Source organism: Streptomyces bauhiniae (assembly GCF_004784475.1).
GTDB classification, from domain to species: domain Bacteria; phylum Actinomycetota; class Actinomycetes; order Streptomycetales; family Streptomycetaceae; genus Streptomyces; species Streptomyces seoulensis.
In genome coordinates this window covers 401,567-457,488 of sequence record NZ_SRRT01000005.1, presented here as the reverse complement: position 1 = coordinate 457,488, position 55,922 = coordinate 401,567, and the positions used below count along the sequence as shown (strand labels likewise).

The window sequence follows — 55,922 nt, the reverse complement described above, 5'->3', positions numbered from 1 at the left end:
CCTTCTGGCGGCGTCTGCCCACCTCGATCATGTCGGTCAGCGCCCGCACCTCGCGCTTGACGCTCTCCAGGCCCACCAGCGCGTCGAGTTCACCCATCACCGCCTGCGACGTACGGGTCTCCCGCTCCGGCACGGGCGGCGCCACCGACGGCTCCGCACCGACCGCGCGCTGACCCGGAATCGCGCCGAGCAGCCCGCCCGTGGAGGCCGGAACCGTCTGTACCGCCGTGTCCTGTGCCGCCGGGGGCCGCAGCGCGCCGCTCTCGTCGCTGGAGCAGTCCTCCACGACCGGCCCGGCCCCCGAGCCCGCGTCCGTGCCGCCCTCGGCGAACTCGTAACCGCCGCGCACACACCGCTCCGTACGGCACTTGCGCAGGGTCGTGCGGCAGCCGTCGAGCACATGGAAGCCGTAGCCGCCGCTGCCGGTGACCCGGCAGTTGACGAAGCTGCCCCGGCCGCCCGCCGAGACGTAGAAACCCGCCTCGGCCGGGCTCTCCACCGCGCAGCGCTCGATCGTCGGGTCGGCGCCCTTGGTGACGATCACGCCGGTCTGGGTGCCGTCCACCGTGCAGTTGCTCAGGGTGCCGCCGCTGCCGTGGTCCCGGAACCAGGCGCCGGTCGCCGCGTCCCGGATACGGCAGTCGTCGAGCTGGGCGGTCGCGCCGTCGCTCACCGAGACCGCCGTGTTGCGCACCTGGGAGAGGTCGCTGTCCACCACGTCCGCGCGGGAGCCCCGGTCCAGCACGAACAGGGCGTCCGGCACGTCGTGCACCCGGCAGGAGTCCAGGACCGCCGTCGCGCCGTCGCTCACCCAGACCGCCGGGTAGTCACCGGTGCTGTCGAAGATCTCGCACTGGTTGGCGTCCACGCGCGTGCCCGGGTCCCACACGGACAGGCCGTTGCGCCCGAACTGCCGCACCGTGGTCCGGGTCAGGGTCAGCACCGAGCGGGAGCGCAGGTCGACCGCGTTCTCCGGGATGTCGTGGATACGGCAGTCCGCCAGCGTCAGCACCGCGTCGGTGTCGAGGGTGACGCCGTCCGCCGAGGTGCGGTGCACCTCGCAGTCGGTGAGATGGGCGGTGGCCCCCTGGGTGACCTGCACCCCGGCACCGCGCACCTCGTACACCTCGCAACCGAACGCCTCCAGGGCTGAGTTCTCGCCGGTCGCGCTCAGTCCGCTGCCCGAGGCGTGGTGCACCCGGCAGCGGTCCAGGCGCGGATGGCCGCCGCCGCGCACCGCCACGCCCGCCTGGCCGGCCGAGACGACCTCGCACTCCTCGAACACCCCGGCGGCGCCGTCGAGGACGAGGACGCCGATGCCGGCCGGGTTGTCCACCGTGCAGCGGCGCACGGTCGGGCGGGCCCCGCCGCGCACCTCGATGCCGGAGGCGGAGCGGGTCACGATCCGCACGTCCAGCAGCTCGGGCGTGCCCTCCTCCACCAGCAGCGCCGGGGCGGCGCCGTCCTGGCCCTCCACATGCAGGCCCTGCACCACGGCGGAGGCCCGCACGGTCAGCGGGACGCCGTCCACGGGCGCGATCCGCACGGAGCCCGGCGCGTTGTCGGGGCCGCGCAGTGTCACCTCCCGCCGTACGACGAGGTTCTCCCGGTAGGTGCCGGGGGCGATCGTGAGGACGTCGCCGTCGGAGGCGGCCTCGAGGGCGGCCGCGAGCGACGCGTACTCACCCGTGCGGCGCCGCCACCGCGATGTGCCGGTGTGCGTCACCTGGACCGTGCCCTGTGCCATGGCGTTGCCGTGCCCCCACCTCGTGGTACTTGTGCTCGTCCGCCTCAGGGGCTCCGCAGCCGGTGCCGGTACGGCTACCGCGGGGCGCCCGGAGGGCGTTCGCGTGTGCGCGTGTTCCGGACTCCGGCGCGGCCTTCGGCTCGCTCGCGCGCGGGTCGATGCCGAAAGCGAGTCGGCCGGTCCACCGTAGCGTGCGCGCGGGTGGCGAACCGACCAGAGCCGGAACCCCGGTCCCCAAGGCCGCGCCGCCCGGTCCTAGCTCCCCGTACCGGCCTTGCCCCAGTCCGGGCCCGCCCGGTCCCAGGCGCGGTCCCAACTCGCGTAGCGGCGGCGGACCATGCGCCAGACGACGAGGCGCCGCACGCTCTCGATGAGCCCGGCCGCCACCACGGCGGCGCCGAAACCGGCCAGCACCGCGTGCGCCCGCGCGGTGGCGGAGTCCAGCGGCCGGGTCGTTATTCGCCCGGTCGGGTCCGTCCACAGCCTGAAGTGCTCACCCGTGCGGGGGGACTTGACGTCCGCCAGCACCGCGCCCCGCCGGTGGGTGCCGTCCGGCGCGGTCCACCCGGCCACGACCCGGCTGCGGGAGGTACGGGCCGCGCCCGTGTCGGGATCGGCCTCGGGCGGCGCCTGCGCGAGGGTGCGCAGCACGGTCGCCGTGACCAGATGCCGGGCGTGCCGCTGCTCGCGCACCGACCGCCGCAGCGAGTCCTGCGCGGCGGACCCGGTGGCGATGCCGACGGCGGGCATCGCCACGAGCGTCAGCAGCAACGCCAGGAGGCACACCCATGCCTCCGCGAGATCGGTCGGGCGGCGCAGCGGATTGCCCCGCCAGCGCCACACACCGCTGATGGTCTGCACGTCCCCCACCCCCTTCGCTCCGACGCCCCCTGTCCTGCCCCGTGTCGGCCCCGCTCATCCCCCGGCCCGGTGAAGAGGGCTCGGGAGAAGGACATCACGTCCTCGCGGTTTCTCTCACGGATTTCTCATGTTCGCCCAACGACCCGGGTGCGGCGGGAGTTCCCGGTTCCCGTGTCCGAACAGCCGACCAGTGGTGACGTGGTGTCGGATGTGGACGCACACCGGTCCGCGCGGCTGGGAAAAGTGATCGGCATGTTCCCGGTGTGACGGGGTACGGGCACCGTCAGGGGAGGACGAGCGGAGGGGGACAGACGAATGCCGCCGCCGGGCGACAGCTCGGCGACGGCACACGGGGGACGGGACGGCTCGGGCGGGGTGACGACCTTCCCCCCGTCGTCGAACCGGCACCACCGCTGGTCACGGTGGACGTCGATCGATCGCGGAGTCGCGTTCCCGGAGCCGGACGGCCGCTACGAGGAGCGGAACGGGCTCAGTAGCCGCGGTACTGCTGGTTGTTGTACGGCTCCTGGTACGGCTGCTGCGGCGGCCGGGGAGCCGCCGGGCGCATGGCCTCGTAGCCCGAGGGCGCCGGGCGCGGCGGCTGGGGCTGCGCGCCGGGGTAGCCGCGCGGGGCGCCGGCCTGCTGCGGGATGTACGCCGTGGGCGTCGGCTGCATCTGGGGCGCCTGCTGCTGCGGGTAGCCGTACGACGGCTGTGGCGAGGGGGCCGCGGGCAGCGCGGGAAGAGCGGAGGGCAGTGCGGGGAGGTTGCCGCCGGGGGAGGGCATGCCGGGGGAGGACTGCATGCCGACACCGGTGTCATAGGCGGCCGGGACCCTGATCGGGGCGATCTGCGGGGTGCCCCGCTCGGCCACGAGCGAGTCGTAGATCGGGGTGTCCGGGAAGGAGGCGGAGTAGTAGCCGCCGCCATAGGTGGAGCGGGGGGAGGTCATGGCACATAAGTTAAGCCCACGATGTGCTGGTTGGGGAGACCGATAAGAGGGTTGTTTTCCGTGTCGGCGGCGATCTGGGATCGCTAATCCGAGCGAACTTGCCAAAAATGGACTCCATTCGACGTCTGGATCGTGTAAAAGGCGAGTTCCTGTCCGGTTACCGACGGTTGACGGAGCGTCGGACGTTGTACAGATGGGGGCGGACATGTCAAGCGGCCGCAAGTGAGCCGGGTTCAGCCCTCGTCCGGCACGGCGTCGGGACGCGCGTAGGTGCGGCCCTTCCAGGCGGCGCCCCGGCCCCGGTAGTGCTGCACCGCCGAGTCGAGCGTCATCAGCAGATAGAGGAACGCCGTGAACGGCAGCAGCGGGGCGAGCCACAGCGGCTGCCGGTAGTAGCGCAGCATCGGCATATACGTCGCCGCCATCACCGCCCACGCCACCGCGCCGAGCGCGCACGCCGGCGCGTTCCCCAGGGCCGCGCCCGCCACCACCGCCACGGGCGGCACCAGATACACCAGCGCCAGCCCCGCCACCGTCCCCAGCAGCAGCGCCGGACTGTGCCTGAGCTGGGCGTACGCGCTGCGGGACACCATGCGCCACAGCTCGCCCAGACCCGGATACGGGCGCACGCTGTCCACCCGGTCCGCCAGGCCCAGCCAGAGATGGCCGCCGTTCGCCCGCACCGCGCGCGCGAGGGCCACGTCGTCGATGACCGCGTGCCGGACGGCGTCCGGAATGCGGGCCCGCCCGGCCATGTCCGCCCGCAGCAGCACACAGCCCCCGGCCGCCGCCGTCGTCCGGGCGCCCCGGCGGCCGATCCACCGGAAGGGGTAGAGCTGGGCGAAGAAGTAGACGAAGGCCGGGACCACCAGCCGCTCCCAGGGGCTCTCCGCGCGCAGCCGGGCCATCTGGGACACCAGGTCGAAGTCACCCGTACGGGCCGCCGCGACCAGGGAGCGCAGGCTGTCCGGAGCGTGCGCGATGTCCGCGTCCGTCAGCAGCAGGAACTCGGGGTCACGCGCGCGTGCCAGCGCGATCCCGTGCCGGACCGCCCACAGCTTGCCCGTCCAGCCCTCGGGCGGCTCGCCGGGGGAGTCCACCGTGAGCGGCAGCCCGCCGTGCCGCGCGGACAGCTCGCGGGCCAGGCCGCCGGTGCCGTCGCGGCTGCCGTCGTCCACCAGGAAGACCTCCGCCCGGCCCGGATAGTCCTGGGCGAGCAGCGAGGGCAGGCTCGCGGGCAGCACGGCCGCCTCGTCGCGGGCCGGGACCACCACGCAGACCGACGGCCACTCCCCGGGCTCGCGGCGCGGCGGCAGCCGTACATCGGTGCGCCAGAAGAAGCCCTGGCCCAGCAGCAGCCAGCACCAGACGGCGAGGGATACGGCGGCGGTCCACACGATGGCGCTCACGGCCGCAGTCTGCCCCACCGGAACGGCCCACCGATGGTCATCGACTATCGTGGCCGGGTGAAGATCGCGCTCATGGACTCCGGAATCGGCCTCCTCGCAGCCACCGCGGCGGTGCGCCGCCTTCGGCCCGACGCGGATCTCGTGCTCTCCCTGGACCCCGACGGCATGCCCTGGGGACCGCGCACCCCCGAGGACCTGACCCGGCGTGCCGTGGCCGTCGCCGAGGCCGCCGCCGCCCGCCGGCCGGACGCTCTCATCGTCGGCTGCAACACCGCGTCCGTGCACGCCCTGCCCGCGCTGCGCGCCCTGTGCGAACCCGGCATCCCGGTGATCGGCACCGTACCCGCGATCAAGCCCGCCGCGGCCGGCGGCGGCCACGTGGCGATCTGGGCGACCCCCGCCACCACCGGCAGCCCCTATCAGCGCGGTCTGATCGCGGACTTCGCGCACGGCGTCCAGGTCACCGAGGTGCCCTGCTGGGGCCTGGCCGAGGCCGTCGAGCACGCGGACGAGCAGGCCATCACCGCGACGATCGCGGCCGCCGCGGAACTCACCCCGCCCGACGTCACGACCGTCGTCCTCGGCTGCACCCACTACGAACTCGTCTCGGAACGCATCCGGGCCGCCGTCCAGCAGCCGGGCGCCGCCCCGCTCGTGCTGCACGGCTCCGCCGGGGCCGTCGCCACCCAGGCGCTGCGCCGCATCGGCGAGCCGGCCGCCCCCGACGCCCCCGCCGTCGGCTCCCTCACCGTGCTGCTCAGCGGCCGCGAGGGCGGCGCGCTGCCCGCGGCCGCGCTGCACTACGCCGAGGGACGGCTGCTGCCCGCGGCCGGCCCGCTCGCCGACCGGATGTGACGTCAAGGCACGACCGCCGAGCGATCCGCCCGGAGCAGTAGCTCTTCGTGACCCGGTACCACCACGGCGGAACCTGGGTAACCTCATAGACATGAGGGAGCACCGCGACGCCGAGGACGCCCCGCACCCCGACGTCTGGACCGGACGCGCCACCAACCGCGTGCAGTGGGTACTGGCGCTGGCCGGCGCCGCCTGCATGGCGCTCGGCATCGAGCTGGCCGTGCAGTCCGCGTGGACCTCCGGGATCATCGCCCTGGTCATGTCCGTCGTGGGCTGCATCGCGGTCGGGCTGCTCGTCCTGTTCGGGACGCTCGCCTTCGTGCACGTCGACCTCAAGCTGGACCGGGACGCGCTGGAGGTGCGCTGCGGCCATGTCGGGCTGCCGCGCCGCCGCATCCCGCTCTCCCAGGTCGTCGACGCCGCGTACATCCCGCACGTCACCCCCCGCCACTGGGGCGGCTGGGGCTACCGCTGGCGCCCCGAGAAGGGCACCGCCGTGGTCGTTCGCCGGGGGGAGGGCATCGTGCTCAGCCTGTGGGACGGCCACACCTTCACCATCACCGTGGACAACGCCGAGTCGGCCGTCCGCGTCATCCGGGCCCGGCTGCGCGCCATCACCCCGGACAACGCGCACTGACCCCGCTCAGCCCACCGGCTCCTGCCGGGGCAGCGGCTCCACCCGAGGCACCCGCTCCTCCTCGCCCCACGGTCGGGCCGTCGCCCACCCGGCCAGCAGTCCCGCGCCCGCCGTCACCGCGGTGAAGCTCAGCGCGTCACCCACCGACGCGATCACCGCCAGCGCCGTGAGCGCCGCCCCCGCCGTCAGCACCACCGGCGTCGGCCGCGCCGTCCGCCACAGCGCGTGCAGCACCCACCCGAACACCGCCGCCAGCAGCAGCGCCCCCACGATCCCCTGCTCGGCCAGCAACTGCAGCGGCGCCGAATGCGGCCGCCCCGCCGGATCACCCGGCGTCCCGAAACGCCCCGGCCCCACACCCCACACCGGCGCCTCACGGGCCAGCCGCACCGCCCGGCCCCACAGCCCCACCCGGTACGGCCCGATCCGGTCCGTGAACTCCGCGGCGCACCCGGCCGGCAGCACCCCCGACGCCAGCCCCCACACCGCGCCCACCGCCACCCCGGCCACGACCGCCAGCCCGGCCAGCCCCGCGCCCCGGTACGGCATCGAACCGGCGGCCACCGAGCACAGCAGTACGGCGCCCCCGGCCGCGCAGCCGCCCGGCGAGCCCAGCAGCGCCCCGGCCGGCACCACCGCGGCCGCCAGCAGCCACAACAGCGGCCGCATCCCCGGTACCGGTGTCGACCAGGCGGCGCAGCACAGCGCCCCGGTGGCCAGCGCCAGCAGCGCGGCCACGGCACCGGCCTGCCCGAGCGGAGCCGCGTAGGCCGGGCCCGGCAGCGGGCCGGGCATCGTCACGGCCAGTACCAGCGCGGCCGCCGCCCCGGCGCACGGCGCGGCCACCGGGAGCAGCGCCCCCGACATCCGCCCGGCCGCGCAGCCCGCCGCCGTGGCGAGCACCGCCAGCAGCATCCCCTCCGGCCGCCCGTCGTGCGCCGCCGCCGATATCAGCGACCAGGCCGCGCACAGCCCGAGCAGGATCATCCCCGCACCGTCGGACACGTTCCGTCCCGCACGGTCCGCGTCCGCCCCGGACGCGCACTCCATCCCCGTCGACGCCACCCGTAGCCCCTCGCACCCGGTCCCCCGACCTGTGGCCGCACCTCGCGACGGCATCCGGCCGGGACCGGCCGCGCCGCCGAGGCTCGGATCACGCTAACGGCTGCGGGCCGATTTGTGGACGAGTTGCGCGGGAATGCCGTGCTGACCGGCATGTCAGGGGGTGTGCGGACCGCCGTACACTCCCCAGGGTGACCGTCACCGCAACTTCCGTGGACCGGCCGGACCGGCTCCAGCCGCCCCCGGCCAAGGGCGCGCGCGCCCGCCTGCTCCGTCTGGTCCCGGCCCTCGTGTCCGCGCTGAGCGGCGTGCTCCTCTACGTCAGCTTCCCGCCCCGCACCCTGTGGTGGCTGGCGCTGCCCGCCTTCGCCGGGTTCGCCTGGGCGCTGCGCGGCCGGACCTGGAAGACGGCGCTCGGCCTCGGCTACCTCTTCGGCCTCGGCTTCCTGCTGCCGCTCCTGGTGTGGACCGGCGTGGAGGTCGGCCCCGGCCCCTGGATCGCGCTGGTCGTCATCGAGGCGGTCTACGTCGCCCTGGTCGGCGCCGGCATCGCCGCCGTGTCCCGGCTGCCCGGCTGGCCCGTGTGGGCGGCGGCGCTGTGGACCGCCGGAGAAGCGGTACGCGCGCGTATGCCGTTCGGCGGCTTCCCCTGGGGCAAGGTCGCCTTCGGGCAGGCGGACGGCGTCTTCCTGCCGCTCGCCGCGCTGGGCGGCACCCCGGTGCTCGGCTTCGGCGTCGTCCTGTGCGGCTTCGGCCTCTACGAGATCGTCCGGCTGGCCCTGCGCCGCCGCGACGGCGAGGTACGGCGGTCCGCCGCGGCCGTCGCGCTGCTCAGCGTCGCGGTGCCGGTGGTGGGCGCGGTCGGCGCGCGTGCGCTGGTCAGCGACAAGGCCGAGGCGGGGACCGCGACCGTGGCGGTGATCCAGGGCAATGTGCCGCGCGCGGGGCTGGAGTTCAACGCCCAGCGGCGCGCGGTGCTCGACTACCACGCGCGGGAGACCCGCCGGCTCGCCGCCCGGGTCGCGGCGGGCAAGGAACCGCGCCCCGACTTCGTGCTCTGGCCGGAGAACTCCTCCGACATCGACCCCTTCGCCGCCCCCGACGCGGCCGCCGTCATCCAGGGCGCCGCCGAGGCGATCGGCGCGCCCATCTCGGTCGGGGCGGTCGTCGAGCGGGACGGCAGGCTCCTCAACGAGCAGATCCTCTGGGACCCGGTCAAGGGACCGCTCCAGACCTACGACAAGCGTCAGGTGCAGCCCTTCGGCGAGTACCTCCCGATGCGCTCGCTCATCGGTGCGATCAACAGTGAGTGGACCAGCATGGTCCGCCAGGACTTCAGCCGGGGCGACCAGCCGGGCGTCTTCGGCTTCGGCCGCGTCAAGGTCGGCCTCGCCACCTGCTACGAGGCCGCGTTCGACTGGGCCGTACGGGACACCGTCACCCATGGCGCCCAGATGATCTCCGTGCCGAGCAACAACGCCACCTTCGACCGCAGCGAGATGACCTACCAGCAGCTCGCCATGTCCCGCGTCCGCGCCGTCGAGCACAGCCGGACCGTGACCGTGCCGGTGACCAGCGGTGTCAGCGCGGTGATCATGCCGGACGGGCGGGTCGCGCGGCACACCGGGATGTTCGTCCCCGCCCACATCGACATGAAGGTGCCGCTGCGCACCTCCGAGACGCCCGCGACCCGGCTCGGCATCCTGCCCGAGCTGGCGCTGCTGCTGGTCGCGGCGGGCGGTCTGGGCTGGGCGGTCGCGGTCGCGGCACGCGATCGGCGCGCCTCCTCCGGCGTCCAGCCGTAGGACCGGCCGGACGTGCCTGGCCGTGGCGGCCGGGCGGTGTCCGGCCGTTTAGGGTCGGGGCCATGGCTACACCTGAATTCATCACCGCGCTCCGGGCCACGGCGGGCACCCAGTTGCTCTGGCTGCCCGGTGTCACCGCGATCGTCTTCGACGACGAGGGGCGGGTGCTCCTGGGCCGCCGCACCGACACCCGCAAGTGGTCGGTGATCGGCGGCATCCCGGAGCCGGGCGAGCAGCCCGCCGCGTGCGCGGTGCGCGAGGTCTTCGAGGAGACGGCCGTGCGCTGCGTGCCCGAGCGGGTCGTCCTGGTGCAGGCCCTCCAGCCCATCACCTACGGCAACGGTGACGAGTGCCAGTACATGGACATCACCTTCCGCTGCCGGGCCGTGGGCGGCGAGGCGCGGGTCAACGACGACGAGTCGCTGGACGTGGGCTGGTTCGCGGTGGACGCGCTGCCGGAGCTGAACGAGTTCTCGCTGTTCCGGATCAAGCAGGCCCTGTCCGAGACACCCACATGGTTCGACCCCATGACTCTTGGCTGAAGTATGGGTTCTCGCCCTATGTGGTGAGCCGGGGGCGCGTCACTAGGGTCGAGACATGATCTCGTCCAGCCCCCCGCCCCGTTCCCCTTCCGCCCTGGACCTCGCCGGCCGGGTCGCCCTCGTCACCGGGGCCGCCGGAGGCATCGGCAGCGCGTGCGCGCTCCGGCTCGCCGCGGCGGGGGCGGAGGTGCGGGCGCTCGACCTGGACGGGGCGGGGCTGGACGAGCTGGCCGGCCGGGCCGAGGGTCTCGCGGGCCGGGTCGTGCCCCGGGTGCTGGACCTCACCGACCTCGACGCGGCCGAGGGGGCCGCCGCCGGGACCGACGTCCTGGTCAACAACGCCGGGCTGCAACTGGTGCGGCCGCTGGAGGAGTTCCCGCCCGAGGTCTTCCACACCGTGCTGACGGTGATGCTGGAGGCGCCGTTCCGGCTCATCCGCGGGGCGTTGCCCCATATGTACGCGCAGGGCTGGGGGCGCATCGTCAATGTGTCCTCCGTCCATGGGCTGCGCGCCTCTGCCTTCAAGTCGGCCTATGTGGCCGCCAAACATGGGCTGGAGGGGCTGTCCAAGACGGCCGCGCTGGAGGGCGCCCCCCATGGTGTGACGTCGAACTGTGTGAACCCCGCCTATGTGCGCACCCCACTGGTGGAGAAGCAGATCGCCGACCAGGCCGAGGCGCACGGCATCCCGGAGGAGCAGGTGCTCTCCGAGGTCCTGCTCAAGGACAGCGCGCTGCGCCGGCTGATCGAACCCGAGGAGGTCGCCGAGGCCGTCGCCTATCTGTGCGGCCCGCAGGCGTCCTTCGTCACCGGCACCTCCCTGGTGCTGGACGGCGGCTGGACGGCCCACTGAACCGCTGCCCGGAACCGGTCCTCGTGGGTTATCCACAGGGCTGACCGGCCGAGCCCACGATGAGCGATCCTGTGGCCATGTCTCCCGATCAACTCCAGTCGGCCGCGCGCCCCGCCACCGGGGCCGCCGCGGCGGGGGCCGTCGCCTGTGCGGAGGCCCCCTACCTCGAACTGCTCGCCCGCGACGCCTCCCCGGAGGCGTACGAACGTCCCGTCCTCCTCGCCCGTGCCGAGGGGGAGTCCGTCGACCGGGTCGCCGCGCTGGAACACGCCAAGTTCCTCGCGCTGCGCGTCCGCGCCGAGTTGGAGGGGCGCCGTCGCCGGGAGGCGGAACTCTCCGCCCTCTTCGAGACCGCCCACGACCTGGCCGGGCTCCGGGACGTGGACGCGGTCCTGCGGGCCATCGTGCAGCGCGCCCGCTCCCTCCTCGCCACCGACATCGCCTACCTCAGCCTCAACGACCCCGAGCGCGGCGACACCTACATGCTGGTCACCGAGGGCTCCGTCTCCGCCCGCTTCCAGCAGCTCCGGCTCGGCATGGGGGAGGGGCTCGGCGGGCTCGTCGCCCAGACCGCCCGGCCGTACGTCACCGACGACTACTTCCAGGACGCCCGCTTCCAGCACACCGACACCATCGACGTCGCGGTGCGCGACGAGGGCCTGTTCGCCATCGTCGGGGTTCCGCTGACGCTCGGCCCGCAGGTCATCGGCGTCCTCTTCGCCGCCGACCGGCGCGCACGGGTCTTCGAACGCGAACAGATCGCCCTGCTCGGCTCCTTCGCCGCCCTCGCCGCGGCCGCCATCGACACCACCAACCTCCTCACCGGGACCCAGGCCGCCCTCGCCGGGCTCGAACGCGCCAACGAGGTCATCCAGGACCGCAGCGCCGTCATAGAGCGCGCCTCCGAGGTGCACGACCGGCTCGCCGAACTCGTCCTGCGCGGCGGGGGAGTCCACGACGTGGCCGCCGCCGTCGCCGAAGTCCTCGACGGAGCGGTCGAGTTCACCGAGACCGGCACCACACCGGCCGAGGCGCTGGAGGCGTCCCGCGCCGAGGGGCACGCCGTGCGCCACGGGCCCGACTGGATCGCTGCGGTGGCAGCGGGGGAGGAAGTGTTCGGCGCGCTCGTGCTGCACGGCCATCCCGACCTCGATCCGGTCGACCAGCGCACCCTGGAGCGGGCCGCGATGGTCACCTCGCTGCTCCTGCTGGCCCGCCGTTCCGCCGCCGAAGCCGAACGCCGCGTGCGCGGCGAACTGCTGGACGACCTCCTCGACGCCCGCGACCGCGACCCGCGCCTCCTCCGGGAACGCGCCGCGCGGCTCGACGCCGACCTGGACGCCACCCACGCCGTCCTCGCCACCCGCCTCGACGCCCCCTCGGCCGACGCCGACGAGGAGGCCGCCGCCCGGCGCCGCCTGTGGTCCGCCGCCTCCCACCTCGCCACCACCCGGCACGGCCTGGCCGCCACCCGCGACGGCGGCACCGTCCTCCTGCTCCCGCTCGGCCCCGGTGACACCGCCACGGAACTGGCCCGGCGCACCGCCCGCGAACTCGGCACCGCCGTCCGCCAGCCGGTCACCGTCGGCGCCTCGGCTCCCGTCACCGGCCTGGCCGCCCGAGCCGATCAGGTGGCCGCCGCCTACGCCGAGGGCCGCCGCTGCCTGGACGCGCTCCATCTGCTCGGCCGGGGAGGGGACGGCGCGGCCGCCGAGGACTTCGGCTTCCTCGGGCTGCTGCTCGCCGGGGACCGGGACATCGGCGGCTTCGTGGAGCGCACCATCGGCCCCCTCGTGGCGTACGACGCACGGCGCGGCACCGATCTGCTGCGCACCCTGGACGCCTACTTCGCCGCCGCGATGAGCCCGGCCCGCACCAAGGACGTGCTCCATGTGCATGTGAACACCGTCGCCCAGCGGCTGGAACGGGTGGGGCGGCTGCTGGGCGACGACTGGCAGACGCCGTCCCGTGTGCTGGAGATCCAACTCGCGCTGCGGCTGCACGGGTTGGCCGGGCCGGGACGCCGCTGACCGGCACCCGCGCGGGGTGCCGGCCTCGGGTGGGGCGCCTGTCAGGGAGCCGGGGTCTTCGCCGCCGTGTCCACCGTGTCCGCCGGGGCGGACGGGGCGCCCTCGGCCGTGACGTCGGCGAGGTCCCGGTTGCGGGTCTCGAGAGCCACGCCCACGGCGACCAGGGTGAGCAGGACGGCGCCGATGACGTACAGGGCGATCGGGGTCGCGCTGTCGTACTCCGCGAGCAGCGCGGTGGCGATCAGCGGGGCGGGCGCACCGGCGGCCACGGAGGAGAACTGGGCGCCGATGGAGGCACCGGAGTAGCGGACGCGGGTGGCGAACATCTCCGCGAAGAAGGCGGCCTGCGGTGCGTACATGGCGCCGTGGAGGATCAGGCCGACGACAACGGCCAGCACCAGCCGGCCGAAGGTGCCCGCGTCCACCAGCGCGAAGAAGGGGAAGATCCACAGGCCCACGCCGGCCGCGCCGAACAGGTACACCGGCCGCCGTCCGACGCGGTCCGAGAGCGCGCCCCAGGCCGGGATCACCACGAAGTGGACGGCGGAGCCGATGAGTACGGCGTTGAGCGCGGTCTGCTTGGAGGCGTCGGCGGCGGTGGTGGCGTAGACCAGGATGAAGGCGGTGATGACGTAGTAGCTGATGTTCTCCGCCAGGCGGGCGCCCATGGCGATGAGCACCTCGCGCCACTGGTGGCGCAGCACGGACACCAGCGGCAGCTTCTCCGCCGCCTCGCCCTGGCGCGCCTCGGCCCGGGCCAACGCCTGCTTGAAGACGGGCGATTCGTCGACGGAGAGGCGTATCCACAGCCCCACGACCACCAGCACGCCGGAGAGCAGGAAGGGGATGCGCCAGCCCCAGGCGGTGAACGCGTCGTCCGAGAGGGTGGCGGTGAGCAGGGACAGCACACCCGTGGCGAGCAACTGCCCGGCGGGCGCGCCGGTCTGCGGCCACGAGGCCCAGAAGCCGCGCCGGCGCGCGTCCCCGTGCTCGGACACCAGCAGGACGGCGCCTCCCCACTCACCGCCCAGCGCGAAGCCCTGCACCAGCCGCAGCGCGGTCAGCAGCACCGGCGCGGCGGTGCCGATGGTGGCGTGGGTGGGCAGCAGGCCGATGGCGAAGGTCGCCCCGCCCATCAGCAGCAGACTCAGCACCAGCAGCTTCTTGCGCCCCAGCCGGTCCCCGAAGTGCCCGAACACCAACGCCCCGAGCGGCCGCGCCGCGAACCCGGCCGCGTACGTCACGAACGCCAGCAGCGTCCCCACCAGCGGGTCGGAGTCCGGGAAGAACAGCTTGTTGAACACCAGGGCCGCCGCCGACCCGTACAGGAAGAAGTCGTACCACTCGATGGTGGTCCCGATCAGGCTGGCGGCGACGATGCGGGGGAGCTTCGCCGGGGGCGGGGGAGCGGTGTGGTCGGCTGCCATGTGCGCCACTTCCTTGTGTGCGGTGGGGACGGGGGGTGTCGGCACACCGTAGGAAGGGGCAGGTCAGGGGCACATGTGGTGGGGCTACATAGTTCGGGGCGGGAGTGTGCGTGCGGCCCCCATATGGGAGCCGCACCAGTCCCGCGGCGTCAGCCCAGTACCCGGCCGAGGAAGCCGCGCAGATACCCCGCGACGACATCGAGGTGGCTCTCCAGCAGGAAGTGGCCGCCGTCGATCAGATGCACCTCCGCGTCCTGGGCGTCGCGGGCGAAGGCCAGGGCGCCGGCCGGCCCGAAGATCTCGTCGTTGCGGCCCCACACGGCCAGGACCGGGGCCTCGCTGGTGCGCAGGAAGTCGTGCAGCAGCGGGTAGAGCGGGCGGTTGTTGGCGTAGTCGCGGAACAGGGCGAGCTGAACCTCGTCGTTGCCCTCGCGGGAGACCAGGGCGAAGTCGTGCTCCCAGGTGTCGGGGCTGACCACGCTCGGGTCGGGCACGCCGTGCAGATACTGCCAGCGGATGGCGTCGCGGCTCAGCGCGGTGCGTACGGCGGATTCGGTGTCGGGGCCGGGATTCGCCCCGTAGGCCCAGACTGCGGTCCAGAACGACTCGACGAAACCGTCCTCGTAACCGTTGCCGTTCTGGGTGACGAGGGCGGAGATCCGCTCGGGGTTCTTGAGTGCGAGGCGCCAGCCGATGGGGGCGCCGTAGTCCTGGACGTAGAGGGCGTAGCGGTCCAGGCCCAGTTGGTCGAGCAGGTGGGAGGTGATCTCGGCGAGGGCGTCGAAGGTGTAGGTGAAGTCCGCCGTGTCCGGGGCGTCGGAGAGGCCGAAGCCGAGGTGGTCCGGCGCGATGACGTGATAGTCGTCGGCCAGCAGCGGGATGAGCTGCCGGAACATGAACGAGCTGGTCGGATAGCCGTGCAGCAGGACGATCGCGGGGGCGTCGGCGGGTCCGGCCTCGCGGTAGAAGATCTCGTGGCCGTCGACGGTGGCGGTCCGGTGGTGCACCGAGTTCATGTCTAACCCCTTCGAGTGCGTTATCCGGTTATCTTCTGGCCAGGCAAGCACGCGTGGGCTAACCTGTCAAGCGCTTCGATATGGTTAGAAGGAGGGACCCGATGAGCACGTTGCTGGATCTGCTGAACAGCAGGCCGCTGGTCGACGGCCGGGAACGGGACGCCCTCGCCGACCCGGCCGAAGGCCGACGCTGGGCACGGGAGCGCGGCGGCGACGGCAGCCTCGCGGAACTGACGCTGCTGCGGGAGGCGCGGGACGTCCTGCGGGACATCGTGGGCGGCGAGCGCTCGCCCGAGGCGCTGAAGCCGCTGCTCGACGGGGTCCAGCAGGTTCCGGAAGCCACTCCGGAGGGCCTTCGCTGGACACTCAGGACCGCCCCGCACACCCGGCTGGCCGTCGAGGCGATCCTCGCCTGGGCCGACATCGAGGAGCGCATGCCCGGCCGGCTGCGACCCTGCGCCAACAGCGAGTGCCGGTTGTTCCTGCTCGACCGCAGCCGCGCCAACCGGGCCCGCTGGTGTTCGATGGCCGTCTGCGGCAACCGCGAAAAGGCGCGACGCCACTACGAACGCACCCGATGACGTGCGGCCGGTGTGCCGCAGGGCAAAACTCCCGTGCGCCGGTTTGCCCGCCTCTGCGATCATCCCGGAATGGCGCAGATTTTCGAATCGCTGGTCATCCGGCACACCCACCGTCTTCCCGCCCCCGAAGGCTCGGCCGGAGAAGGCGCCGTCGCCGCGCGGCAGTTCGACGCGGCGCTGGCATCCGTCGGCTTCAAGCTCTCGGCGGAGCTGCTGGAGCGGCTGTCGGGACTGTCCGAGGCCGCGGTCCTGCACACCGCCCGGCGCACGCTGCGCGTCGTGCGCGAGATGCTGGGCGACCATGTCCGGCACAACGCGTACTTCATCGACTTCCCCGCCAACGTGCCGGACACCGAGGACTTCTGGATGCGGTGCGTGGCAGAGGCCCTCGGTGACAAGGCGTCGCGCGGACGGGTGCCGGCGCAGGTGACGCACGGGGCGGTGAACCTGCTCAGCCTCCCCGCGTACGGCCGGTACCAGCACACGTACGAGGAGATGCTCGCCGCGCAGGACGAACTGATCGCCTCGGCGGGCGACCGGATCACCGTCCTGCACCTCGGCCGGGACCTGGACGACGAACTCGGTGACCTGTACCGGGCCCTCGCCGGCAGCACCACCCCGCTGAACGAGGACGACCTGCGCGACCTCAAGATCCTCGCCCAGCGCTGCGCGCTCGGCCCCCAGCCGGATGCGATCCCCGTCCGGGAGAACCGGGCGGTCATCAACGAGGCCCGGCTCAATGTGGGGGCCGACCTCCTGCTCGACACCGTCACCGATGTGCTGCGGCTGGCCTGCGCGCTGTCCGGCGGCGACGTGACGCTCCAGGAGCCGACCCGGTTCCGTACGCTGCCCCGGCCGCTGCGCCGAGGGCTGCTCGCGGGGCTCGACGCCGTGATCGCGGCCCACCCCGCGAAGCTGGCCGATGTGCACGCGCACCGGGAGCCCTTCAAGCGGCTCGGTGAACGCCTCCACCCGCACGAGTACCCGCGCTGGCCGCACGCCGCCGATGTGTTCGCGGTCGCGCGGGGCGAGAAGGAGGCGCGGTCCTTCGACAGCCGGATCGAGAGGCTGCTCGACGCGTCCGACGTCCTCGGTGCGGTCAAGCTGCTCACGTCCGCGCCCGGCAAGCTGTTCCGCGCCCTGGACCTCCTGCTGCGCATCGCCGCCGGCCAGGAGGAGCGGGACGCGGTGATCGCCGCCGCGTCGCAGGTCGCGCCCGACGTCTCCGGCCGGGTCGTGCTCTCGGTGCGCGAGCATCTCCACAACCGGGCACGGGAGAGCGGCCGTTCGCGGATCTTCGTCAACCGTCGGGGCCGCGCCTGGGTGACCCCCGACGTCCGGCCGCCGGTACCGGCAGGCGACCGTGATCGGCTGATCGCCGCCCTCGACGCGGAGATACGCCGTCGGCTCCCGATGCCGGGCCGTCTGCTGCTCGACCCCGATGTCCTCGACGTGGCGCTTCCGCTCAGCGGCCGGGCCACCGCGACCGGGCTCGGCGTACTGCCGCGAGGCTCGGTCTCGGCGGTCGACGGCGAACGGCTCCGCTTCTTCGTGTACTGGAAGGAGACCGAGCGCCGGACCGACTACGACCTGTCGGCACTGCTGCTGCGTGCCGACTACCGGACCGACTCCTGGCTCTCCTACACGTCCCTCCGGGGCGTCGGGGGCCGGCATTCGGGCGATATCACCGAAGCTCCGGACGGCGCCTCGGAGTTCATCGAGCTGTCCCTGGACCGGGTGCGCGGCACGTTCATCGTCCCGCAGGTCAACATCTACGCGGGCGAGGGCTTCGAGGAGGTCGAGGAGTCGTTCTTCGGGTTCATGCTGCGCGACGGTGAGCAGAAGGGCCGGCCGTTCGAGCCGCGCACGGTGCGGATGAAGTCGGAGCTGCGCGGTGTGGGCCGGGTGGCGCTGCCGCTGGTGTTCCAGCGCGGGGACGACGGCCAGTGGCGCGCGAAGTGGCTGCACCTGTACCTGAGGGGCATCTCGGCGGCCAACCGGGTCGAGGAGAACCAGGCGTCCGTGTCGACGGTGGTACGGGCCCTCGTGGAGCGGGAGCAGTTGACGGTGCGGTACCTCACCGACCTGATGTCCGACGGCACCGCGCCCGTGGAGCAGTGGGACGGCGAGCGGGTTCCGGACGAGCCCGTGACGTACATCGGCCTCGGACGGCCCGAGGGACTGCACCCGGACTCGCGCGTCATCACCCTCGAAAATCTGCGCGACTTGATTCCGGCTTGAGTGCTAGCGTTGCCCACGGCGAGGCCATGAAGGGGCTTCCTTCTCAACTTCCTTTCCTGAAACGAGTTCCTTCGCTTTCCTCGCCGCCGACTTGGTCATCCGGGAGGCGCCCGCGCGGCGCCTCCCGGTTTCCGTATGCGGAAGAAGCGCGGAGGACTTGGGTCCGCAAGAGGGCTGGGCAGGGTCCTTGCATCGATGTAAAAGACCCGCATGAAACCATTTCGCAGCTTCCAAGCTGCCCTCGTGCTCACGGTGTTGGGCTTCCTCGCCGCACTCCTGTCGTTCACCTCCGCCGGGCCGGCCAAGGCGGAGCAGACGTCGTTGCGGGCGGCCGACCCGAGCGTCATCCGGGTCGGCTCCACCTACATCTCGGCGCAGTCCACCGGCGGCGGGATCGCCGTACGGCAGGCGTCCTCCACCGCCGGGCTCGCCTCAGCGCCCGCCCGGCAGGTGTGGTCGGACACCCAGGGGCGCGGGGAGGTGTGGGCGCCGGAACTGACCACGGACGGCGGGCGCTACTACATCTACTTCACCGCCGGACGGGGCGCCGCACACCGGATGTTCGTCATCAGCTCCGCCAGCCCCGACAGCGGCTACGGCGGCGAGACCCGGCTCGCGCTCCCGGACGACAAGTGGGCCATCGACGGCACCATGTTCACCTTCAGCGGGCAGCGCTGGTTCGTCTGGTCGGGCTGGGCCGGGGACACCAACGTCGAGCAGAACCTCTACATCGCCCGGATGAGCAGCCCCACCACGCCGACCGGGGCCCGGTACATCATCTCCCAGCCGCGGGAGAGCTGGGAGCGGGTGGTCGGCAACCCGTACATCAACGAGGCGCCCGAGGCGATCCGGGACCCGGGTGGCCAACTCCACATCGTCTACTCGGCGAACGGCAGTTGGAGCGACCAGTACTGCCTGGCCGACCTGCGGCTGCGGGCCGGCGGCGATCCGACGTACGTGTGGGACTGGTACAAGTCCAACGGCTGCCTCTTCGGCTCCAACCGCTCGACCATGATGGCCGGCTGGGACCCCACGCTGTACGTCAATGGGCCCGGCCACCACACCTTCGTCCTGCTCAATGGGGACATCGCCACCAGCCCGCCGGCCGGGCCGCGTTTCCCGCTGATGTTCCACGCCGTGGCCAAGGGCACGCCGTACTCCTGGGACAACCGGTACTGGTACACCGGGTCGTTCGCGTGGTGGGGCGACACCACATATCGGCGCGCCAATGTGCCCGGACCCACCTCGGACACCGGGTGGGGGCTGAAGTTCTTCGAGTAGCGGGATTCCGGGGCCCGGCACGATGCCGGGCCCCGGACCCCTTCAGCCGACGGACACCGTGGAGGGGGCCGGCTCCGGAGCCTCGTCGCCGCGTCGCAGCAGGTCCCGTTCGATCTGCTCCAGCGTCCGCCCCCGCGTCTCCGGCAGCAGCTTCTTGACGAAGATGCCGGAGGCCAGCGTCGTCACGGCGAAGATCACGAAGTTGGCGCCCGCGCCCCAGGCGTGCAGGAGGGACGGGAAGACCAGCGCCACGGCCATGTTGAACAGCCAGTTGAACACCACGCACACACCCACTGCCCCCGCGCGGATACGGGTCGGGAACAGCTCGGGCAGCATCACCCATTGCACCGGACCCCACGACATGGCGAACGCCGCCACGTACAGCGCGACACCGAACAGCGTCAGCGGGGCCAGCAGCGAGCCGTCGCCGAGCGGCGTCAGGTTGACGGCCGCCAGCACGACCATGCCGGCGCACATCCCGGCCGAGCCCCACAGCAGCAGGGGCCGGCGCCCCCGGCGGTCGATCAGACGCATCGCCGGGAGGGTCATCAGCATGTTGACGACGCCGATGCCGACGTTGGCGAGGATCGCGCCGTTGTCGCCGAACCCGATGCTGGTCAGCAGCGTCGGGGCGTAGTAGATGATCGTGTTGATGCCGCCGAAGTTCTGGAAGAACACCAGCAGCAGACCGACGACCAGCATGGGCCGCAGCCTGGGGGAAAGCAGGTCGCGCAGCGTCAGCCGCCGCGTCTCCGCGCGCTCCTCCTCCAACGTCCGCTCGATGTCGAGCAGTTCGGTGCGGGCCGCCTCGCCGTCACCGCGCAGCCGGGTCAGCACCTCGCGGGCATCGTCCCGGCGGCCGCGCCCCACCAGCCATCGCGGGCTCTCCGGCTGGGTGAGGATGCCGAGCGCGAGGATCGCGGCCGGCAGCACACCGAGCCCGATCATCCAGCGCCAGGCGTGCGCCGGGGCGAGGGCGTAGTCGGTGAGGTAGGCCAGGAAGATGCCCACGGTCACCAGAAGCTGCATCAGGGACGCGAGTCCGCCCCGCACCTCCACCGGCGCCAGCTCGGTCAGGTACAGCGGCACCACGACCGAGGCGATGCCGACGCCCACGCCGATCAGCACCCGCGCCCCGATCAGCAGCGACGCCTCGGAGGAGAGGGCCGCGCCGACCGTGCCGACGATGAAGACGAGCGCGGCGCCCAGGATCAGGCGGCGCCTGCCCCAGGCGTCGGAGAGCTTCCCGGCCAGCCCGGCACCCGCCATCGCGCCCACCAGCAGACCCGAGACGACCAGGCCCTCCAGCAGTGGCGACAACGCGATGTCCCGGCGGATGAAGAGCATCGCACCGGAGATCATCCCCGTGTCGTACCCCCACAGGATGCCGCCGAGGGCGCCGAACACCCAGATCAGGGCGTTGCGCAGCCGTGGGCGCCGCTTCGGCGCCGCGTCCGGCTGGGCGCTCATGACGCGGCGTCCGCGACCGTGGCCGCCGACCGGATCGCCGCGGTGCGCGGGTCCTCCGCCTGCGGGGCGAGGTGGATCTTCTGTCCGGTGCCCGCGCGGAAGAGGGCGACCGCCTCGTCGAAGCTCTCCAGCGGCAGCACATCGCTGACCAGCGGATCGAGGTCCAGGCCGCCCGCGAGGATCTCCACGGCGGGCTGGAACCCGTTGTGCACCGCCATGGAGCCGATGATGTCGATCTCGCGGTTGTAGACCATGAACGGCGAGAAGGTGGCCCGCCGGGCCGGGTCGGCGACGCCGAACTGGAGGAACGTGCCGCCCTTGCGGACCCGGCCGAGACCGTCCTCGATGGCCGCGATGACACCGGTGGCGTCGATGACGACCTCGAACCCGTGCTCCCGGCCCAGTTCGTCGGCGTTCGCGGCCGTGGCGTCGGCGCCCATGCGGCGGGCCAGCTCCAGGCGGCGGACGTTGGGGTCCACCACGGACACGGAGGCCGCGCCCGCGTTGCCCACCAGGGCCGCCATCATCAGGCCCATGGTCCCGGCGCCGTAGACCAGGTAGTGCTCACCGGGCCGCCGGGGGAGCCGGCTCAGGCCGTGCACGGCGCAGGACAACGGCTCGACCAGTCCGGCCGCCGCCTCGGACAGGCCGTCGGGCAGGACGTGGCAGCGGGCGGCGGGGACGGCCACGTACTCGGCGAAGCCGCCGTTACGGGTGACGCCGACCGCGGTGTAGTGCTCGCAGAGGTTGCCGCGGCCGATCCGGCAGTAATGGCAGGCGCCGCAAGGGGTGTTGGGGTCGACGGCGACCCGCTGGCCGACGGCCGGGAAGAGCACGTCCTTGCCGGCCTCGACCACGACACCCGTCAGCTCGTGGCCGGGGATCAGCGGATAGGGCACGGACGGCAGCTCGCCGCCCAGGATGTGCATGTCCGTCCCGCACAGGCCGCACGAGCTGACGCGGACCACCACCTCCGAGGGACCGGGACTCGGATCGGGTATGACGGCCAGCTCGGCGCTTCCCGGCTGGGTGACCACGACAGCGCGCATGGCGCCTCCTCACAACAGTGTGCGGACGGATGTCCGAAGACGCCGCGAAACCTAATCCGCGCGTAAGCGTTTGCGCAAACGCTTACGTGTGACATTTGATGGACCACTGGCATCTCATGGACGGACGAGCCGGCCTCCCCCCGGTCTGCTCGGCCCCGGCCGGCCCCCGGCGGGCGGGCGGACACGCGGCACGGGGCACACGAAGGAGAACCGATGCGGACGATGGCGGACGTGGCGAGACACGCGGGTGTCTCGGTGGCCACGGTCTCCCACGTGCTCAACGCCACACGCCCGGTCCGGCCCGCGACCCGGGACGCGGTGCTGCGCGCCATCGACGAGCTGGGCTACATCCACAACACCCTGGCCCGGTCCCTGGTCACCTCCCGCACCCACTCGGTCGGCCTCGCCGTCTCGGCGATCAGCAACCCGTACTTCACCGAGATCCTCCAGGGAGTCGAGGCCGAGGCCCTCGCCACCGGCTACGGCCTCCTCATCGCCGACCCGCACGACGACCCCGCCCACGAGCTGAGCGTGGTCCGCATGCTCCACGAGCGCCGGGTGGACGGCGTGCTCATCGCCCCCTCCGCCGAACCCTCCGCGCTGCTCGCCTACTTGGACCGCGCCGACGTCCCGGTGGTCTTCCTGGACCGCCTCGTCGACGAGGCCGAGGAACCCGCGTACGACCAGGTCTGCGCCGACGGTGTCGCACCCGTCCGCGAGCTGGTCGGACACCTCGCCGCGCTCGGGCACCGCCGGATCGCCATGGTGGCCGGACTCGCCGGACTGAGCACCACCACCGAACGCATCGACGGCTACCGGCAGGGCCTCGACGCGGCCGGCCTGCCTTTCGACCCCGCCCTGCTCGCCCACGGCCACTCCGCCTCCGAGGGCGCCCGCCATGCCACCGAGCGCCTGCTCGCCTCGCCCGCACGCCCCACCGCCGTGATCGCGGCGAACAACGCGATGACCATCGGCGCGCTCCAGGCCCTCCGCGACGCGGACCTGCGCATCCCGGAGGATGTCGCGCTCGTCAGCTTCGACGACTTCGAGTGGGCCGACCTCTTCTCGCCCAGCCTCACAGCCGTACGCCAGCCCAGCCGCGACCTCGGCAAACTGGCGCTGCGCCTGCTCCTGGAGCGGCTCGACGCGCCCGACCGCCCCGCGCGGACCGTCCGGCTGCCCTGCACCCTCGTCCACCGCACGTCCTGCGGCTGCCCGCCGGACTGACGCACCGGCTCTCCACCAGCCCACTTCGCCCCGCCGCACCACGGCTCACCGAAAGGAAACAGCACAGTGATCGTCGTCGCCGGCGAGGCACTCATCGACCTCGTGCCCGCCCCCGTCACCTCCGACCCGGCGCCCGCCCTGCCGCCGCTCCTCCCGCAGCGCGGCGGCGGACCGTACAACGCGGCCGTCGCACTGGGCCGCCTCGGCTCCCCGACGGCGTTCTGCTCGCGGGTGTCCACGGACGCCTTCGGCACCGCCCTGCTGGCGGGGCTGCGGGACGCCGGTGTCGACACTTCGCTGGTCCAGCGGGGCCCCGAGCCCACCACGCTGGCCGTCGCCGACGTGGGCAGCGACGGCTCGGCCGGCTACGGCTTCTACACCGAGGGCACCGCCGACCGGCTGTTCGCCCTCCCGCCCGCGCTGCCGGAGGGTGCCACCGCCCTCTCCGTCGGCACCTGCTCGCTCGTGCTGGAGCCCGGCGCGAGCGCGTACGAGGCGCTGCTGAAGCGGGAGTCGGGCAACGGGGTGTTCACCGCCCTGGACCCCAACATCCGGGCCGGGCTGATCGCGGACGCCGACGCCTACCGGGAGCGGTTCCTGTCCTGGCTGCCGTACGTGGCCCTGCTGAAGCTGTCGGTGGAGGACGCGGAGTGGCTGGCGGACATCGGCTCCGGGGAGGATCTCGACGTCCACCTGTCGGCGTGGCTGGAGCGCGGCCCCGCGGCGATCGTCCTGACCCGGGGCGGCGACGGACTGAGCGTGTGGAGCCGGGGCGCGGGACGGGTGAGTGTGGCGGGTACGGCGGTCACGGTGGTCGACACCATCGGGGCGGGCGACACGGTCAACGCGGCGCTGCTGCACCGGCTGCGCGAGATCGACGCGCTGAGCCACGCGACGGTCGCGGGCCTGGACGCGGAGGTCTGGCGCGACGTGCTCGGCTTCGCCGCCCGCGCGGCGGCCCTGACCTGTTCCCGCTCCGGTGCCGAACCGCCGTACGCCTGGGAACTGTCGGCCTGAACAGGGCTGCGGGCGCGGGCAGTTGCCGATTTCCCGTCCGGCCCCGGGTCCGTTTATGATCTTGGTCGTGACTGTGCAGAGCCCCGGCAAGACGCCGTCCCGTAAGCAGCGCCTCCAGGAGAAGCAGCGTCGGCAGCTCGCCGTCGTCGACACCGTCGACAAGGCCGAGGTGAAGGTGCGCAAGGCGGAGGCCGAGCTGGCCGTGGCCGTGGTGGAGGCGGTGGAGGTCTTCGGCGACGAGGACGCCGCGTCCCAGGGGCTCGACATGCCCGTGGAGACCATCCGCCGGTTCATCGACCTGGCGGTCACCACGAGGGCGGCGGCCGACGAGGACGGCGCACAACTGCCTTGAGTGCGTAACTCCCTTGTCCGTACGACGAGATGGACGCCGCGTGACGGGCGGCGTCCATCTCGGCATGCGTTCCGGCCGGAAGTGCTCAGTGGCCCTTGCGCCTGCGGTCCTGCTCGAGGTCGCTGCCGGCCACGGACCGGTCGTCCTCGGTGATGTTCTGGTCGTCAAGAAGCTGGCCCGCCTCGGAGCCGACACGCTTGCTCGTGTGGTGGCCGCGCTCGGTGTCGGAGAGGGCGCTGGCCGCGACCGAGCGCTCTTCCGGCGTGGCGTTCGGGTCGCTCATGATGCGCGCGGCTTCGGATGCGTCCATCTTGCCCGTCATGATCGCTCACCTTCCGTGTCGGGGAGCGTCCTGCCCGCACCCCTCGGTTGGCAGCCCCACGGGCACGCTGCGGCGCTCGCGCGGCTACGGCCGTATCCATGCTACCGACAATCATCGGATATGCCGACAAATATGGACAGGCCGTAGCCTCGCAGGTCAGCGGGCTGACAGGCGGCGCGCCAGGTGGTCGGCGGTGGGCGTGCCGCCCGCACGGGCGACGTCCTCCGGCCGGCCCTCGGCGACGATGCGGCCGCCGTCGTCCCCGGCGCCGGGACCGAGATCCACGACCCAGTCCGCGGCGGCGACCGTGCGCAGGTCGTGCTCCACCACGACGACCGTGTTCCCGGCGTCCACCAGGCGCTGCAACTGCCCGATCAGCAGGTCCACGTCGGCCGGGTGGAGTCCCGTGGTCGGCTCGTCCAGCAGGTAGAGGCTGTGGCCGCGCGGCGCCCGGTGCAGCTCGCTCACCAGCTTGATCCGCTGGGCCTCGCCGCCGGACAGGGTGGTGGCGCTCTGACCCAGCGTCAGGTAGCCGAGGCCGATGTCGGAGAGCAGCTTGAGGATGCGGGCGGCGGGCCGCACGTCGGCGAGGAACTCGTGCGCCTCCTCCACGCTCATCGCCAGCACGTCGGCGATGGTCCTGTCGCGGTAACGCACCATCAGCGTGCCGGGGTTGTAGCGGGCGCCCTCGCAGACCGGGCAGGGGGAGGTCTCCGTGGGCAGGAAGAGGAGTTCGATGCTGACGACCCCGTCGCCCAGGCAGTGCGGGCAGCGGCCCTGGGTCACGTTGAACGAGAACCGGCTTGCCGTGTAACCGAGTTCGCGCGCGGTCGGCTGGGCCGCGAACAGCTTGCGGACGCTGTCGAAAAGGCCGGTGTAGGTGGCGAGGTTCGAGCGCGGGGTGCGGCCGATGGGCTTCTGGTCCACGACCACCAGACGGTTGATGTGCTCAAGTCCCGTACTGGACCGCACCGTTACCCGGTCCTCCTCCAGGTCCCAGACCGGCACCCCGGCCTCCTCCTCGTCGGCGGTCTCCACCGAGGCGGAGTTGCGGGCGATGTCCTCGGCGGTCTCGTCGGCGTGCAGATGGTCGCGGACCGTCTCCGCGAGGGCGCGCCGGACCAGGGTGGACTTGCCGGACCCGGAGACGCCGGTGACCGCGGTGAGCGTGCCGAGCGGGAAACTCGCGTCCAGATCGCGGAGGTTGTGGCCGGTCACCCCGTCCAGGCGCAGCCACCCCTCCGGTTGGCGCGGCTCCTCGGGTCCCGGCACGGTGGGCGCGTCCAGCGGGAGGTACCGGGCGGTCACCGACTCCGGTGCCTCGCTCAGTCCGCCGGTGAGCCCGTTGTAGAGGACTTGGCCGCCGTGCCGGCCGGCGCCCGGGCCCATGTCGACGATCCAGTCGGCCGAGGCGAGCACCTGCGCGTTGTGCTCCACCACGAAGACGCTGTTCCCGGCGCCCCTGAGTCGGCGCAGCGCGGTGAGCAGCAGTTCCGTGTCGGCGGCGTGCAGCCCGGCCGAGGGCTCGTCCAACACGTACAGCACGCCGAACAGGCCGCTGCGGAGCTGGGTGGCCATGTGCAGCCGCTGCAGCTCGCCGCTGGACAGGGTGGAGGTCGCGCGGCCGGTGGCGAGGTAGCCGAGTCCCAGGTCGGTCAGCGTGCCGAGCTGGTCCTGGAGGCCGCCGATCAGGGCGTGCGCGGCCTGCCTGCGCTCGGCGGGCAGGGCCAGGGTGTCGGGGTGGTCGCGGGCCGACTCCAGGAAGGCCGCGAGCTGGCTGAGCGGCATCGAGGTGGCCACCGAGATGTCCTGCCCGGCGATGGTCACCGCCAGCGCCTCCGGGTTCAGCCGCTTGCCGTGGCAGGTCGGGCAGATCTCCTCGGCCATGAACGAGGCGGCCTTCGCCCGCAGATGCGCCGCCTTGGAGGTGGCGAATGTGTGCATCACCCACTTGCGGGGGCTCATGTATGTGCCCTGGTACGAGCGCTGCACCCGGTGCGCGTCCCGGACCGGGTGCACGGTGACCGTCGGCTGCTCGTCCGTGGTCAGCAGCCACTCGCGCCGGGCGGCGGGCAGCTCGCGGAAGGGTACGTCGATGTCGATGCCCAGCTCGGCGAGGATGTCCCGGTAGTTCTTGCCCTGCCAGGCGCCCGGCCAGGCCGCGATCGCGCCCTCCCGGATGCTGAGGGAGTCGTCGCCCACGAGCTTGCTCTCGTCGACGCTGTGCAGCCGCCCCAGGCCGGAGCAGGTCGGGCAGGCGCCCACGGCGGTGTTCGGCGAGAAGCTGTCCGAGTCCAGTGGCGCCGCGTCGCGGGGGAACGTTCCGGCAAGGTCCTCCGGGGTCCGCCCGGCCGGGTAGGTACCGGCGCGGGAGTACAGCATGCGCAGCACGTTGGAGACCCGGCTGACGGTGCCGACCGTCGAACGGGTGCTGCCCCCGCTGTGCTGCTGGCGCAGCGCCACGGCCGGCGGCAGACCGGTGATCGAGCCGACCCTCGGGGCCGCGCCCTGGTCGATCAGCCGCCTGGCGTACGGCGCGACGGATTCCAGATACCGCTGCTGGGCCTCGGCGTAGATGGTGGCGAACGCCAGCGACGATTTGCCGGACCCCGACACTCCGGTGAACGCCACGACCTGGTCACGGGGTACGTCCACATCGACATGCCGCAGATTGTGTTCGTCGGCACCACGAACCCTGATCAGCCCGTCCTGACCGGTGTCCGGGGGAGTGGCGGGCGCTGGTGCGGGCGTCTGTCGTGCGGGTGGAGCCATGGGCAAAACCTAGCCTGACCGGCCGGTCCGTGCCGCGAGCGCCTGGTGATCGGGTGATGCCGCACTGCCCGCGCGGAGCTGGTTGCGCAACTGAGTTCAGTGGCCATACGGTTCGAACGCCGTTGATCTGCAAGGGAATTGACGCTCGAAATGAAGGGCGGCAATGCGATGACTAATGCTTTTTTACCCTTTCCTGGTTGCCATGGAGTGCGGAAACAAATGAAGAGCGAAAGAACCACGGAGAACGCCGCCCGTAAGCCTGCCGTACGGCATCGGCTGCTCGGTCTGGCCGCCGCGAGCGCGCTCACCGCGGGCGCCCTGACCGGTCTGGTGCCCGCCACCGCGCAGGCCACCACCCCCGCGCCGTCGGAGCCGGGCGCGCGCCAGCACGCCTTCGCGGCCGCGGCCGCCAAGTACCACGTGCCCGCGCAGGTGTTGCTCGCCGTCTCGTACCAGGAGTCGGCGTGGGACGCGCACGCCGGCCAGGTGAGCACCAGCGGTGGCTACGGCCCGATGCACCTCACCGACGTCACCCCCGCGATGCTGGCCTCCGGCCCGGCCGGAGCGGTCGGCCGGTCGGACCTCGCCGACCTGGCGAAGGACCCCGCCCTGCACACCCTGCGCGCGGCCGCCAAGCTCACCGGGCTGTCCCCGGCCGAGCTGCGTGAGGACCCCGCCGCCAACATCGCGGGCGGCGCCGCGCTGCTCGCCTCCTACCAGAAGTCCGTGCGCGGCACCCTCCCGGCCGACCCCGGCCAGTGGTACGGCGCGGTGGCCCGCTACAGCGGCTCCGCCCAGAAGGGCACCGCCACGGCGTTCGCCGACCGCGTCTTCACCACCCTCCGCACCGGCGCCGCCCGCACCACCGCCGACGGGCAACGCGTGTCGATGGCCGCCGACGGCAACGTCCGCCCGGCGAAGGGCCAGTTCGCCGGTGCCGCGACGGCCACCGCCACCGAGTGCCCGTCCGACGTCACCTGCACCTTCGTACCGGCGGCTGCCTCCAACGGGCAGGTCTCCAACCGGCCCGCCAACGGTGTCCGGATCGACACGATCGTCATCCACGACACCGAGTCGTCGTACCAGTCCGCCATCTCGACATTCCAGAATCCTGGCGGCAGTTCCGCGCACTATGTGATGCGGTCCTCGGACGGCGCGGTGACCCAGATGGTGCCGACCAAGGACGTCGCCTACCACGCGGGCAACTACTCGACGAACCTGCACTCCATCGGCATCGAGCACGAGGGCTACGCCGCGCACGGCGCCACCTGGTACACCGAGGCGCAGTACCAGGCCACGGCGTCCCTGGTGCGCTACCTCGCCGGCCGCTTCGGCATACCCATGGACCGCGAGCACATCATCGGGCACGACGATGTGGCGGGCCCCAGCTCCAGCCTGATCTCCGGCATGCACTGGGACCCGGGCACCGCCTGGGACTGGGAGCACTTCATGAGCCTGCTCGGCGCCCCGGTCACCGGGGAGCACGGAGTTGGCCCGGTCGGCTCGGCGGTGACGATCACCCCCGGTTTCGCCGGCAACCAGCAGACCGTGCAGATCTGCCCCGGCGACGACCCCACCGGCGCCACCCCCTCCTGCGTCCGCCAGCAGCAGGCCGCCAACTTCGTCTATCTGCGCACCGCGCCCAGCGCCACCGCCCCGCTCTTCGGCGACCAGGCCATCCACAAGGGCGCCGCGGGCACCGACCGGATCAGCGACTGGGGTTCCACCGCGCAGGCGGGCCAGCAGTTCGTGGTGGCCGGCACCGACGGTGACTGGACCGCGATCTGGTACAGCGGGACCAAGGTCTGGTTCTACAACCCGGCCGGCGCCAACACCGTGCCCGCGCACGGCGTCACCCTGGTATCCGCCGCCGGTACCACCCCGGTAGCGGTCTACGGCTCCAGCTACCCGGACCCGTCCGAGTACCCGGCCGGACTGTCGCCCTCCACCCAGGCGGCGCTCAGCTACTACACCGTCCCCGCCGGTCAGGCGTACGTCGCCACCCGGCCGCCGGTCAACACCGACGACTACTTCTCCTCCGGGACGGTCGTCACCGGCGCCAAGAAGATGTACACGATCCAGTACAACCACCGGGTCGTCCTGGTCTACTCCTCGGCCGTGACAGCCACCGGAGTCTGACCTCTGCCCAGCCGCTGACCGGCCGCCCGCCAGGCACGCGCCGTGCCCCGTGGCTCGTACCGGCTCAGCGGCTGGGCACGGGCCACCGGGGCGCGCAGCTCGGCGAGGGACTCCCCACCGAGTGGTGGTCCGCCGAGTTCAGCCCAGGTGGCCGTAGTCGGGCAGCACCAGGCCGGTGTGGGCGGCGCGGCCCTCCTCGCCGGTGAGGGAGGCGGCGTCCTGCAGCGCGGCGTTGCGGGCGTCCAGCATCTCCTGGGTGGTGGGGGTGACGAAGGTGCCGCCGGTGGTGGCGAGCGCCTGGTTGGACTCCACGAAGTCCCGCGTGATCCGCTCGTACGCGGCGAACGCCTCGGTGTGGTCGGCCCGCGCGGCCAGTTCACCGGCGAGTACGTAGGCGCCGACCAGGGAGACGCTGGAGCCCTGGCCCGACAGGAACGAGGTGGCGTGGGCCGCGTCGCCCGCGAGCGCCACCCGCCCCGACGACCAGGCGGGCATGTGGATCTGGCTCACCACGTCGAAGAACAGGTCGTCGGCCTCCCGCATCGCCGCCACCAGCCGGGGGAGGTGCCAGCTCCGCTCCGGGAACCGCGACGCGACCAACTCGCGCTGCGCCTCGGGGTTGCGGAAGGCGTCGTACGGCGGCACCTCCTGGGTGAAGGTGAGGAAGCCGTGCATACGGTCGCTCGGCTCGTGCGCGTACAGGACGGCGGCGCGGCCGGGGGCGTTCCAGATGACGCCCTCGCGCTCCAGGCCGAAGTCGTTGGCGAGGGTGAAGCCGGCGAAGGTGTGGCCGAGGTAGCGGTGGTACTTCTCCTCGGGGCCGAAGACCAGGCCGCGGGTGTGGGAGTGCAGTCCGTCGGCGCCTATGACCAGGTCGAAGGTGCGGCGGGTGCCGCTGACGAAGACGACGTCCACCCGGTCCCCGCGGTCGTCCAGGGTGGCGATGGAGTCGTTGAACAGGAACTCGACCCGGTCGCGGATCGGGGTCTGCAGGGCGTCGGCCAGGTCGCCCCGGCGCACTTCCAGGTCCTGGCCCTCGGCGCCACCGGTGACGGACTCGGGGCGGATGGCGGCGATCAGGGCGCCATCGGTGTCCACGAAGGAGAGGCGCTGCGAATCCACGTGTGCCTCGCGCAGGCGCGGCAGCAGGCCCATGCGGTCGACGACCTCGCGGGCGGTGCCCCGGATGTCGATGGCGTAGCCGCCGCCCCGGACCGCGGGGGCCTTCTCGACGACGGTGACCTCGAAGCCGTAGCGGTCGAACCAGTAGGCGAGGGCGGGGCCGGCGATGCTGGCGCCGGAGATGAGGACGGTGCGGGCGGTCATGGTGAGATTCCTTCCGGGCAAGTGGGCGAAGATGCGTACCTTAGGTATCCTTTTGGGAGGCATGGGAGACTCCCGAAGTCCTTCCCGTCTGGAGCATATAGATACCTAACTCAGGTATGCAAATGGAGTCCGAAGTGAACGCAGAGTCCCCCGACGCCCCGTCGGCCGACGTGCTCGCCGTGGTGCCCCGCCTGGCCCAGTTGAGCAACGCCGTCAACCGCGGCCGCCTCACCGAGCGCGCGGCCGAGGCGGCGGGGCTGGCGCTGGACCGCCCGGCGGTCGGGGTCCTGATGACCCTCCATGTGGCGGACCGCCCGCTGCGGATCGGGGAGATCGCGGAACGGATGCAGGTCGTAGGGCCGCACGTCACCCGCCAGGTCCAGTCCCTCGAACGCCGCGGCCTCGTCCACCGCGTCTCCGATCCCCACGACCGCCGCGCGAGCCTCATCGAGCCGACGTCGGAGGGGACCGAGGCGGCGAATCGCTATGCGAGTTCGCTGGTGGGGTGGTTCTCCGAGGCGATTTCGGGGTGGACGGATGAGGAACGGGCGGATCTGGGGCGGCTGTTGGGGCGGTTGGTGGACGATGTGACGGCGCATTTGGGGCGGTTGGAGGAGGGGTGAGGGGGCGCGCGGCTCTCAGGTGAGGGCCGTCAGGCGTCGGGGTCGACTTCGGGGTGCGTGAAGCGCACGGGCTTGCCCAGCGACCGGGCGTAGGCGATTTCGGCTCGGGTGCTGTCTCCGATGTAGTCGCCGACCACGAGCACCTCGTCAGCGAGCCGGATCTTGGCCCGGTGCAGGTCGTCGAGTCGAACCTTCAGCGCCTCGGCCTCGACCGGATCGGACCAGAGTCCGTGCGGCGACTTCATGTCACAACCCGGCTTGACGACAATCCTTCCGGCTACCGTCTCCCGCACATCGGCCTCGGTCATCTCGGCCATGAAGCGGGTGGAGCCGCAGATCACGACGATACGGGGAAGGCTCAACAGCGCCTTCGCGTCGGCGAGTTTCTCCTCGGGCGTGAGCGGGTGGGGGTCTGACATTGGTTCCTCCTGGTGGTCTGGTCCGAAGGGTGCCTGAGGAGACGTGAACCCGGAGTCGTTTCCGCGTGCTCCGCCAAGCGGACGGCGTTTTCGCAAGGTGGCGACCAACGCCCGCTGAACCTCGTTACCCCGGGCAGACGAAAGGAGCCCCCATGCCCACCACCGACCTCGACCCCCGCTACAGCTCCGCCATCCACCCCCGCCCCGGTGTCGAGAACGTCACCCCCACCCCCTGGCCGGAGGCCCGGCGTCACCTGGAGGAAGCCGAGATCTTCTGGGTCTCCACCGTGCGCCCCGACGGGAGGCTGCACGTCACCCCCGTCATCGCCGCCTGGCACGACGGGGTGCTGTACTTCTCCACCGGGCCGGAGGAGCAGAAGGCGAAGAATCTCGCGCGGGACGCGCACTGCGCGCTGACCACCGGGCGTAACTCGCTCACCGAGGGGCTCGATCTCATCGTCGAGGGGACGGCGGAGCAGGTCACCGATCCGGCGAAGGTCGAGGAGGTGATCGCCGCCTACGAGGCGAAGTACGGGGCGCACATCACCTCGCCCGAAGGCACCTTCCACGGCATCGGGGACGCGCTCCGCACCGGGCGGGCCGTGATCTTCGCGGTGGAGCCCGAGACGGCGTACGGGTTCGGGCGGGAGGGCGGCCTCTTCACCCACACCCGGTGGACTTTCTGAGCGTCAGGACAGCCGGTCGAGCCACTCCGTGAGGAGTTGCCGCTCCGCCCCGCTGAGGGCGGTCTGCTCCGGCAGGGCGGCGCGCAGCGCGCGGGCCGCTCCGGCCGGGCCGGTGTCCCGTACCGCCGGCTCCGGGTCGGTGACGGCGTTGGTCATGGCGTCCCGGAGGGTGCTCAGCAGGGCGGGGTTCCGGTCCTCCTCGGGGAGGGACAGCCAGGTCAGGGCGGCACCCCGCGCCGTGGCGTGGATGATCTGCACCGCGAGGTCCTCGTCCACCCGGAGCCAGCCGCCGAGGGCGAGCCGGTGCACGCGTTCCTTCAGCATCCGCATTCCGGTCCGGAAGGCCGCCGACGTGGCCCGGCTGGGCTCGCTGTACATCAGGGCGTACAGCGCGGGGTTGTCCACGGCGAACTCCACCGCCAGGTCCCACCCCGCGCGCAGCCCCTCGACCGGGTCCTCCGGCTCCGGCGCCCCGTGCTTGGTGGCCAGGAACGCGTGGAAACCGTGCTCGGCCACCGCGTCCAGCAGGCCCTCCTTGTCGCCGAAGAGCCGGTAGATCGCTGGGGGTTGCAAGCCTGCCGCGGCCGCGACGGCACGCGTCGTCACCGCCTCCCGGCCCTCCCGCTCCAGCAGTCCGATCGCCGCCTCGACGACCCGCTGCCGCGTCTTCTCCCGGCCCGCGGCCTCACCGGTCGCTGTTCCCTCAGGGGCGCCACTCTGCATGTTCCAACGGTACCCGCCGAACGATAACCCCGAAAATATCGATGTTACCGTTGAAGTGATTCCAACGGAAACAAGCAGAGGAGCACCCCGTGATCGTCGTTACCGGCGCCACCGGCCAACTGGGCCGCCAGACCGTCGAACACCTCCTGCACCGCCTCCCCGCCGACCGCATCGGCGTCAGCGTCCGCGACCCGAATAAGGCCGAGGCCCTCGCCGCGCGGGGCGTCCGGGTGCGCGAAGGCAATTTCACCGACCCCGCCGGCCTCGCCCACGCCTTCGAGGGCGCCGCCCAGGTGCTGATCGTCTCCGTCGACAAGTTCGGCGAGGAAGCCGTCCAGCAGCACCGGACGGCGATCGAAGCCGCCGTGAAGGCGGGCGCCCGACGCGTCCTCTACACCAGCCACATGGCCGCGAGCCCCGCCTCGCACTTCCAGGCGTGCCGCGACCACGCCGCCACCGAGGAGATCCTGCGGACCTGCGGAGTGCCGTACACCGCGCTGCGCAACGGCTTCTACGCCGCCAGTGCCCTGCAGTTCCTCGGCCCCGCCCTCGACTCGGGGCAGCTCGCGCTCCCCGAGGACGGCCCGGTGAGCTGGACCGCCCACGCCGACCTCGCCGAGGCCGCCGCCGCGATCCTGGCCGACGAGGGGCGCTACGAGGGCCCGACCCCGCCGCTCACCGCCACCCGGTCCCTCACCTTCGCGGACCTTGCCGCCCTCGCCACCGGCATCACCGGCCGCCCCTTCTCCCGCACCACCGTGCCGGACGACGCGTTCCGCCGGCACCTTGCGGAGGCCGGGCTCCCCGCCGGCCGGGTGGAGGGCCTGCTGGGCGTCTTCACCGCCGCCCGCGCCGGTGAGTTCGCCGCGCAGGACCCGGCCCTCACCACCCTGATCGGCCACGCGCCCGTCGAGCTGGAGGCGGTGCTACGCGAGCAACTCGCTTGACGCGGGCAGCACATGATCGCCCACCCGGTCCGTGCTCAGGCACAACGAGCAGACCACCGCGTCATGGGTGGCACACGCCGTCACGTCGGGACGTTCGTACGCCTGGTGGCAGACATGGCAGTCGTACGTCGTGCCGCTCGGGTTGCCGTCCGTGTCGAGGAGGGGCTCGGGAATGCCGTCGTCCGTGCGCCGCAGGTAGTACCGGCCCTTGGTCGCCACGGCCATCAGCGGGGTGAGGGCGAAGGCGATGACGGCGGCGGCGACGGGGGAGTACGGCTGGAGGGTGTCGCCGAAGGCGTGGAAGTACATCGCGATGGACAGCCCGGACGCGGCGACGAAGGACACCACGCCCACGGGGTTGACCGCGTACAGCATGCCCCGGCGGAACTCCGGTGCGTGCGGGGAGAGTTTGAGCAGGTACTTGTTGACGCCGATGTCGGTGGCCACGGTGACGACCCATGCGATGGCGCAGTTGGAGTAGAAGCCCAGGATGCCGTTGAGGAAGCTGAACATGTCGGCCTCCATCAGGGCGAGCGCGAAGCCCAGGTTGACCAGCACGAAGACCATGCGGCCGGGATAGCGCCCGGTGAGCCGGGTGAAGGAGTTGGTCCAGGCGAGCGAGCCGGAGTAGGCGTTCGTCACGTTGATCTTGATCTGGCTGATCACTACCAGCACCACGGCCAGCGGCACCACCAGCCAGGACGGCAGCATCGCGTCGAAGGCGCCCTTGAACTGCTGGATGGGCTCGGGCGCGACCGCCGGGCCGACCGAGGCCAGGATGTAGACGGCGAGGAAGACACCGATCGCCTGCTTCAGCGCGCCGAGCACCACCCAGCCGGGCCCGGCCATCACCACGGCCGTCCACCAACGGCGCCTGTTCGCCTCGGTCTTGGGCGGCATGAAGCGCAAGTAGTCGATCTGCTCGCCGATCTGCGCGATGAGGGAGAGGCAGACGCCCGCGCCGAGGAGCACGGAGGCGGTGTTCACGCCGCCGTCGCCGTCGGTGCCCGCGTAGGAGAGGAAGCGGTCGACCGTGCCCGGATCGGTGACGACCAGGTACACCAGCGGTCCCACCATCAGCACCAGCCACACCGGTGTCGTCCACACCTGGAGCTTGCTCAGCGCCTTCATGCCGTAGACCACCAGCGGGATCACCATCAGCGTGGAGACCAAGTAGCCCAGCCACAGCGGGAGTCCGAGGCCGAGCCGGAGGCCCTGGGCCATGATCGAACCCTCGAGTGCGAAGAAGATGAAGGTGAAGCTGGCGAAGATGACACTGGTGAGGACCGAGCCGTAGTAGCCGAAGCCCGAGCCGCGCGTGATCAGGTCCAGGTCGATGTTGTAGCGGGCGCCGTAGTAGGCGAGCGGGAAGCCGGTGACGAAGATGACGACGGCCGCCACCGCGATCGCCACCAGCGCGTTGCCGGTGCCGTGGGCCAGGCCGATGCCGGCGCCGATCGAGAAGTCGGCCATGTACGCGATGCCGCCGAGCGCCGTGGTGGCCACCACCATCGGGGTCCAGCGGCGGTAACTCCGGGGCGCGTAGCGGAGGGTGTAGTCCTCCAGCGTCTCCTTGGTGGCCTGGCTCGTGGCCGTTGTCGCCGGGCCTTGGGCCGCCTCTGCCGTCGGTCGTGACTCTGTCGCGCTCATGCCACGCCTCTCTCCGTACGGGTGCCGGGGGGAGACCCCCGTCCGGCAGCGCTGCCGGACGGAGGCCGGCGGGCCAGGCTACGAAGCGCTTGTTTCCCTGAGGTCCCGCCCGACGTGAACGGCCCGTTACGCGGAAGCGGTCCGGCTCAACTGGGTGACCAGCGCACGTCCCGCCCCGTGTCCCCGAGCAGCCGCTCGAACCGCGTCGCCCCGGCCGGAACCGGCACCGCCTCGGCGTACACCCCCGCGTTACGGCCCATCGGCGCGATCTTCTCCACCTCCGGGGCCACCTCCTCGACGGTCGTCGCGTCCGGCGTGTACTCCTGGCCGGTGGCCCGCGCCAGGTCCCAGCCGTGCACCAGCAGGTCGCCCAGCACCATGTACGCCAGCGTGCGCTGCGGCAGGCCCATGCCGGGGGAGATGCCCTCCGCCGAACCGGGCGTCCCCCACGCCGCCGCGAGCCGCTCCCCCTCCTCGCGGAACCGGCTCCGCCAGTCGCCCTCGTCGAGGTACTCGCCGACCGAGGCCAGGTCCGCGCGCTCCCCGACGGCCAGCTTCTGGAAGTTGGTGACCACGTGGAAGAGATGGTTGAGCAGGGCGCGTACGTCGTACTCGGTACAGGGCGTGGGGGCGCCGAGCTGCTCGTCGGTGATGCCGTCCACCACGGGGGCCGTGGCCCGGACGGCGTTGTCGATCAGGGAAGAGACAGAATTCGCCATCGCTCCACCCTAGGGAAGTGCGCGGGGCGCTGTGCGGAGAAACCGCCGGGCGTGCGCTCGCGCGACGGGGGCACCGGAAAGGCACCGCACCTTCACAGGGGCCGCCCGCTGGCCGGACGCGCGGCGGGCATCCGTACAGAGCTGTCTGCCGGGGAGGAGCCCCCACCGTGGCCATCGTCGCAATTCTGCTGCTGCCGGTCGTGACCATGCTGCTGTACGGGATGGACCGTACCGAGGACTGGCTCGCGCGCGGGCCCAAACCGCCCCGGCACGCGCGCGCACGCCATTTGCGCCTGATCCACGGCGGCAGGCGGCAGACGGCGGCCGCCGTGGATCAGGGCGAGACCGAGGCCGCGTAGAACCTCAGCCGCGCGGGCTGCTGATCCGCTCCGGCTCGATGACATGGATCACGCGCACCTGGTCCCGCCCGCCGAACCACGGGTAGGGGCCGCCCAGGTACTTCTGCGCCAGCGCCTCGATGTGCTCGACCGCGCCCTCGGTCGTCACCCGCACCACCCGGCCGCGGATCTGCGTGTACGACGACGGGTCGGCCGGATCGGAGACCGCGACCGCCACCCGCGGGTCACGCGCGATGTTCCGGGTCTTCTGGTGGGACTCCACGCTGTTGATCAGGACGTGCTCGCCGTCGGTGTCCACCCAGGTCTGGGTGAGCTGGGGCGAGCCGTCGGGCATCGTCGTGGCGAGGTAGCAGGTGCTGGCGCGGCGCAGCAGCGCGAGCAGATCGTCGCCGAGGGGTACGGGCACGGGGAGATCTCCGGTGGGTCGGGGGGCGATCGGGTGAAGAAACGCAGGTGTGTTTGAGAGGGCCCAGGGTAACCGGGTCGGTGTAGGACCCATGTGATAGCTGGTCAGAGGGAGAACCCAAGATGCTGATGGCCCACCCCGCCGTGCTGCAGAACCTGATCGAGCAGTACGACGCGCTGCGCATCCTGCACGCCCAGGAGGGCAGCGCCGAAGTGCGGCAGCGGATGGACGACATCGCGTACACCCTGTGCGTCGCCACCGGCACCCGCGACATCGACGCGGCACTGATCGCCGCCCGCCACCGGCTGCCCGGCGCGCGCCCGCAGGACGACTCCCTCCTGCCCGCCTGAACTCCCCCCGCGCACAGCGAAGTCGGCCGGTCGGCAGGGCGATTTGGGCTGTGTGTGGCGAATATGTGTGGAAATCTGTCGGGCGTTGCACGTGGCCGGTGGATGCGAGACCGTTGTCATCGGTAAACGTTCTCGATCGACTGAGAGGTGGTGGAGCGCACGCTCGCGCTCCCCGACTGTGATTCCTTCTCCGGGTACACCCGATAGTCCGCAGGCCGGTGGTGTCGGCGTCGACACGGCGTGGGACGGCGCTCCCTGTCCCGTGCTGGTGGTCGACGCCGACGGGACCCTCATCGAGACGAACGAGGCGGCACGCCGCCTGATACCGCTTGTGCCGGGGGACTCCGTCACGTCGGCTGCCATGCCGGCCTGGCTGGCCGCCGCCGACCGCGCGCTGCGCCTCGCGGGCGCCCCGGCGGACGCCGTCTCGGGCGAGGTGGCCGGCCGCAGCTTCGAGGCGTACCCGTCCCCCTGCGACGACGGCAGCGTGGTGTGGTGGCTGCTGGAGGACACCGACCGCCGCCTCGCCGAGGAGGCGCTGCGCGGCGAACGTGAGCGTGCCGCCCTGCTCGCCGAGGTCTCCAGCGCCCTGCTGTCCTCGCTGAACGTCGAGCGGTGCATGACGGTCACCGCGCGGATGGCCGCGGGTCACCTCGCGGACGCGGCGATCATCGTCGCCCCCGCCCAGGGCCGCCGCCACCCGCTGACCTACGCGCGGGCGGACGGCGAGGTCACCCAGACCATGCTCCCGGTCGACCCGCGCTCGGTCGCCGGGCTCGCGGAGGCCCTCCAGGGCTTCCCGCCGGTCCCCGCGCGCTGGATCGACCCGGCCGAGCTGCCCGACTGGGCGGTCCCCGAGGGCTTCGACGGCCCGATCGGCTCGGTCATAGTCACCCCGCTGCCGGGCCACGGCGTGCCCGCAGGCGTATTGATCCTGCTGCGCTCCAGCACGCACCAGGCGTTCACCGAGGGCGAGGAGGTCTTCGCCCGGCTCTTCGCCGCGCGCGCCGGTGTGGCGCTCTCGGCCGCCCGCCTCTACGCCGAACAGCGCTCGATCACCACCACCCTCATGCGTGAACTTCTGCCGCCGCGCCTGGAGCGCGTCCACGGCGTCGAATACGCGGGCGCCTACCGGGCGGCACGGGACCACGAGCGGGTGGGCGGCGACTTCTACGACGTCCATCCCGGCGAGGACCCGGACAAGGAGACCTTCGTCGTCCTCGGTGACGTGGCGGGCAAGGGGCTGGAGGCCGCCGTGCTGACCGGCAAGATCCGCAGCGTCCTGCACGCCCTGCTGCCGCTGTCCGGGGACCACCAGCAGGTGCTCTCCCTGCTCAACGGCGCGCTGCTCAACTCCCACCACACCCGGTTCGCCACCCTGGTGCTGGCCTCCGTCACCCGCCGCTCCGGCCACGTCCGGCTCCGGCTGACCAGCGCCGGTCATCTGCCGCCGCTGATCATCAGAAGCGACGGCCGGGTGGAGGAGGCACCGACGCAGGGGCAGCTCGTCGGCGCCATGCCCGACGTCACCGCGCGCAGCGCCCATGTGTCGCTGGCGCCGGGGGAGACCTGCCTGCTCTACACGGACGGGATCACCGAAGCCTCCGGCGGCCCGCTGGGCGACCAGTTCTTCGGCGAGGAGCGGTTGCGGGCGGCCCTCGGCCCCTGTGCCCGGATGCCCGCGGAGGCGGTGGTGGAGCGGGTGCAGATGCTCGCGGCGCAGTGGCTCGGCGGCGGCCGGCACGACGACATGGCCAGCCTCGCCATCACCAACCCGGCCGGCGGTCACGGCGCCCTGCACTCCGTCGACGGCCACCACGCCACCACGGCCCGGCCCAAGGCGGTCCGCCGATGACCACCGGTACCGGCGCGGTGGTCCAGGAGCGCGCGGAACTGTCCGAGCGGCTGTGGACGGCCGTGATCGCCAAGGACGAGTCGGCCGCCGTACGCGAGGTCTTCGCCGCCGCCGACGCGGGAGCGGGCCGGGAGAGTCTGCTGCTGGAGGTGCTCGGCGGGGTCCAGCGCCGGGTCGGCACGGAGTGGGCCGCCGACCGGATCAGCGTCGCCGAGGAGCACGCGGCCACCGCGATCATCGACCGGGTCATCGCGGCCCTCGCCCACCGGGTCCCGGCCCCGGCCGGAGCCCCGGTCCGGCCCCGGATCACGGTCGCCTGCGTGGACGGCGAATGGCATGTGCTGCCCGCCCGGCTGCTCGCCGAGGTGCTCACCGGGCGCGGCTGGCAGGTGGACTTCCTCGGCGCCCACACCACCACCCCGCATCTGATCGCCCACCTGCACGCGACCAACCCGGCGGCCACGCTGCTCTCGGCCTCGCTGCCCCTGCACCTGCCGAGCGCGCACACCGCGGTGACGGCCGTGCAGTCCATCGGCATCCCCGTCATGGTCGGCGGCGCGGCCTTCGGCCAGGACGGCCGCTACGCCCGTCTGATCGGCGCCGACGCCTGGGCCCCCGACGCCCGCGCCGCCGCCGGGCTGCTGGCCGACGGCCTGGTCCGCCCCGAGCCGACGACCCGGCAGCAGGTCGACGACCTGCCCCACCTCGCGGACCAGGAGTACACCCTGATCAAGGGCAACCGGTCCGCCCTCGTCCGCCAGTCCCTCGCGGCCCTGGACGAGCGCTGGCCCGGCATGCGCGCGTACACCGAGGCGCAGCGCGAGCGCACCGCCGAGGACCTCGCGCACATCGTCGACTTCCTGGCCACCGCCCTCTACGTGGACGACACCGAGCTGTTCACCGGCTTCGTCACCTGGACCGCAGAGATCCTCCGGGCCCGCCGGGTGCCCCCGCACAGCCTGCGGACGGGGCTGGACATCCTGGCGGGGGAGCTGCGCGACTTCCCCCGTGCCCTCGGCTTCCTGAAGGCGGCCGCCGAGGCCCTCCCCGCGCAGACCGCCGCCCGACCTCGCCCCGGCCCAGGAAAGACCGCATGACCCTCCACCAGCCCGCCGGCTTCTCCGTCACCGTCGAGGCCGTCGACCCGCACACGATACGGCTGACGCTCCAGGGCGTCCTCGACTTCGAGTCCGGGGACGAGTTCCTCGACGTGGTCGGCAACACGCTGAACGCGCACGCCGTGGAGCACGGTCCGCTCCTGCGGGAGCTGTACATGAACTGCGCGGGCCTGCGCCTGCTCGACTCCAGCGGGCTGGCCGCCCTGCTCACGCTGCGGCGCCGGACCCATCCGGCGGGCGTCACCCTGCATCTGCGGCACCGGCCGGTGCAACTGACCCGGATGCTGGCGCTCACCGGCACCGCCGAGTACCTCACCGCCCGCGCGGACGGCACCGCCGGGACCGTCGGGGAACTCGCCGGCGAGGCGGAGTCCACCTCGTCCTGAGCGTCAGCGCTCGGAGTCCGGCCGTTCCGCGTGGTGGCCGGTGGGCAGCTTCCACCAGGCGGTGATCGTCTTGCCCCGCGCGGTGGGCGCGACGGCGGTGTGGTCGCTGAGCTTCTCCACCAGCCCGAGCCCCAGGCCCCCTCGGCCGTCCAGGGGCGGGTCCGGGCGCGGGGTCGGCAGCTCGGGGCTGTCGTCGGTGATCTCCAGGATGAGCTGCCCCTCCTCCAGCCTGAGGACGAGCGACCAGGTGCCCTCGGGGGTGTGCCGGACGGCGTTGGTGACCAGCTCGCTCACGACGATCTGCACCGCCTCCGCGTCCGCGCCGGGACAGTGCGCGTCCAGGTACGCCGCCGCGAGCCGACGGGCGTCGGCCGGTGACGATGCCTGGGAGTGTGCGGTGAACATGAGCCCCTTTCGCGCGGGCGTGCTTTCCCTGCGCGTGCCCCCGCCCGGACGGTACACGCCGGTGAGCGGGACGGAGCCGCTCACGGCCGCGCCTGACGCGGCAGGGTGGACAGGGCGGCACGCGCCGACTCCAGGTCGGGATGCGAGGGCAGCAGCCGGTCCGCTCCGGTGAGTTCGAGCAGGCGCCTTACGGTGACGTCCCCGCCGAAGATGCCGACGCCCCGGCGCCGCGCCGTACGCAGCAGATGGTTGAGCAGCGACGAGTCGCAGAAGCCGACTTCCCGCAGGTCGAACACGAGGGGCCCGGTCCAGCGGACCAGGGCGTCCTCGGTGGCGTCCTCCACCGTGTCCAGTTCCTCGGGGTCGAGGTGTCCGCGCAGGCCGATGACCCACAGTTCTCCGTCGGCTCGCGAGTACGACACCGCCGGGGGGATCACTTCCTCAAACGTCTGACCGCGGTTCACCATGAGGCCATGGTGCCGTACGGGGTCCACCGCGTCACAGTCCAGGGTGTCTCCGGCCGGGACACCTCACGCTGGGAGGTCGCGCACGTGCTCTATGCAACCCGCGTAGACGCGCGCATCATGGGAGCGCTCCATCGCTCCACCCCATCCCAGGTTTGTCATGTACCTGCAATCAGGGAGGACCGTACGATGGCTTGCGGATCGACCAGCCTCTGGGCCGGCGAGACCAGTTGGTTCTGCTGCGGCAACTCGTGGGGGCCCTGCGGCAGCGCCGGTGGCGGCGCCTGCGGCAACTGCCAGTCCAGCGCGCACCACGGCGCCTGGCCCAACGCCTCGGCGAACTGTTTCAACATCACCCGCCCCGACCTCTGCGGCGAGAACATCCCCCGGCGCGGCTGCGGTTCGGTGATGAACGTCCGCCACCAGTGCTCCGGCGCCACGGTGTGCATCACCATCACCGACTGCGGTCCCCGTACCAAGGACTGGTGCGGCGAGGCGACCTGCTGCAACGGCGCCTGCCGCACCAACCGCGTGCTCGACCTGACCCCGGCCGCCTTCTCGGCGATCGGCAACCTCAGCTCCGGCAAGCTCCCCGTCTACATCTACGAGTGAGGAGGCCCGACATGAACGCACGGAACACCACGGGAGTGCCGTCCGAGGGGATGCGCCGCCGCCGCTTCCTCACCACCGCCGCCCTCGGCGGCGCGACCATCGTCGGGGCCAGTGCGCTCGGCGGACTCGACGCCGACGCGGCCTTCGCCGCCGAGCCCTCGCTGGACCCGGCCATCGCCAAGTCCTCCTTCGTGGAGGGGAGAATCACCGGCATCACCGGCAGCGTGCTGGAGGTGGCCGGTTCCAGCGGCGGCCACGCGCGCGTGCAGATGACCAATGTCACCAGCGTGTGGAAGGTAAGGCCCACCACCGCCGAGGTCATCGAGGTCGGCGACGGGCTCTACGCGCGCGGAGTCCCCATGCCCGACGGCACGGTGGCCGCCGACGCGGTCTGGGTGAACATCGTCAACCTGGACACCACGATCCGGGGCATCGCCAAGAACCGGGTCCACCTGGCCCACGGACAGCACGAGGTCGTCGGCAACATCCTCACCGACACCGGCGCCTCCTACGCCGGCCGCGGACTGACCTCCGACCTGTCCCGGCTGCGCATCGGGCAGAGCGCCCAAGTGCTGGGCGCCTGGCGGCCGTCCGACGACTCCGTGGACGTCGTCCGTATCTCCGTCGGACACTGAACCGGACGTGGGGAGAGGCGCACATGCTGTCACTGACCACGGGACTCCTCCCGCTCCTCCTCGCCGGGCTGCTCGGCTGGACCGGCGCGGCCAAGGCCCTCGGCCCGGATGTCGTCGCCACGGCGCCGAAGACCGCGCTGGCCCGCCTGCTGAGCAGCAGCGAGCGGGCCGCCCGGGTGCTGCGGGCCACCGGGTGGGCCGAACTGCTCCTGGCCGGGGCCCTGCTCGCGGCACCCGGCAGCGCGCTGCCAGGGGCGGCCACGGCCGTCCTCGGGGCCTGCTTCCTCGGCTATCTCGGCTACGGCCGGGCGCGGGCCCCGCAGGCGTCCTGCGGGTGCTCCGCGAGCGAGGACACGCCGGTCACCTGGCGCGCCTTCGCCCGCGCCGCGCTCGTCCTGGCCGGCGGACTCACGGCGGCGGTGGCGCGCCGCACCTGGTGGGGCGCGCTCGGGGACCGGCCGGTGGCGTCGGCCGTCGTGCTGGTTGTGGGCGCGCTGGTCCTGTTCGCCCTCTCGGCGGACCTGGACCGGTGGTGGCTGCTGCCCCTGCGCCGCACCCGGCTGCGCGTGTTCGGCCACCCGCTGACCGGCCGGGGCGGGGCGCGGCAGGTCCCGGTGGCCGCCAGCGTCGAACTACTGGAGAACTCCCTGGCCTGGCACACCACCTCACCCGTGGTGCGCTCCGCGCTGCTGGACCACTGGGAGAGCGACGGCTGGCGCATCCTGCACTACTCCGGCGTCCACGGCGAGGGCGAGGCGGCCCGCCCGGTGGCGGTCCTGTTCGCCCTGGACGCCACCGCCGGCCGTGACACGCCCGGCGACCCGATGATCCGCGTCAGTTACGTCGACGCGGACACGGGCGCGCCGGTGGCCGCCGAGGAACTGCGCGCGGCCCCGGCCCGCCGCTCGCTACGCCTCGTGGAATAGAAACACCGGCCCGGTGCGGCCGCCGTGCGGGTACGGCGGTCACACCGGGCCGGTGCGTGAGAGGGGGCGCCCTCAGCGGCCGTGCCAGTCCAGGCACACCACCAGCGCGTCGTCGTCCGGGGCCGGGGTGCCCCGGTGCTCGGCCAGCTCGCGCAGCACCGCTCCGGGCACCTCGGCGGCCGGGAGCAGCCGGGTGGCCTGGATGGCCCGCGTCAGCGCCGCGTCCCCGTAGGGCTCACCCTTGGGCGAGGCGACCGCGTACACCCCGTCGCTGACGAAGACCAGCCGGTCGCCGGGCTCCACCTGGAGCTCCTGCGCGACATAGTCGGTCTCCTCGAACATGCCGAGCGGCAACTGCGCCTCGAAGCCGATGTGCTCCACGGCGCCACCGCGCAGCCGGAGCAACTGCGGGCACCCGGCGTCCACCACCCGGGTACGGCCGGTGGCGAGGTCGAAGTCCAGCATCAGTACCGACAGATAGCGGTGCCCCCGGTACTGGGCGTACACCGCCTGGTCGGCCAGGGCCGCCTGGTCGGCGAGCGGGATGCCGGCCCGGCGGGCGTTGCGTAGCGCGTTGACCGCCAGGTTGGTGAGCAGCGCGGCCTCTATGCCCTCGCCCATGCCGTTGGAGACGTACAGGGTGAGCCGGTCCGCCGTGGACGACCAGTCGTAGTTGTCGCCGTGCATGGCGTACGCCGGCTCCAGTTGGGCGCCGAGTTCGAACTCGGGCAGGGAGCAGGAGTGGCCGGGCAGGAGCTGCCACTGCATCTCGGCGGCCAGGGTGAGCCGGTCCTGGCGCCTGGCCTGGAGGTACAGGTCGGTCTCGCGGTCGGCGACCAGCACCTCGTGCCCCAGCACCTGGGCGATCTCGGCCAGCTCGGGCAGCGCCGCGCGGGTGTCCTCGGTGTCGGGCAGAGTCACCGTGAGCACGCCGAGCCGGTCCCCGTGCACCGTCACGGGCAACTGGACCCGCAGCCGGTGGTCGACCAGGCTCTCCAGGAAGGGTTCCTGGGCGCCGAAGGCACGGCCGGCGGGGCCGTTGCGCAGGGAGACCGGGGGCAGCGCGTGCGGCGGCGTGGTCACCGGCTGGAGCACGGTGAGGCCGTAGTCGGCCACGAGGAACTCCACGGCCTCGGCCGCGTAGCGCCCGGCCAGCTCCCGGCGGACGGTGTCGGCCAGGGCGTAGGGAGGTGCCGTGCGCAGCGCCCGCTCGACAGCCATGAATCTGTTCACGATCGTAGGTATGCCAATCTCTCACCCGTAAGAACGCTACGCCCGCCCCGCGATGGGCCGAGTGGTGGACGTATCGTGCCGTCTTCTTGGATATTCCGGACCGTCTTGCCTGCTAGTAGGCTGTGGGTCGTCCCCGTACCTGCGAGAGTGTGACCGTGACGAACTTCCACCCCCGCCCAGAACCCGTCGAAGTCGCGCGTGTGACCTCCACGGCCGCGGAATTGCTGGAAGTGCTGTGGGGCAGGGCCTCCACGGCTCCCGCCTCGGCGTCCCAGTTGCGCGTGCTGCTCATTCTGGAGCACCAGGAGGGCATCAACCTGCGCACCCTCGCGGACCATCTGGCCTCGACCCCGCCCTCGACCAGCCGCCTGTGCGACCGGCTCCAGGCGGCGGGGTTCGTCGAGCGCGAGCTGAGCCGTACCGACCGGCGCGAGGTGCGCCTGTACCTCAGCGGCCGGGGCCGGGCGTTCCTGACGGACCTGCGCGCCCGGCGCGAGGAGACGCTGCGTTCGGTGCTGGAGCGGATGTCGGCCGGGGACCGCAGCGCTCTGCTCACCGGCCTGGAGGCGTTCTGCGCGGTCGCGTCGGAGCAGATACACGGGTACGAGGAGTCCTCCGGCTCCCGGACCGCCTGAGCGCACCGGGCCGCAGCCGACCGGGCTGCCGTGGATCGTGGCCGGTGACCGGCGAACGGAGCGGCCTCCGCCGACCGGAACATCCCTGATCCTTCCCCTCCTGCTGTGACACCGGATACTTTCTTGCCTCTTGGTCATAGTTGTCAAACGGCAAGTGTTTCACGCGACGGTCATGAGATCCACGCCACATGGATACGTCCCCACCTGCGCGGTCCGCCGCACCCAGCCCTGATCGAGGAGTGGCCGCGATGACCGACCGGCACTGGCTGTTCGGAGACCAGCTCGGCCCCCACTTCCTCACCCCCGGCCCGGACGGACCCGCCCATGACGCCCCCCTGGTGCTGATCGAGGCGCGCTCGGTCTTCCGCCGCCGCCGCTTCCACCGGGCCAAGGCCCATCTGATCCTCTCCGCGATGCGCCACCGGGCCGCCGAACTCGGCGACCGGGTCCGCTACGTCCGTACCGAGACCTACCGCGAGGGCCTGCGCGAGGCGGTGGGCACCGGCCGCGTCACCGTCCACCACCCCACCTCGCGCGCCGCCCTCGGCCTGGTCCGCTCGCTGGAGAAGGTGCGCGTGCTGCCCGCCCGCGGCTTCCTCTTCCCGCAGGACACCTTCCGCGCCTGGGCCGACGGTCGCTCCGGCCACCGGCTGCGGCAGGAGGACTTCTACCACTGGGTACGCCGTGAGCTGGACCTCCTCATGGACGGCGGCGAACCCGCCGGCGGCCGCTGGAACCACGACCACGACAACCGCGAACCCCCGCCCAAGGGCGCCCGCACCCTCGACGCGCCGAAGCCCTACCGGCCCCGCGAGGACGAGATCGACGACGAGGTCCGCGCCGACCTCGACCGCTGGGAGCGCGAGGAGGGCATCACCTTCGTCGGCCGGGACGGCCCGCGCCGCTTTCCCGCCACCCGCCGCGAGGCGCTGGCCGCGCTGCGCCGCTTCACCGGGCACCGGCTCGCCGGGTTCGGCCCGCACGAGGACGCCATGCTCGCCGCCGACCCGGTGATGAGCCACAGCCTCCTCTCCTCCTCCCTCAACCTCGGCCTGCTCGACCCCGCCGAGGTCGTCACCGCCGCCGAGGACGCCTGGCGCGCCGGGAACGCGCCCATCGCCAGCGCCGAGGGGTTCATCAGGCAGGTCGCCGGTTGGCGCGAGTACGTGTGGCAGCTCTACTGGTACTTCGGTGAGGACTACCGCGACCGCAACGCCCTCGGCGCCCGCACCCCGCTGCCCGACTGGTTCCTCGAACTCGACGCCGACGCCGTCACCGCCCGCTGCCTGTCCACCGCCCTCGCCCAGGTCCGCGACACCGGCTGGACCCACCACATCCCGCGCCTGATGCTGCTCGGCAGCCACGCCCTCCAGCAGGGCTGGGAGCCGCGCGCGGTCACCGACTGGTTCCACCGCTGCTTCGTCGACGGCTACGACTGGGTGATGCTGCCCAACGTCGTCGGCATGTCCCAGTACGCCGACGGCGGCCGGATGACCACGAAGCCGTACACCTCCGGTGGGGCCTACATCCACCGCATGAGCGATTTCTGTGGTGGCTGCGCCTACAGACCCGGAGACCGCACCGGCGACCGTGCCTGCCCCTACACCACCGGCTACTGGGCCTTCGTCCACCGCCACCGCACCCTGCTGGCCGCCAACAACCGCACCTCCCGCGCCGTCCAGGGCCTCGACCGCCTCGGCGACGTGGAGGAGGTCCTGCGCACCGCCCGCGACCGGGGCGACTCACCGCCCTGACCCGGCGAGGTCAGACCTGGCGGGGGCGTTCGCCGGTGGCCGTCTCCGGGTCAACGGGCCCGGCGTCCCAGCTCATCAGAATGCGCAGTTTTTCCTCCGACGGTGAACCGACGTCGGCGGTGTACGTGGAGAGGAACTGGCCGTCGGAGTCGGCGATGTGCAGGGTCTCGTAGTTGAGCGTCATGACGCCGACGGCCGGGTGGAAGATCCGCTTCCTCCCGTGGCCGTGCTCGAAGAGCCGGTAGTCGGCCCAGTAGCGGGCGAACTCGCCGGAGGCCACCGACAGTTCCCCGACGAGCCGTTCGAGCGCCTCGTCCGGTACGCGCGGATTCCGGTACGAGCGGAGAGCGGCCACCGTGGGAGCGGCGATCTCCTCCCAGTCCGGGTAGCGGGTCCGGGTGGCCGGGTCGAGGAAGAGCCAGCGGGCGATGTTGCGGTCCACGGGCGCCATGGCGCCGAAGTCCGCGAGCAGGACCGAGGCCGCGCGGTTCCAGGCCAGGATCTCCATGCGCGGGCCTTGCAGCAGGGCGGGCACCGGGTCGACAGCGTTGATCAAGGTCCGCAGGCCCAGTCGGACACCCGGCCTCGCGGGCGGGCGCCGACGCGGCTTCGCGGAGCCGGTGCCCACCAGGGCGCGCAGATGCTCCCGCTCCAGCGGGTCCAGGCGCAGGGCGTCCTCGACCGCGCTGAGTACCTGGTCGGAGACGTTGCCGACCCGCCCCTGCTCCAGCCGCGCGTAGTAGTCGACGCTGACCCCGGCGAGCGCGGCGACCTCCTCCCGGCGCAGACCACGTGCGCGCCGGGGCACCGGCGAGGGCGGCAGGCCGACCGACGCCGGGTCGAGCCGCGCCCGGCGCGAACGAAGGAACTCGCCCAGCGGGCCGGTGGAATTCATACCCGCCATTCTCCCAGCCGGGCCGCCGCACGAGCGAGGGCCGGCAGGTACCGCGAGTACCAGGTACGGGAGGGCGCGCTCACACGTTCCGGTGGCGTGTGCGCGTTGTTGTGATGGGTGGGACGGCCCTGCGGACGTCATACGGACGCCTTACGGACGTCATAGCGCTGAAGAGGAGAAACCCATGGCAGAGCACCTGAACGGCACCGTCGCCCTGATCACCGGCGCGTCCAGCGGGATCGGCCGGGCCGCCGCCCGCCGCCTCGCCGCGTCCGGCGCCGCCGTCGCCCTGGTCGCCCGCCGCGCGGACCGGCTGGCGGAACTCGACGCCGAGATCCGCGCCGGGGGAGGCCGGGCGATCACAATGGCCGCCGACCTGACGGACCCGGCCGCGGCCCCGGCGGCCGTGCAACGTGCCGTCGAGGAACTGGGACGGCTGGACACGCTGGTGAACGCGGCCGGCGTCATGCTGAACGGACCGTCGGACGAGTCGTCGCTGGAGGAATGGGACCGCATGGTCGACATCAACCTGCGCGGCCTGCTGCACATCACGAAGGCAGCCCTCCCGCACCTGCTCGCCGCCGCCCAGGACAGTCCCCGGTCGGTCGCCGACGTGGTGAACATCTCGTCCGTCGCGGGCCGGTTCACCGCGCCCACGGTGGCGGTGTACAGCGCGACGAAGTTCGCCGTGACCGCGGCGACGGAGGCATGGCGGCAGGAGTACACCCGCCGTGGCCTGCGGTTCTCCGTCGTCGAGCCCGGCCGCACCGAGAGCGAGCTGTTCGGCCACAAAGAGAACTCCGCGCGCGACTTCGACGCCATGTTCGGAGAGATCGAGGTCCTGCGCGCGGAGGACATCGCCGACGCGGTCGGCTACATCGTCACCAGCCCGCGCCGGGTCGCCGTCAACGAGATCGTCATCCGGCCCACCGAACAGGCGTGATCCCGGCAAGGGACAGCCCGGCACGCCGCGCGCCGCCACCCATGTGGGGTGGCGGCGCGCGGCGGATCTTCGTAGCGGGGGGTCAGCTCACCTTGGCGCCCTTGGCGGCTGCTTCCTTTTCGGAGTGGACGTCGTCGGTGGCGAGGGTGCCGCGGGCGCTTTCGAGGTGGGCGCGGACGAACCACTGGAACTGCTCCAGGTCGCGGAGCTGCTCGATCAGGAGGTCCTCGGTGGCGGGGTCGATCTCGCCGGCCTCCTTGACCGCGGCGCGTACGCCCTCGATCACGCCGGTGTAGACCACGTCGAGCGCGGCGAGGTGCGCGATGGCGTCGCCCCGGCCGATGGAGTAGTCGTCCCAGGTGCGCTCGGCCACCAGGGAACCCGGCGTGCCCTGGGCGACACCGCCGAGGGCGGCGGTCCGCTCGGCCACGTCGTCGGCCATGTCACGGACCCGGTCGACCTGCGGGTCGATCATCTCGTGCACGGCGATGAAGTGCGGCCCGACGACGTTCCAGTGCACGTGCTTCAGCGTGAGGTGGAGGTCGTTGAGCGCGTGCAGACGGAGGCGGAGCAGACCGATGAGCTTGCCGGCCGCCTCACGTTCGAGGCCCGGAACGGTGTACTTCGGGGTCAGATCCTTGGTCTGGCTGGTCATGATTCACCTCTGTCATCACGGTGAGAAGTCCTTGCCTGAGCACATGTGCCCCGGTCCGACCCTCTCAGACGTGCTTTTGTCCCGCCCGTCGCAGTAGGCGGAACGGGCCCCTCCGACCAAGCCGCGTGCCGGGCGGCTACGGATTCCACGTGACGATCCCGTACGACCGCCCGAAGGGAAGGCGCCCCACGTGAAGGTCCACAGCGACGGCCCGGACGAGACCACGCACCGGCAGGGCGGCGAGTCCACGGAGGGCCCCGAGAGCGCGCTGGTCGTCCGGTACGCCCCGAAGTCCCCGAAGGCCGCCGTGCTCACCCTGCACGGCGGCCGGGCCGAGGACGTCTCGGTCAGCCGCCCCTGGCACCTCGCGGCGCTGCGCATGCGCCCCGTGCTGCGTGCCGTCGCCACCGGGCTGCCGTCGGACGGCATCGTGCTCGGCGAGGTGCGCTACCGGCACCGCGGCTGGAACGGCGGGGCCGCCGCCGACGACGTACTGCGCGCCCTCGGCGAACTCCAGGAGAAATTCGGCCCGTTGCCGGTCGTGCTGGTCGGTCACTCCATGGGCGGCCGCGCCGCCCTGCACGCCGCCGCCCACCCGGCCGTGCGCGGGGTGCTGGCGCTCGCGCCCTGGCTGCCCGCCGCCGAACCCGCCGTCCACCTGCGCGGACAGCGGCTCGTGGTGCTGCACGGCGACGCCGACCGGATCACCGGCGCCGACGACTCCGTGAACTTCGTACTGCGGGCCCGTACGGCAGGCGCGCACGCCGGGATGATCATGATCACCGGGGCGGAACACGCCATGCTGCGTCGCCTGACCACCTGGCACCGGCTCGCCACCGAGATCGTGGCCGACCTGCTGCGCGACCACCCCGCGAAGGACGGCACGGTCGCCGAGGCCATCGCGCCCGGAGCGCCGGCCTTCCTGCGCGTCTGACCCCTCTCGCCCCCTCCTACGCGGCCTCCGGGGCCCGCCGACATGTCCCGCTTGTCCCCGTATCGATCCCCGCACTGTGTGCACTGCGGTGATCCGAGCTATCGGGCCGGTGGCGGGCCGAGCCCGGCGGCGGGCACATTCGGACCGTGGACAGGCGGGAGGGGCAGCCATGGGGGAGAGGCCGACAGCCGGCGTCACCATCGAGGACCTTCGGGCGGAGCTCGACGCGATCGACGGACGTTTCCTGGACGAACTGCGGGCCCGGATCGAGAAGTGCGTGGAGATCGGCCACTTCAAGCGGGAGCACGACGTGCCGATGATGCAGCCGCACCGGATCGGCATCGTCCAGGAACGCGCCGCCCGCTACGGCGAACGGCACGGCATCGACCGGGAGTTCCTGCGGAAACTGTACGACCTCGTGATCGAGGAGACCTGCCGCGTCGAGGACCGGGTGATCGGAGGTTCCTCGTGAGGACCTTGCTCATCGACAACTACGACTCCTTCACCTACAACCTCTACCAGTTGCTCGGCGAGGTGAACGGCCGGCCGCCGGTCGTCGTCCGCAACGGCGCCGACTGGTCCGCGCTGCGGCTGGAGGAGTTCGACGCCGTCGTCATCTCGCCCGGCCCCGGACGCCCGGACCGCGAACGGGACTTCGGCATCAGCGCCCGCGCCATCCTGGACAGCGGACTGCCCGTCCTCGGCGTCTGCCTCGGCCACCAGGGCATCACCCATCTGTTCGGCGGCACGGTCGCCCTCGCGCCCGAGCCCATGCACGGCCGGATCTCCGCCGTCCACCACAACGGCACCGACCTCTTCGCCGGACTCCCCAGCCCCTTCGACGTGGTCCGCTACCACTCGCTCGCCGCCACCGGCCTGCCCGACGAACTCGAGGCCGTCGCCTGGACCGAAGACGGCGTGATCATGGGCGTACGGCATGTGTCCCGGCCGGTGTGGGGCGTGCAGTTCCACCCCGAGTCCATCAGCAGCGAGTACGGCCGCGACCTGCTGCGCAACTTCCGCCGCCTGGCGCTCGCCCACCGGGCCACCGGCGCGAGCGGCTCCCGGTACACCGTGCACACCCGGCGGATCGGCCTCCAGCCCGACACCGAGGCCGCCTACCGCGCCCTCTTCGCCGGGGACGCCCACAGCTTCTGGCTGGACAGCGGCGCGGTCATCGAGGGCCTGTCCCGCTTCTCCTTCCTCGGCGACGGACGCGGCCCGCTCGCCGAGTACGTCAGCTACCGGGTCTCCGACGGCGGCGTCACCGTACGCAGCCCCGGCCGCGCCGACGACGAGGGCGAGATCGTCGAGCAGGGCTTCTTCGAGTACCTCGATGAACAGATCCGCACCCGCGCCGTGCCCGTACCGGCGGGGCTGCCCTTCGAGTTCAACCTCGGTTACGTCGGCTACCTCGGCTACGAACTCAAGGCCGAGACCGGCGGCCAGGCCGTGCACAAGTCCGCCACCCCGGACGCGGCCATGCTGTTCACCGACCGCATGCTCGCCGTCGACCACACCGAGGGCGTCAGCTATCTGCTCGCCCTCTCCGCCGACGGCGACGACCGCGACGCCCTGCGCTGGCTGGACGAGACCGAGGCGCGGCTGCGCGCCCTGCCCGCCCCCGGCACCGCACCGGACACCCCGGCCCGCTTCACCGGCATGACCGACCCGGACGCCAGTGACCTCCTGCGGCTCCGGCACGGCAAGGACGCCTACCTCGACCGGGTCCGCCAGAGCCTGGAGGAGATCCGGCAGGGCGAGACGTACGAGGTATGCCTGACCAACTCCGTCGTCATGGACGTCCGTATCGACCCGCTCACCACCTACGCGCGGCTGCGCCGGCTGAGTCCGGTGCCGTACGGGGCGCTGCTCGACTTCCAGGGCGTCGCCGTGCTCAGCGCCTCGCCCGAGCGGTTCGTCACGGTCGGCACGGACCGGGTCACCGAGTCCAAGCCCATCAAGGGCACCCGGCCGCGCGGCGCCACCCCGGCCGAGGACGAGGAACTGCGGCAGGACCTGCTCAGCCAGGAGAAGGACCGCGCCGAGAACCTGATGATCGTCGACCTCATCCGCAACGACCTCAACATGGTCTCCGAGGTCGGGTCCGTACACGTACCGCGCCTGTTCCACGTGGAGACCTACGCGCCCGTGCACCAGCTCGTCTCCACCATCCGGGGCACGCTGCGGCCCGAGGAGACGGCCGTGTCCTGTGTCCGGGCGGCCTTCCCGGGCGGGTCGATGACGGGGGCGCCGAAGCTGCGCACCATGGAGATCATCGACCGGCTGGAGGAGGGGCCGCGCGGGGTGTACTCCGGGTCGCTGGGCTGGTTCGCGCTGAGCGGGGCCGCCGATCTCAACATCGTGATCCGCACCCTCGTCGCCACGCCGGACCGGGTCGCGTTCGGGGTGGGCGGGGCGATCGTGGCGCTGTCGGACCCCGAGGAAGAGTTCCAAGAGACGGTCGTGAAGTCGCGGGCCATGGTCACGGCCGTGCTGGAGACGGCGCTCGAAACGGGCACCTCCGCCGGGAGCCGGTCGTGACCCGGCGGGCCGTCGTCGTCGGCGGGGCCGGGGCCGTGGGGCGGCTGTTCACCGAGCGGCTGCTCGAAGCGGGCGCCGAGGTGACCGTCGTCGACCCCGCCGACGCCCCCGTGTTCGGCGCGGCACGGCGGGTGCGCGGCGACATCACCGACCCCGGCCCGGCGCTCAGCGCCGAACTCGGCCGGGCCGACCTCGTCGTGCTCGCCGTGCCCGAGCCGGTGGCGCTCGCCGCGCTGCCCGGCCTGGCCGGGGCGCTGGCGCCGGGCGCGGTGCTCGCCGACACGCTGTCCGTGAAGCAGGCCGTCACCCGCGCCGTACGCGAGCACACCCCCGGCGTCCAGGCGGTGGGCCTCAACCCGATGTTCGCGCCCGCGCTCGGCTTCGCCGGCCGCCCGGTCGCCGCCGTGGTCGTCCACGACGGTCCCGGCGTCGCCGCGCTGCTGGCGCTGATCGAGGAGTGGGGCGCCCGGGTCGTACGCGTCGACGCCGCCGAGCACGACCGGCTCGCCGCCGCCTCCCAGGCGCTGACCCACGCCGCCGTCCTCGGCTTCGGGCTGGCGCTGGCCGGTACGGGGGTCTCCGCCGCCGATCTGCGGCCGGTCGCCCCGCCGCCCGCCACCACGCTGCTCGCCCTGCTGGCCCGCGTCGCCTCCGGCACCCCGGAGGTGTACTGGGACGTCCAGTACGCCAACGCCGAGGCGGGGGCGGCCCGCAAGGCGCTGGCCGAGGCGGTGCACCGGGTCGCGGACACCGTGGAGCACGGCACCGAGGCCGACTTCGCCGCCCTGCTCGGCGAACTCCGCGCCTACCTGGGCGACGACCTCGCCCACCACCGCGACACCTGCGCCCGGCTCTTCGCACAGCCCTGAGACGTACACCCGCGGCCGCACGGCACCGGCGGTGAAGACCTCGCCGCACCCTGCCCGAACCCTGTCCGAGAGGTTGTCCATGACCACGTTCGCCCCGACCGTCCTCACCCCCGAGCAGCGGACCGCGCTCGCCGCCGACCCCGCCATCGGCGGCGGCAACCTGCTGCGGGCCGCGCTGGCCACCAACCCCCACCCCGACCTGCCGTTCCTGCGCTCCAGCCGCCCGATACCCGTGCCCTCGGGGGAGGAGCGCGAGGAGTTCAGCCTCACCGAGTTCGACGCGCTGGCCCAGAGCTGGTCCGCCTGGTACCTCGCGCAGGGCGTGGGCCCGCGCGACCGGGTCGCCGTCTGGTTCGAGGACTCCCTCGCCTACTCGCTGCACTTCTACGCCCTCGCCCAGATCGGCGCGATCGCCCTGCTGATCAACTCCAACGCCCCGCAGGCCATCGCCACCTCGCTGATCGAGCAGACCACGCCCGTCGGCCTCTACGCCGACCAGGCACGCCTGGACCGGCTCGGCTCGGCCGTGGACGGTCTCGGCCTGCGCTTCACCGTGTCCGTCGAGGAACTGCCCGCCCCGCCGGCCGCGCCGCTCCCGGAGTCCGCCTACTGGCACCACCACGACGACGACCCGGTGGCGATCCTGCACTCCTCCGGCACCACCGGCCGCCCCAAGCCGACCATCCACACCCACAAGTCCATCGTCTCCGGGCCCAAGTTCCGCCTGGTCGACCACACCGAGCACCCCGGCGCCCTGATGATGACCGCGCTGCCCCAGTCCCACCTGGGCTGCATCGCGTACACCGTGTACGCGGTCCTCGGCGGCACCCCGATCGTCGCGCTCAGCGACCGCAGCGGCCCCGGTCTCGCCGCCGCCGTCGGCAAGTACCAGCCGACCTCGGTGATGTCCTTCGCGCACGCCTACGCCGAACTCGCCAACACCGAGCCGGAGCCGGGCGCGCTGGACTCCGTGCAGGCGTGGGTGTCCATCGGGGACGCCGTGCACCAGGCCCACATCACCAAGGTGCTCTCCATGCGCAGCCCCGGCCTGGAGCCCGCCGCCTTCCTGGACCGGCTCGGCACCACCGAACTGGGCTGGGGCGTGCTGCTCAAGGCCCGCACCCTGGACAGCGAGCGCCACGACCGCTGTGCGGGCAAGCCGGTCGGCGTCGCCGAGGTCGCCATCCTGCGCAAGGACGGCAGC

General features: G+C 72.6%; 54 protein-coding genes (2 of these 54 running past the window's edge). 32 read left to right on the top strand and 22 right to left on the bottom strand.

What is annotated here, in order from left to right:
* From E5083_RS18975 to E5083_RS18960, 4 genes are all read right to left on the bottom strand, one after another.
* Positions 1–1,747 carry the 5' portion of a right-handed parallel beta-helix repeat-containing protein gene (locus E5083_RS18975; protein WP_135786882.1) on the bottom strand. Its footprint begins 695 nt before the window's first position, so only the first 1,747 of its 2,442 coding nucleotides appear in the window; the start codon lies at positions 1,745–1,747; the stop codon falls past the left edge of the window.
* 255 nt (positions 1,748–2,002) lie between these two features.
* The gene (locus tag E5083_RS18970) at positions 2,003–2,608 is read right to left on the bottom strand and encodes an Rv1733c family protein (RefSeq protein ID WP_135786881.1); all 606 of its coding nucleotides are present in this window, start codon (positions 2,606–2,608) and stop codon (positions 2,003–2,005) included.
* Positions 2,609–3,098: 490 nt separating this feature from the next.
* Complete coding sequence (locus tag E5083_RS18965) at positions 3,099–3,560, bottom strand: DUF6643 family protein (protein WP_135786880.1); 462 nt, start codon at positions 3,558–3,560, stop codon at positions 3,099–3,101.
* A 233-nt stretch (positions 3,561–3,793) separates the two neighbouring features.
* Positions 3,794–4,969 carry a glycosyltransferase gene (locus E5083_RS18960; protein WP_135786879.1) on the bottom strand — a complete coding sequence of 392 codons (1,176 nt, stop codon included), beginning with the start codon at positions 4,967–4,969 and terminating at the stop codon, positions 3,794–3,796.
* Between the two features lie 57 nt (positions 4,970–5,026).
* On the opposite strand from E5083_RS18960, the gene E5083_RS18955 reads away from it, so the two are divergent.
* Both E5083_RS18955 and E5083_RS18950 read left to right on the top strand, forming a co-directional pair.
* Positions 5,027–5,824: a glutamate racemase gene (locus tag E5083_RS18955; RefSeq protein WP_425276732.1), complete on the top strand. Its 798-nt coding sequence runs from the start codon at positions 5,027–5,029 to the stop codon at positions 5,822–5,824.
* A gap of 91 nt (positions 5,825–5,915) precedes the next feature.
* A complete protein-coding gene (locus tag E5083_RS18950; RefSeq protein WP_135786877.1) occupies positions 5,916–6,461 on the top strand; it encodes a hypothetical protein in 546 nt (181 codons plus the stop codon).
* Positions 6,462–6,467: 6 nt separating this feature from the next.
* On the opposite strand, the gene E5083_RS18945 is transcribed toward E5083_RS18950, so the two are convergent.
* Positions 6,468–7,448 (bottom strand): O-antigen ligase family protein, encoded by a 981-nt coding sequence (locus tag E5083_RS18945; protein WP_135787051.1) that lies wholly within the window; start codon positions 7,446–7,448, stop codon positions 6,468–6,470.
* A gap of 266 nt (positions 7,449–7,714) precedes the next feature.
* On the opposite strand from E5083_RS18945, the gene lnt reads away from it, so the two are divergent.
* The 4 genes from lnt (at position 7,715) to E5083_RS18925 (ending at position 12,753) form a co-directional block, all read left to right on the top strand.
* Positions 7,715–9,328 (top strand): apolipoprotein N-acyltransferase, encoded by a 1,614-nt coding sequence (lnt, locus tag E5083_RS18940; protein WP_135786876.1) that lies wholly within the window; start codon positions 7,715–7,717, stop codon positions 9,326–9,328.
* A gap of 62 nt (positions 9,329–9,390) precedes the next feature.
* Positions 9,391–9,870 carry an NUDIX hydrolase gene (locus E5083_RS18935; protein WP_135786875.1) on the top strand — a complete coding sequence of 160 codons (480 nt, stop codon included), beginning with the start codon at positions 9,391–9,393 and terminating at the stop codon, positions 9,868–9,870.
* Positions 9,871–9,925: 55 nt separating this feature from the next.
* The gene (locus E5083_RS18930; protein ID WP_135786874.1) at positions 9,926–10,723 is read left to right on the top strand and encodes a 3-hydroxybutyrate dehydrogenase; all 798 of its coding nucleotides are present in this window, start codon (positions 9,926–9,928) and stop codon (positions 10,721–10,723) included.
* 77 nt (positions 10,724–10,800) lie between these two features.
* On the top strand, positions 10,801–12,753 hold the full coding sequence (locus tag E5083_RS18925) for a helix-turn-helix domain-containing protein (protein WP_135786873.1): 1,953 nt from the start codon (positions 10,801–10,803) through the stop codon (positions 12,751–12,753).
* Positions 12,754–12,794: 41 nt separating this feature from the next.
* Here the strand turns inward: E5083_RS18925 and E5083_RS18920 are convergent, their stop codons facing one another.
* Both E5083_RS18920 and E5083_RS18915 read right to left on the bottom strand, forming a co-directional pair.
* Positions 12,795–14,180 carry an MFS transporter gene (locus E5083_RS18920; protein WP_135786872.1) on the bottom strand — a complete coding sequence of 462 codons (1,386 nt, stop codon included), beginning with the start codon at positions 14,178–14,180 and terminating at the stop codon, positions 12,795–12,797.
* Positions 14,181–14,329: 149 nt separating this feature from the next.
* Positions 14,330–15,196, bottom strand: a complete 867-nt coding sequence (locus tag E5083_RS18915; protein WP_135786871.1) for an alpha/beta fold hydrolase — start codon at positions 15,194–15,196, stop codon at positions 14,330–14,332.
* Between the two features lie 101 nt (positions 15,197–15,297).
* On the opposite strand from E5083_RS18915, the gene E5083_RS18910 reads away from it, so the two are divergent.
* From E5083_RS18910 to E5083_RS18900, 3 genes are all read left to right on the top strand, one after another.
* Positions 15,298–15,777, top strand: coding sequence for a CGNR zinc finger domain-containing protein (locus E5083_RS18910; RefSeq protein WP_135786870.1), 480 nt, complete (start codon positions 15,298–15,300; stop codon positions 15,775–15,777).
* Positions 15,778–15,846: 69 nt separating this feature from the next.
* Complete coding sequence (locus E5083_RS18905; RefSeq protein WP_135786869.1) at positions 15,847–18,018, top strand: TerD family protein; 2,172 nt, start codon at positions 15,847–15,849, stop codon at positions 18,016–18,018.
* Positions 18,019–18,228: 210 nt separating this feature from the next.
* Positions 18,229–19,299, top strand: coding sequence for a glycoside hydrolase family 43 protein (locus tag E5083_RS18900; RefSeq protein ID WP_135786868.1), 1,071 nt, complete (start codon positions 18,229–18,231; stop codon positions 19,297–19,299).
* A 42-nt stretch (positions 19,300–19,341) separates the two neighbouring features.
* Here E5083_RS18900 and E5083_RS18895 read toward each other — a convergent pair whose 3' ends face one another.
* Together E5083_RS18895 and E5083_RS18890 are read right to left on the bottom strand one after the other, a co-directional pair.
* Positions 19,342–20,769: a sugar porter family MFS transporter gene (locus E5083_RS18895; RefSeq protein WP_135786867.1), complete on the bottom strand. Its 1,428-nt coding sequence runs from the start codon at positions 20,767–20,769 to the stop codon at positions 19,342–19,344.
* Positions 20,766–21,818: a zinc-dependent alcohol dehydrogenase family protein gene (locus E5083_RS18890; RefSeq protein WP_135786866.1), complete on the bottom strand. Its 1,053-nt coding sequence runs from the start codon at positions 21,816–21,818 to the stop codon at positions 20,766–20,768. The genes E5083_RS18895 and E5083_RS18890 overlap by 4 nt, the downstream gene beginning before the upstream one ends.
* A 213-nt stretch (positions 21,819–22,031) precedes the next feature.
* Here E5083_RS18890 and E5083_RS18885 point away from each other — a divergent pair, with 213 nt between their 5' ends.
* The 3 genes from E5083_RS18885 (at position 22,032) to E5083_RS18875 (ending at position 24,414) form a co-directional block, all read left to right on the top strand.
* A complete protein-coding gene (locus E5083_RS18885; protein ID WP_135786865.1) occupies positions 22,032–23,045 on the top strand; it encodes a LacI family DNA-binding transcriptional regulator in 1,014 nt (337 codons plus the stop codon).
* A 66-nt stretch (positions 23,046–23,111) separates the two neighbouring features.
* Complete coding sequence (locus E5083_RS18880; RefSeq protein WP_135786864.1) at positions 23,112–24,062, top strand: carbohydrate kinase family protein; 951 nt, start codon at positions 23,112–23,114, stop codon at positions 24,060–24,062.
* Between the two features lie 67 nt (positions 24,063–24,129).
* A complete protein-coding gene (locus E5083_RS18875; protein ID WP_244317560.1) occupies positions 24,130–24,414 on the top strand; it encodes a hypothetical protein in 285 nt (94 codons plus the stop codon).
* An 85-nt stretch (positions 24,415–24,499) separates the two neighbouring features.
* Here E5083_RS18875 and E5083_RS18870 read toward each other — a convergent pair whose 3' ends face one another.
* Positions 24,500–24,736, bottom strand: a complete 237-nt coding sequence (locus E5083_RS18870; protein WP_135786862.1) for a hypothetical protein — start codon at positions 24,734–24,736, stop codon at positions 24,500–24,502.
* 156 nt (positions 24,737–24,892) lie between these two features.
* Positions 24,893–27,508, bottom strand: a complete 2,616-nt coding sequence (locus tag E5083_RS18865) for an excinuclease ABC subunit UvrA (RefSeq protein ID WP_244317559.1) — start codon at positions 27,506–27,508, stop codon at positions 24,893–24,895.
* A gap of 219 nt (positions 27,509–27,727) precedes the next feature.
* On the opposite strand from E5083_RS18865, the gene E5083_RS18860 reads away from it, so the two are divergent.
* Positions 27,728–29,647: an N-acetylmuramoyl-L-alanine amidase gene (locus tag E5083_RS18860; RefSeq protein ID WP_135786861.1), complete on the top strand. Its 1,920-nt coding sequence runs from the start codon at positions 27,728–27,730 to the stop codon at positions 29,645–29,647.
* Between the two features lie 138 nt (positions 29,648–29,785).
* Here the strand turns inward: E5083_RS18860 and E5083_RS18855 are convergent, their stop codons facing one another.
* Positions 29,786–30,973: an FAD-dependent monooxygenase gene (locus E5083_RS18855; RefSeq protein WP_135786860.1), complete on the bottom strand. Its 1,188-nt coding sequence runs from the start codon at positions 30,971–30,973 to the stop codon at positions 29,786–29,788.
* A gap of 122 nt (positions 30,974–31,095) precedes the next feature.
* On the opposite strand from E5083_RS18855, the gene E5083_RS18850 reads away from it, so the two are divergent.
* Positions 31,096–31,596: a MarR family winged helix-turn-helix transcriptional regulator gene (locus E5083_RS18850; RefSeq protein WP_135786859.1), complete on the top strand. Its 501-nt coding sequence runs from the start codon at positions 31,096–31,098 to the stop codon at positions 31,594–31,596.
* Between the two features lie 29 nt (positions 31,597–31,625).
* On the opposite strand, the gene E5083_RS18845 is transcribed toward E5083_RS18850, so the two are convergent.
* Complete coding sequence (locus E5083_RS18845) at positions 31,626–32,015, bottom strand: hypothetical protein (protein ID WP_135786858.1); 390 nt, start codon at positions 32,013–32,015, stop codon at positions 31,626–31,628.
* 152 nt (positions 32,016–32,167) lie between these two features.
* Here E5083_RS18845 and E5083_RS18840 point away from each other — a divergent pair, with 152 nt between their 5' ends.
* Entirely contained in the window at positions 32,168–32,701 is a 534-nt protein-coding gene (locus E5083_RS18840; protein WP_135786857.1) for a pyridoxamine 5'-phosphate oxidase family protein, read from the top strand.
* A 3-nt stretch (positions 32,702–32,704) separates the two neighbouring features.
* Here E5083_RS18840 and E5083_RS18835 read toward each other — a convergent pair whose 3' ends face one another.
* Complete coding sequence (locus tag E5083_RS18835) at positions 32,705–33,424, bottom strand: TetR/AcrR family transcriptional regulator (protein WP_135786856.1); 720 nt, start codon at positions 33,422–33,424, stop codon at positions 32,705–32,707.
* Between the two features lie 89 nt (positions 33,425–33,513).
* Here E5083_RS18835 and E5083_RS18830 point away from each other — a divergent pair, with 89 nt between their 5' ends.
* The gene (locus E5083_RS18830) at positions 33,514–34,371 is read left to right on the top strand and encodes an NmrA family NAD(P)-binding protein (protein ID WP_135786855.1); all 858 of its coding nucleotides are present in this window, start codon (positions 33,514–33,516) and stop codon (positions 34,369–34,371) included.
* Here E5083_RS18830 and E5083_RS18825 read toward each other — a convergent pair.
* Positions 34,351–36,021, bottom strand: coding sequence for a purine-cytosine permease family protein (locus E5083_RS18825; protein WP_135786854.1), 1,671 nt, complete (start codon positions 36,019–36,021; stop codon positions 34,351–34,353). The two genes, E5083_RS18830 and E5083_RS18825, sit on opposite strands and share 21 nt — an antisense overlap.
* A gap of 146 nt (positions 36,022–36,167) precedes the next feature.
* Entirely contained in the window at positions 36,168–36,740 is a 573-nt protein-coding gene (locus E5083_RS18820; RefSeq protein WP_135786853.1) for a TIGR03086 family metal-binding protein, read from the bottom strand.
* A 167-nt stretch (positions 36,741–36,907) separates the two neighbouring features.
* Here E5083_RS18820 and E5083_RS18815 point away from each other — a divergent pair, with 167 nt between their 5' ends.
* Positions 36,908–37,099 carry a hypothetical protein gene (locus tag E5083_RS18815; RefSeq protein ID WP_135786852.1) on the top strand — a complete coding sequence of 64 codons (192 nt, stop codon included), beginning with the start codon at positions 36,908–36,910 and terminating at the stop codon, positions 37,097–37,099.
* A 4-nt stretch (positions 37,100–37,103) separates the two neighbouring features.
* Here the strand turns inward: E5083_RS18815 and E5083_RS18810 are convergent, their stop codons facing one another.
* Complete coding sequence (locus E5083_RS18810) at positions 37,104–37,505, bottom strand: PPOX class F420-dependent oxidoreductase (RefSeq protein WP_244317558.1); 402 nt, start codon at positions 37,503–37,505, stop codon at positions 37,104–37,106.
* Between the two features lie 122 nt (positions 37,506–37,627).
* On the opposite strand from E5083_RS18810, the gene E5083_RS18805 reads away from it, so the two are divergent.
* The 4 genes from E5083_RS18805 (at position 37,628) to E5083_RS18790 (ending at position 41,214) form a co-directional block, all read left to right on the top strand.
* Positions 37,628–37,855, top strand: coding sequence for a DUF5133 domain-containing protein (locus E5083_RS18805; protein WP_030803872.1), 228 nt, complete (start codon positions 37,628–37,630; stop codon positions 37,853–37,855).
* 178 nt (positions 37,856–38,033) lie between these two features.
* Positions 38,034–39,710, top strand: coding sequence for a PP2C family protein-serine/threonine phosphatase (locus E5083_RS18800; protein ID WP_425276731.1), 1,677 nt, complete (start codon positions 38,034–38,036; stop codon positions 39,708–39,710).
* Complete coding sequence (locus E5083_RS18795; protein WP_135786849.1) at positions 39,707–40,807, top strand: cobalamin B12-binding domain-containing protein; 1,101 nt, start codon at positions 39,707–39,709, stop codon at positions 40,805–40,807. The genes E5083_RS18800 and E5083_RS18795 overlap by 4 nt, the downstream gene beginning before the upstream one ends.
* Positions 40,804–41,214 carry an STAS domain-containing protein gene (locus tag E5083_RS18790; protein WP_135786848.1) on the top strand — a complete coding sequence of 137 codons (411 nt, stop codon included), beginning with the start codon at positions 40,804–40,806 and terminating at the stop codon, positions 41,212–41,214. The genes E5083_RS18795 and E5083_RS18790 overlap by 4 nt, the downstream gene beginning before the upstream one ends.
* Positions 41,215–41,217: 3 nt before the next feature.
* On the opposite strand, the gene E5083_RS18785 is transcribed toward E5083_RS18790, so the two are convergent.
* Together E5083_RS18785 and E5083_RS18780 are read right to left on the bottom strand one after the other, a co-directional pair.
* On the bottom strand, positions 41,218–41,619 hold the full coding sequence (locus E5083_RS18785; protein ID WP_135786847.1) for an ATP-binding protein: 402 nt from the start codon (positions 41,617–41,619) through the stop codon (positions 41,218–41,220).
* Between the two features lie 80 nt (positions 41,620–41,699).
* A complete protein-coding gene (locus E5083_RS18780; RefSeq protein ID WP_167513572.1) occupies positions 41,700–42,041 on the bottom strand; it encodes an STAS domain-containing protein in 342 nt (113 codons plus the stop codon).
* A 231-nt stretch (positions 42,042–42,272) separates the two neighbouring features.
* On the opposite strand from E5083_RS18780, the gene E5083_RS18775 reads away from it, so the two are divergent.
* From E5083_RS18775 to E5083_RS18765, 3 genes are read left to right on the top strand one after another with little or no spacing between them, the layout of a single operon-like run.
* Positions 42,273–42,695, top strand: a complete 423-nt coding sequence (locus E5083_RS18775; protein ID WP_135786845.1) for an RlpA-like double-psi beta-barrel domain-containing protein — start codon at positions 42,273–42,275, stop codon at positions 42,693–42,695.
* An 11-nt stretch (positions 42,696–42,706) separates the two neighbouring features.
* Positions 42,707–43,330, top strand: coding sequence for a hypothetical protein (locus E5083_RS18770; RefSeq protein ID WP_030803892.1), 624 nt, complete (start codon positions 42,707–42,709; stop codon positions 43,328–43,330).
* 23 nt (positions 43,331–43,353) lie between these two features.
* The gene (locus tag E5083_RS18765; RefSeq protein ID WP_135786844.1) at positions 43,354–44,256 is read left to right on the top strand and encodes a MauE/DoxX family redox-associated membrane protein; all 903 of its coding nucleotides are present in this window, start codon (positions 43,354–43,356) and stop codon (positions 44,254–44,256) included.
* A 72-nt stretch (positions 44,257–44,328) separates the two neighbouring features.
* Here E5083_RS18765 and E5083_RS18760 read toward each other — a convergent pair whose 3' ends face one another.
* Positions 44,329–45,477 (bottom strand): PP2C family protein-serine/threonine phosphatase, encoded by a 1,149-nt coding sequence (locus tag E5083_RS18760; protein WP_135786843.1) that lies wholly within the window; start codon positions 45,475–45,477, stop codon positions 44,329–44,331.
* A 161-nt stretch (positions 45,478–45,638) separates the two neighbouring features.
* Between E5083_RS18760 and E5083_RS18755 the strand changes: the two genes are divergently transcribed.
* Positions 45,639–46,124: a MarR family winged helix-turn-helix transcriptional regulator gene (locus E5083_RS18755; protein WP_135786842.1), complete on the top strand. Its 486-nt coding sequence runs from the start codon at positions 45,639–45,641 to the stop codon at positions 46,122–46,124.
* Positions 46,125–46,372: 248 nt separating this feature from the next.
* On the top strand, positions 46,373–47,878 hold the full coding sequence (locus tag E5083_RS18750) for a cryptochrome/photolyase family protein (protein ID WP_135786841.1): 1,506 nt from the start codon (positions 46,373–46,375) through the stop codon (positions 47,876–47,878).
* Positions 47,879–47,888: 10 nt separating this feature from the next.
* Here E5083_RS18750 and E5083_RS18745 read toward each other — a convergent pair whose 3' ends face one another.
* Positions 47,889–48,773 (bottom strand): helix-turn-helix transcriptional regulator, encoded by an 885-nt coding sequence (locus tag E5083_RS18745; RefSeq protein ID WP_135786840.1) that lies wholly within the window; start codon positions 48,771–48,773, stop codon positions 47,889–47,891.
* 184 nt (positions 48,774–48,957) lie between these two features.
* On the opposite strand from E5083_RS18745, the gene E5083_RS18740 reads away from it, so the two are divergent.
* The gene (locus E5083_RS18740; protein WP_135786839.1) at positions 48,958–49,716 is read left to right on the top strand and encodes an SDR family NAD(P)-dependent oxidoreductase; all 759 of its coding nucleotides are present in this window, start codon (positions 48,958–48,960) and stop codon (positions 49,714–49,716) included.
* 82 nt (positions 49,717–49,798) lie between these two features.
* Here E5083_RS18740 and E5083_RS18735 read toward each other — a convergent pair whose 3' ends face one another.
* Positions 49,799–50,371, bottom strand: a complete 573-nt coding sequence (locus E5083_RS18735; RefSeq protein WP_135786838.1) for a Dps family protein — start codon at positions 50,369–50,371, stop codon at positions 49,799–49,801.
* Between the two features lie 190 nt (positions 50,372–50,561).
* On the opposite strand from E5083_RS18735, the gene E5083_RS18730 reads away from it, so the two are divergent.
* The 5 genes from E5083_RS18730 to E5083_RS18710 all read left to right on the top strand — a co-directional run.
* Positions 50,562–51,305, top strand: a complete 744-nt coding sequence (locus tag E5083_RS18730; protein WP_135786837.1) for an alpha/beta fold hydrolase — start codon at positions 50,562–50,564, stop codon at positions 51,303–51,305.
* Positions 51,306–51,474: 169 nt separating this feature from the next.
* On the top strand, positions 51,475–51,777 hold the full coding sequence (locus E5083_RS18725) for a chorismate mutase family protein (protein WP_135786836.1): 303 nt from the start codon (positions 51,475–51,477) through the stop codon (positions 51,775–51,777).
* Positions 51,774–53,849, top strand: coding sequence for an aminodeoxychorismate synthase component I (pabB, locus tag E5083_RS18720; RefSeq protein ID WP_135786835.1), 2,076 nt, complete (start codon positions 51,774–51,776; stop codon positions 53,847–53,849). The genes E5083_RS18725 and pabB overlap by 4 nt, the downstream gene beginning before the upstream one ends.
* A complete protein-coding gene (locus E5083_RS18715; RefSeq protein WP_135786834.1) occupies positions 53,846–54,718 on the top strand; it encodes a prephenate dehydrogenase/arogenate dehydrogenase family protein in 873 nt (290 codons plus the stop codon). The genes pabB and E5083_RS18715 overlap by 4 nt, the downstream gene beginning before the upstream one ends.
* 79 nt (positions 54,719–54,797) lie before the next feature.
* Positions 54,798–55,922, top strand: partial view of a class I adenylate-forming enzyme family protein gene (locus tag E5083_RS18710; RefSeq protein ID WP_135786833.1) — the 5' portion only. 561 nt of this gene lie beyond the right edge of the window; the window shows 1,125 of its 1,686 coding nt (coding positions 1–1,125); its start codon is at positions 54,798–54,800; the stop codon falls past the right edge of the window.

Coding starts and splice junctions, on each gene's coding strand:
- E5083_RS18895 (WP_135786867.1), bottom strand. CDS start 20,769: ATGAGCGCCCAGCCGGACGCGGCGCCGAAGCGGCGCCCACGGCTGCGC.
- E5083_RS18805 (WP_030803872.1), top strand. CDS start 37,628: ATGCTGATGGCCCACCCCGCCGTGCTGCAGAACCTGATCGAGCAGTAC.
- E5083_RS18725 (WP_135786836.1), top strand. CDS start 51,475: ATGGGGGAGAGGCCGACAGCCGGCGTCACCATCGAGGACCTTCGGGCG.
- E5083_RS18900 (WP_135786868.1), top strand. CDS start 18,229: ATGAAACCATTTCGCAGCTTCCAAGCTGCCCTCGTGCTCACGGTGTTG.
- E5083_RS18935 (WP_135786875.1), top strand. CDS start 9,391: ATGGCTACACCTGAATTCATCACCGCGCTCCGGGCCACGGCGGGCACC.
- E5083_RS18765 (WP_135786844.1), top strand. CDS start 43,354: ATGCTGTCACTGACCACGGGACTCCTCCCGCTCCTCCTCGCCGGGCTG.
- E5083_RS18870 (WP_135786862.1), bottom strand. CDS start 24,736: ATGACGGGCAAGATGGACGCATCCGAAGCCGCGCGCATCATGAGCGAC.
- E5083_RS18965 (WP_135786880.1), bottom strand. CDS start 3,560: ATGACCTCCCCCCGCTCCACCTATGGCGGCGGCTACTACTCCGCCTCC.
- E5083_RS18920 (WP_135786872.1), bottom strand. CDS start 14,180: ATGGCAGCCGACCACACCGCTCCCCCGCCCCCGGCGAAGCTCCCCCGC.
- E5083_RS18770 (WP_030803892.1), top strand. CDS start 42,707: ATGAACGCACGGAACACCACGGGAGTGCCGTCCGAGGGGATGCGCCGC.
- E5083_RS18785 (WP_135786847.1), bottom strand. CDS start 41,619: ATGTTCACCGCACACTCCCAGGCATCGTCACCGGCCGACGCCCGTCGG.
- E5083_RS18750 (WP_135786841.1), top strand. CDS start 46,373: ATGACCGACCGGCACTGGCTGTTCGGAGACCAGCTCGGCCCCCACTTC.
- E5083_RS18760 (WP_135786843.1), bottom strand. CDS start 45,477: ATGGCTGTCGAGCGGGCGCTGCGCACGGCACCTCCCTACGCCCTGGCC.
- E5083_RS18825 (WP_135786854.1), bottom strand. CDS start 36,021: ATGAGCGCGACAGAGTCACGACCGACGGCAGAGGCGGCCCAAGGCCCG.
- E5083_RS18790 (WP_135786848.1), top strand. CDS start 40,804: ATGACCCTCCACCAGCCCGCCGGCTTCTCCGTCACCGTCGAGGCCGTC.
- E5083_RS18910 (WP_135786870.1), top strand. CDS start 15,298: ATGAGCACGTTGCTGGATCTGCTGAACAGCAGGCCGCTGGTCGACGGC.
- E5083_RS18945 (WP_135787051.1), bottom strand. CDS start 7,448: ATGATCCTGCTCGGGCTGTGCGCGGCCTGGTCGCTGATATCGGCGGCG.
- E5083_RS18735 (WP_135786838.1), bottom strand. CDS start 50,371: ATGACCAGCCAGACCAAGGATCTGACCCCGAAGTACACCGTTCCGGGC.
- E5083_RS18890 (WP_135786866.1), bottom strand. CDS start 21,818: ATGCGCGCTGTCGTGGTCACCCAGCCGGGAAGCGCCGAGCTGGCCGTC.
- E5083_RS18795 (WP_135786849.1), top strand. CDS start 39,707: ATGACCACCGGTACCGGCGCGGTGGTCCAGGAGCGCGCGGAACTGTCC.
- E5083_RS18950 (WP_135786877.1), top strand. CDS start 5,916: ATGAGGGAGCACCGCGACGCCGAGGACGCCCCGCACCCCGACGTCTGG.
- E5083_RS18850 (WP_135786859.1), top strand. CDS start 31,096: ATGGAGTCCGAAGTGAACGCAGAGTCCCCCGACGCCCCGTCGGCCGAC.
- E5083_RS18835 (WP_135786856.1), bottom strand. CDS start 33,424: ATGCAGAGTGGCGCCCCTGAGGGAACAGCGACCGGTGAGGCCGCGGGC.
- E5083_RS18905 (WP_135786869.1), top strand. CDS start 15,847: ATGGCGCAGATTTTCGAATCGCTGGTCATCCGGCACACCCACCGTCTT.
- E5083_RS18820 (WP_135786853.1), bottom strand. CDS start 36,740: ATGGCGAATTCTGTCTCTTCCCTGATCGACAACGCCGTCCGGGCCACG.
- E5083_RS18885 (WP_135786865.1), top strand. CDS start 22,032: ATGCGGACGATGGCGGACGTGGCGAGACACGCGGGTGTCTCGGTGGCC.
- E5083_RS18740 (WP_135786839.1), top strand. CDS start 48,958: ATGGCAGAGCACCTGAACGGCACCGTCGCCCTGATCACCGGCGCGTCC.
- E5083_RS18915 (WP_135786871.1), bottom strand. CDS start 15,196: ATGAACTCGGTGCACCACCGGACCGCCACCGTCGACGGCCACGAGATC.
- E5083_RS18855 (WP_135786860.1), bottom strand. CDS start 30,973: ATGACCGCCCGCACCGTCCTCATCTCCGGCGCCAGCATCGCCGGCCCC.
- E5083_RS18930 (WP_135786874.1), top strand. CDS start 9,926: ATGATCTCGTCCAGCCCCCCGCCCCGTTCCCCTTCCGCCCTGGACCTC.
- E5083_RS18860 (WP_135786861.1), top strand. CDS start 27,728: ATGAAGAGCGAAAGAACCACGGAGAACGCCGCCCGTAAGCCTGCCGTA.
- E5083_RS18840 (WP_135786857.1), top strand. CDS start 32,168: ATGCCCACCACCGACCTCGACCCCCGCTACAGCTCCGCCATCCACCCC.
- E5083_RS18745 (WP_135786840.1), bottom strand. CDS start 48,773: ATGAATTCCACCGGCCCGCTGGGCGAGTTCCTTCGTTCGCGCCGGGCG.
- E5083_RS18925 (WP_135786873.1), top strand. CDS start 10,801: ATGTCTCCCGATCAACTCCAGTCGGCCGCGCGCCCCGCCACCGGGGCC.
- E5083_RS18845 (WP_135786858.1), bottom strand. CDS start 32,015: ATGTCAGACCCCCACCCGCTCACGCCCGAGGAGAAACTCGCCGACGCG.
- E5083_RS18865 (WP_244317559.1), bottom strand. CDS start 27,508: ATGGCTCCACCCGCACGACAGACGCCCGCACCAGCGCCCGCCACTCCC.
- E5083_RS18775 (WP_135786845.1), top strand. CDS start 42,273: ATGGCTTGCGGATCGACCAGCCTCTGGGCCGGCGAGACCAGTTGGTTC.